This is a genomic window from Winogradskyella litoriviva (assembly GCF_013249065.1).
In the GTDB taxonomy this organism is placed as follows: domain Bacteria; phylum Bacteroidota; class Bacteroidia; order Flavobacteriales; family Flavobacteriaceae; genus Winogradskyella; species Winogradskyella litoriviva.
Map to the genome: position 1 here is coordinate 230686 of NZ_JABRWQ010000001.1, position 57671 is coordinate 288356.

At 32.3% G+C, this 57671-nt stretch carries 38 protein-coding genes (2 of these 38 only partly in view); 26 read left to right on the plus strand and 12 right to left on the minus strand.

What is annotated here, in order from left to right:
* The 11 genes from HNV10_RS00950 to HNV10_RS01000 all read right to left on the minus strand — a co-directional run.
* Window positions 1-1203: the 5' portion of a GAF domain-containing protein gene (locus HNV10_RS00950; protein WP_173299460.1), read on the minus strand. Its footprint begins 1170 nt before the window's first position; the window shows 1203 of its 2373 coding nt (coding positions 1-1203); it begins with the start codon at window positions 1201-1203; the stop codon falls past the left edge of the window.
* Between the two features lie 98 nt (window positions 1204-1301).
* Window positions 1302-3422, minus strand: coding sequence for a glycoside hydrolase family 97 protein (locus tag HNV10_RS00955; RefSeq protein ID WP_173299461.1), 2121 nt, complete (start codon window positions 3420-3422; stop codon window positions 1302-1304).
* Between the two features lie 302 nt (window positions 3423-3724).
* Window positions 3725-5401, minus strand: coding sequence for an alpha-amylase family glycosyl hydrolase (locus HNV10_RS00960; RefSeq protein WP_173299462.1), 1677 nt, complete (start codon window positions 5399-5401; stop codon window positions 3725-3727).
* 89 nt (window positions 5402-5490) lie between these two features.
* The gene (locus HNV10_RS00965) at window positions 5491-7371 is read right to left on the minus strand and encodes an alpha-amylase family glycosyl hydrolase (protein ID WP_173299463.1); all 1881 of its coding nucleotides are present in this window, start codon (window positions 7369-7371) and stop codon (window positions 5491-5493) included.
* Between the two features lie 5 nt (window positions 7372-7376).
* Window positions 7377-9764, minus strand: a complete 2388-nt coding sequence (locus HNV10_RS00970) for a TIM-barrel domain-containing protein (protein ID WP_173299464.1) — start codon at window positions 9762-9764, stop codon at window positions 7377-7379.
* Between the two features lie 28 nt (window positions 9765-9792).
* Window positions 9793-10806, minus strand: coding sequence for an alpha/beta hydrolase (locus HNV10_RS00975; RefSeq protein WP_173299465.1), 1014 nt, complete (start codon window positions 10804-10806; stop codon window positions 9793-9795).
* Window position 10807: 1 nt separating this feature from the next.
* A complete protein-coding gene (locus HNV10_RS00980; RefSeq protein WP_173299466.1) occupies window positions 10808-12751 on the minus strand; it encodes a glycoside hydrolase family 13 protein in 1944 nt (647 codons plus the stop codon).
* Window positions 12752-12884: 133 nt separating this feature from the next.
* Window positions 12885-15191, minus strand: a complete 2307-nt coding sequence (locus HNV10_RS00985) for a glycoside hydrolase family 65 protein (protein WP_173299467.1) — start codon at window positions 15189-15191, stop codon at window positions 12885-12887.
* 45 nt (window positions 15192-15236) lie between these two features.
* Window positions 15237-15893 carry a beta-phosphoglucomutase gene (pgmB, locus tag HNV10_RS00990; protein WP_173299468.1) on the minus strand — a complete coding sequence of 219 codons (657 nt, stop codon included), beginning with the start codon at window positions 15891-15893 and terminating at the stop codon, window positions 15237-15239.
* A gap of 5 nt (window positions 15894-15898) precedes the next feature.
* A complete protein-coding gene (locus HNV10_RS00995; RefSeq protein ID WP_173299469.1) occupies window positions 15899-17257 on the minus strand; it encodes an MFS transporter in 1359 nt (452 codons plus the stop codon).
* A 129-nt stretch (window positions 17258-17386) separates the two neighbouring features.
* Complete coding sequence (locus tag HNV10_RS01000; protein WP_173299470.1) at window positions 17387-18433, minus strand: LacI family DNA-binding transcriptional regulator; 1047 nt, start codon at window positions 18431-18433, stop codon at window positions 17387-17389.
* A 270-nt stretch (window positions 18434-18703) separates the two neighbouring features.
* On the opposite strand from HNV10_RS01000, the gene HNV10_RS01005 reads away from it, so the two are divergent.
* From HNV10_RS01005 to HNV10_RS01065, 13 genes are all read left to right on the plus strand, one after another.
* The gene (locus HNV10_RS01005) at window positions 18704-21784 is read left to right on the plus strand and encodes a SusC/RagA family TonB-linked outer membrane protein (protein ID WP_173299471.1); all 3081 of its coding nucleotides are present in this window, start codon (window positions 18704-18706) and stop codon (window positions 21782-21784) included.
* A gap of 10 nt (window positions 21785-21794) precedes the next feature.
* Window positions 21795-23351 carry a RagB/SusD family nutrient uptake outer membrane protein gene (locus HNV10_RS01010; protein ID WP_173299472.1) on the plus strand — a complete coding sequence of 519 codons (1557 nt, stop codon included), beginning with the start codon at window positions 21795-21797 and terminating at the stop codon, window positions 23349-23351.
* A gap of 19 nt (window positions 23352-23370) precedes the next feature.
* On the plus strand, window positions 23371-24726 hold the full coding sequence (locus HNV10_RS01015; RefSeq protein WP_173299473.1) for a SusE domain-containing protein: 1356 nt from the start codon (window positions 23371-23373) through the stop codon (window positions 24724-24726).
* A 66-nt stretch (window positions 24727-24792) separates the two neighbouring features.
* Window positions 24793-27672, plus strand: a complete 2880-nt coding sequence (locus HNV10_RS01020; RefSeq protein ID WP_173299474.1) for an alpha-amylase family glycosyl hydrolase — start codon at window positions 24793-24795, stop codon at window positions 27670-27672.
* A 228-nt stretch (window positions 27673-27900) separates the two neighbouring features.
* The gene (locus tag HNV10_RS01025) at window positions 27901-28872 is read left to right on the plus strand and encodes a Gfo/Idh/MocA family protein (protein ID WP_173299475.1); all 972 of its coding nucleotides are present in this window, start codon (window positions 27901-27903) and stop codon (window positions 28870-28872) included.
* Window positions 28873-28906: 34 nt separating this feature from the next.
* The gene (locus tag HNV10_RS01030; RefSeq protein WP_206675987.1) at window positions 28907-29965 is read left to right on the plus strand and encodes an aldose epimerase family protein; all 1059 of its coding nucleotides are present in this window, start codon (window positions 28907-28909) and stop codon (window positions 29963-29965) included.
* A 216-nt stretch (window positions 29966-30181) separates the two neighbouring features.
* The gene (locus HNV10_RS01035) at window positions 30182-30820 is read left to right on the plus strand and encodes a Gfo/Idh/MocA family protein (protein ID WP_206675988.1); all 639 of its coding nucleotides are present in this window, start codon (window positions 30182-30184) and stop codon (window positions 30818-30820) included.
* A gap of 415 nt (window positions 30821-31235) precedes the next feature.
* Window positions 31236-32075 carry a 5-dehydro-4-deoxy-D-glucuronate isomerase gene (gene kduI / locus HNV10_RS01040; RefSeq protein WP_173299476.1) on the plus strand — a complete coding sequence of 280 codons (840 nt, stop codon included), beginning with the start codon at window positions 31236-31238 and terminating at the stop codon, window positions 32073-32075.
* 3 nt (window positions 32076-32078) lie between these two features.
* On the plus strand, window positions 32079-32870 hold the full coding sequence (locus HNV10_RS01045) for a gluconate 5-dehydrogenase (RefSeq protein ID WP_173299477.1): 792 nt from the start codon (window positions 32079-32081) through the stop codon (window positions 32868-32870).
* 18 nt (window positions 32871-32888) lie between these two features.
* Entirely contained in the window at window positions 32889-34289 is a 1401-nt protein-coding gene (uxaC, locus tag HNV10_RS01050) for a glucuronate isomerase (RefSeq protein WP_173299478.1), read from the plus strand.
* A 23-nt stretch (window positions 34290-34312) separates the two neighbouring features.
* A complete protein-coding gene (locus HNV10_RS01055; RefSeq protein ID WP_173299479.1) occupies window positions 34313-35623 on the plus strand; it encodes an MFS transporter in 1311 nt (436 codons plus the stop codon).
* Between the two features lie 15 nt (window positions 35624-35638).
* On the plus strand, window positions 35639-37084 hold the full coding sequence (locus tag HNV10_RS01060; RefSeq protein ID WP_173299480.1) for a tagaturonate reductase: 1446 nt from the start codon (window positions 35639-35641) through the stop codon (window positions 37082-37084).
* Window positions 37085-37103: 19 nt separating this feature from the next.
* Window positions 37104-38711, plus strand: a complete 1608-nt coding sequence (locus tag HNV10_RS01065) for a UxaA family hydrolase (protein WP_173299481.1) — start codon at window positions 37104-37106, stop codon at window positions 38709-38711.
* 75 nt (window positions 38712-38786) lie between these two features.
* Here the strand turns inward: HNV10_RS01065 and HNV10_RS01070 are convergent, their stop codons facing one another.
* Window positions 38787-39821, minus strand: coding sequence for a LacI family DNA-binding transcriptional regulator (locus HNV10_RS01070; RefSeq protein WP_173299482.1), 1035 nt, complete (start codon window positions 39819-39821; stop codon window positions 38787-38789).
* 284 nt (window positions 39822-40105) lie between these two features.
* Here HNV10_RS01070 and HNV10_RS01075 point away from each other — a divergent pair, with 284 nt between their 5' ends.
* The 13 genes from HNV10_RS01075 to HNV10_RS01135 form a co-directional block, all read left to right on the plus strand.
* Complete coding sequence (locus HNV10_RS01075) at window positions 40106-41584, plus strand: glycoside hydrolase family 28 protein (RefSeq protein WP_241695437.1); 1479 nt, start codon at window positions 40106-40108, stop codon at window positions 41582-41584.
* A 43-nt stretch (window positions 41585-41627) separates the two neighbouring features.
* On the plus strand, window positions 41628-44753 hold the full coding sequence (locus HNV10_RS01080) for a SusC/RagA family TonB-linked outer membrane protein (RefSeq protein ID WP_173299483.1): 3126 nt from the start codon (window positions 41628-41630) through the stop codon (window positions 44751-44753).
* A gap of 10 nt (window positions 44754-44763) precedes the next feature.
* Window positions 44764-46374, plus strand: a complete 1611-nt coding sequence (locus tag HNV10_RS01085; RefSeq protein ID WP_173299484.1) for a RagB/SusD family nutrient uptake outer membrane protein — start codon at window positions 44764-44766, stop codon at window positions 46372-46374.
* A gap of 374 nt (window positions 46375-46748) precedes the next feature.
* Window positions 46749-47756, plus strand: a complete 1008-nt coding sequence (locus tag HNV10_RS01090; protein ID WP_173299485.1) for a DUF4861 family protein — start codon at window positions 46749-46751, stop codon at window positions 47754-47756.
* A 4-nt stretch (window positions 47757-47760) separates the two neighbouring features.
* Window positions 47761-48195 carry a cupin domain-containing protein gene (locus HNV10_RS01095; RefSeq protein WP_173299486.1) on the plus strand — a complete coding sequence of 145 codons (435 nt, stop codon included), beginning with the start codon at window positions 47761-47763 and terminating at the stop codon, window positions 48193-48195.
* A gap of 8 nt (window positions 48196-48203) precedes the next feature.
* Complete coding sequence (locus HNV10_RS01100; protein WP_173299487.1) at window positions 48204-49418, plus strand: glycoside hydrolase family 88/105 protein; 1215 nt, start codon at window positions 48204-48206, stop codon at window positions 49416-49418.
* A gap of 10 nt (window positions 49419-49428) precedes the next feature.
* Window positions 49429-50472 (plus strand): Gfo/Idh/MocA family oxidoreductase, encoded by a 1044-nt coding sequence (locus HNV10_RS01105; RefSeq protein ID WP_173299488.1) that lies wholly within the window; start codon window positions 49429-49431, stop codon window positions 50470-50472.
* Window positions 50469-52073, plus strand: coding sequence for a DUF5060 domain-containing protein (locus tag HNV10_RS01110; protein ID WP_173299489.1), 1605 nt, complete (start codon window positions 50469-50471; stop codon window positions 52071-52073). Before HNV10_RS01105 ends, HNV10_RS01110 begins: the two co-directional genes overlap by 4 nt.
* Before the next feature lie 2 nt (window positions 52074-52075).
* Entirely contained in the window at window positions 52076-53770 is a 1695-nt protein-coding gene (locus HNV10_RS01115; RefSeq protein WP_173299490.1) for a glycoside hydrolase family 28 protein, read from the plus strand.
* Window positions 53771-53772: 2 nt separating this feature from the next.
* Window positions 53773-54453 carry a LamG domain-containing protein gene (locus tag HNV10_RS01120; RefSeq protein WP_173299491.1) on the plus strand — a complete coding sequence of 227 codons (681 nt, stop codon included), beginning with the start codon at window positions 53773-53775 and terminating at the stop codon, window positions 54451-54453.
* 10 nt (window positions 54454-54463) lie between these two features.
* Window positions 54464-56473, plus strand: a complete 2010-nt coding sequence (pelA, locus tag HNV10_RS01125) for a pectate lyase (protein WP_173299492.1) — start codon at window positions 54464-54466, stop codon at window positions 56471-56473.
* The gene (locus HNV10_RS01130) at window positions 56460-57245 is read left to right on the plus strand and encodes a rhamnogalacturonan acetylesterase (RefSeq protein ID WP_173299493.1); all 786 of its coding nucleotides are present in this window, start codon (window positions 56460-56462) and stop codon (window positions 57243-57245) included. Before pelA ends, HNV10_RS01130 begins: the two co-directional genes overlap by 14 nt.
* A gap of 1 nt (window position 57246) precedes the next feature.
* On the plus strand, window positions 57247-57671 hold the 5' portion of the coding sequence (locus tag HNV10_RS01135; RefSeq protein ID WP_173299494.1) for an alpha/beta hydrolase. The gene runs 490 nt beyond the window's last position; only the first 425 of its 915 coding nucleotides appear in the window; it begins with the start codon at window positions 57247-57249; the stop codon falls past the right edge of the window.

The following is a 57671-nucleotide window of genomic DNA, read 5'->3' on the forward strand; positions in this document are numbered from 1 at the left end:
AGATTCATCATTTTTAGAGCGTTCTACTGCCGTTACTATAAATGGCATTACATCTACCAATTTATTAGCATTAATACTATTTAAAATTTTAGGTTCTTTTGATACAATTTCTAAAATACCCATTAAACCATCATCATTAGCTATTGGTGCAAATATGGCGCTTTTAAAACCTTGATCGCGCAATACTAAGATATGAGGAGCTTTACCTTTAGAACGTTTAAACGATTTATCAACGTCTGAGACCGAAAAGTATTCGTTCTCAAGTAGTAATTTATTATAAGACCATTTACAGAGCGCATCAGAACAATTTTTACTTTCTAAATCATTAAGCAAAAAGCTATTCATACCTACTCCATAGACCCTTTCAAAAACGTCCTCTTCGGCATTATATATAGAAAAACCTACTCTAATATTCTTTAAACCAAATAAGGATTGAAAAATTTCTTGAAAACCGTCCATAAAGCTTTCGTCTTTTCTCTTTTTTTCTCCTATAAGACTCGATTTTATGTTAGAAATAGACTGATCATCGGTTACATCAAAAATATTTGAAATTACAAATCCTTTAAACATATAACTTTGAGGTGGAAATTTTTCTTTCCACAACTCTATGTTTTCAAAATTATCTAATAACTCATTATAATCTTCTTGAGTAATTTTAGGTGCATTTTCTTTAGGAGATATTTCTGTAAAATCTGCGTTATATAAAATCTTGTAATAACGCATTATACCATTAGCGTCTGGAATTTCGTAATAAAATGGACGTTTAAAATTTATATTATAGCCATAACAAACGTTAAGAATAATAGCACATGTAATAATATACCTTTGGTCATCAGGCATATTTTTCATTTCTAATTCAAAATCATCACCAGCTGTTTTTAATATATTTTTAAAACGTTCTGATGAATTAAAAGTATAATGATGATAAGGAATTGAGGCCGTTTTAATCTCATTTTTAGTAAGAATAGGACTAAACGTATCTTGTAGAATACCGTTTATCTCTTTCTCATGAGTTTTAAAAGTCTTAAAATCACTAAACCCATCTCTTAGAATCGGATTTTTTTTTGCGATTTTTAACACACGACGAGCATTGGCAACAATGTAATCATTGTCGTCTTCTATTAAATTCTCGTATTTATTTAATAGTTTATTAAAGCTAATTTTAACTTCAATTGGAGATTCTATGTTATCGTTAATATCCAAAAAAGAGAAATTTTTATATAAGCAAAGTTACAAATATTAAACATAGTCGGTATAAAAAAGAATTACTTACGTTCTTATTTTTATTAAATAGTTAACCACTACCTCTTTAATAAACTTATAGCAAATCCACCACCTTCGGCAAGTTTTATAGTTAATTTTGAATCCTTTTTTAATTCTATTTTCTCTATTTCAATATCTAATGGATTGTCATCCCAATGTGCATTTTCACCATCTTTATAAATTATGGCTTCATAAGTTTCATTATCATCTAAAAAACTAAAATCTAGCTGCAGAGTTCTAGAATTTTCATCTGTAATTCCTCCAACAAACCAATGACCTGTTTCTCTTTCTTTTCTCGCAATAGTCACATAATCACCTACTACTCCATTTAAAACTTTGGTTTCTTGCCAATCTACTCCAACATCTTTAATAAATTGTAATGGCTCAGGGTTAGCTTCATAATGCTCTACTAAATCTGCTGCCATTTGTACAGGACTATAAATCACCACATACAAGGCTAATTGTTGTGCAATGGTTGTATTTACTTGGTTATCCTTTTTATATTCATCGAATTTTATATTGAAAATACCTGGTGTAAAATCTATTGGTCCAGATAACATTCTGGTAAAAGCAACGATTGGCAAATGCTCTGGCGGATTACCTCCATCACTTGCCCAAGCATTAAATTCTTGTCCTCGTAAACCTTCTCTCGATATAATATTAGGATACGTTCTACGTAATCCTGTTGCTTTTATTGGCTCATGCGCATTAACCGCAACCTCATATTTTGCCGCTTTAATGGCAGCATTATTATAATGATTCACCATATATTGTCCATGATGATATTCACCTTTTGGTAAAATTTTACCCACATAGCCAGATTTTACGGCATGCATCCCATATTTCTGCATTAATGCATAAGCCGTATCCTGTTGTTTAGTATAAGTTTCTGTTGCTGCAGAAGTTTCATGATGCATTATAATCTGAACCCCTTTCTCTTTTCCGTAACGCACAACTTCATCTATATCGTAATCTGGATAAGGTGTTACAAAATCGAAAACGCCTTCTCTATCCTCAAAACCAATCCAATGTTCCCAACCTGTATTCCAGCCTTCAACTAAAACACCTCCAATATTATTCTTTGCTGAAAAATCAATAAAATTCTTTACGTTTTCTGTTGTTGCACCATGATGTCCATGGGATTTCCCTCCATCTGTCCATGTACTCATATCTTGCGTCATTCCATAGTCCCAAGAGGATTTACCTAAATGCATTTCCCACCAAACACCTGTATATTTCATTGGCTTAAACCAAGATACATCACCAAGTTTATTTGGTTCATTTAGATTAACAATAAGCTTAGACTCAATTAAATCTGGTGCGTTATCTGTAATTTGAATGGTTCTCCAAGGTGTATTAAACGGCATGGTTTTCTTCACCTTATAATCGGTGTTTTCCGAACCTACTAAATTGCTTTTTAAATTGAGATTTTTAGTGTCAACTTTTAACGTCATACCTGAATAATCTACTAAAGCAGCTTCATGAAAACTAAGATGTATTCCATCTTCTCCAACCATAGTTACAGGTGTATTAACCGCATTTTCTGGTATATAAGTTTGTGCTAAATTTTTATGATTTGCATACTGCAAAGCATCAACTTCAGAAAGGTTTGTTGTGTTATATAAATGTTCGTAAATATCCCAATCTCCAGGAATCCAAAAGGTTTTATAATCTTCTGTTAGGTTGAATTCAGTATGCTCTTCTGTGATAAAAACCTCACCTCTTAATCTTGCTTGTTCTGGGAATTCGTATCTAAATCCAATACCATCATCGTAGACTTTAAAAATGATATTTAAAAAGCGTTCTGGCGAAGTTTTTTCTTGAAGTTCAACTTTTAATTCTTTATAATTGTTGACTACATCTAACTGTTCTCCCCAAGGCATTTGCCATGTTTCATTGAAATCTGCAGTGCTTGTGTTTTTAATAATGAAATTCTTATTAAAAGCTGGTGCATCCTTAAATTCGAATCCTAAATAAGACGTATCTACAACTTTTTTATTGTTGAAGCTTAGGACGTAAAACGGACGACCTTCATTATTAACATTAAAATTAACGACCACTTTTTCATTAGGTGATTTAATTTCTGTGATTCGTTTTTCTTCAGAATTGCATGAGAATAATGCTAATGCAATTGCTAATATTGAAATGTAGGTTTTCATGTTGTATATATTTTAAACCTATTAAATTTTACGAGAGACTGATTGCAGTCGAAGTCAAAATCTAATAGGCTAATTTTAGTTTATTATTAAGCTTTTTTTTAGAGACCTGCTAGGTTTGAAAAAACTGCTAGATCTTGATTTCTTCACTTTATGTTTAGTTTACACCCCTAAAGTCCCCTCAAGGAGACAATGCACTCAGATGAATAGGACAATTGTCCCCTTGAAGGGACTTTAGGGGTGTTTCTTCTATATTTTTTAAATAATCCTACAAGGTTTTTGTAACCTAATAGGATATTAGTTGATTATTTTCTTTCTAACAGCACAATTTCAAATTCTGACGTAATAGTTAAGGTTCCATTTTCAACTGTTGCAGTTTCTCCTGAATAAGCATCATGCAAAACATCACCATCTTCAAAAATTTTAGAAACATCAATCACCTTTTTCCCTTTTTCAAGTTCTAAACCAATAACCACTAAATCTTTAAAATTGCCTTTTTGATAGCTTCTATAAAAATAATAAGGTGCTTCAGTTATCATTTGATGCACACCTGCTCCAATCGCAGGATGCTTAGCTCTAAATTTGCCTAATTTTTGCCAGTGTGTTAAAATGGTTTTTGTTCTAGCATCATTTTTAATAGCATCCCAATTCATAAAAGAACGTAATGTGGCATCACCTTCTGTACCTTCAATAATTAATGGTCTTGCCGACTCACCTCCATAATATACTTGCGAAGTTCCTGGAGACAACAATAACTTATTGGCTGTTACATATGGCTTTTTTCTTTCTGCATCAAACGGACTGCTATCATCATGAGAGCTTAAATAATTTAGTGTTCCAAAATCCTTTAAGTCTCCATTTAAAATATCAGAATATCTTTTAAATAAGGGTTCATAATCCATCTCTTTTGAGTTCCATTTAAACTCAAAATTGATTAAACTATGAAAACTTGGTGGATTGAAATAATTTACTTTTTTATCTCCAAAATCAAAGAATTGACCTCCACTTATACCGTAATTATAAACTTCTCCAACTAAATAGAAATTATTGTTATCTAATACTTTTTTGGGATTATTCTTTTTGTATTCTGCAAAAGCATAATCACACTCCTTTCTAAATTCGGTCCACACATATTCTTCGGTATGCTTTACAGTATCGGCTCTGTAACCGTCAATTCCAAATTCTATAATATAATCAGTAAGCCATTTCATAATATAAAATCGTGGTGCTCTTGGGTAACCAGTACGCTCAAAAAACGCATCTAGTTCTTTTACCTCTTGCTCATAACGACCTTCGGCTTTCCATTTTTCTACCATTTGTGGAGGTAATTCAACATCGTCGTTACTTTCTGTTCTAATATCTGGTAGATTAGCTACCAACGTACAGCTTATGGTATTGGCATAACTATCATAACTACATTGCTGGTCTGTACGCACCCATTCCTCTGGCCAAACTGGATCTTTGTCGGTAACTGGACCTGTGTGATTTATAACGGCATCTAAAACAATACGTATGCCTTTAGCATGAGCTTCTTTTACCAGCTCGTGTAGGTCTTCTTTGGTACCGAAGTTTGGGTCAATTTTAGTCCAATCTTTAGTCCAATAGCCATGAAAACCATAGCTTAAACCCGTACCTTCATTAGTTGCACCATGGATTTGCTCAACAATTGGTGTCATCCAAATGGCATTAATACCCAAATCTGAAAAATAGCCTTCCTTTACTTTTTGCGTTATACCTTTAATATCACCACCTTGAAAACCTCTCAATTTCCCTGGTTTCTTTGTCCTGTTAAAATTGGTATCATTTTCAGACTTTCCGCTGTTAAATCTGTCTGTTAGTAAGAAGTAGAGGTTTGCACCTTCCCAAACAAAAGGTGGTTCTATAGTTTGTTCTGTTTCTACAGCAGCAATCTTGTTTTCCGCGTCCTTGTTTTTGCAGCTCAAAGTAATTAGGATTAGGGTTAATAAAATTAGTTTTTTCATAAGTATTGTTCAAGTAAGTGGCTGTCTTTTTGGTTAAATAAACTTTTAATACCTACAAGGTTTTTGAAACCTTGCAGGACAGCGTAGTGCTAATTAATTTTTAAAATAAATGACTCTAATGGTTTGATATCTATTCTGACCTCAGCTTTACCATTTTCAACTTTTAAAGTTGAAGTATAAGTTTTATACAATTGGTCTTTTACTTGGTATTCACCATCTTTAAGTTCTAATTTCTGAACTAAATCTTCTGGTAACTGCAACTCAAAACCATAAGTATTATCTGCATTAAAGTTTGAAATAATGATTAATTTTTCATCGTCACTCCAACGTACAAAAGACAACACTTTATCATTATACCATTCTGTGTTTTGGTGATTGTAATGCTGAATATCTTGATAGTCTCCCATTAAAGCCGAACTATTGATTGTGAAGTTCAGTAAGCGTTTATAGAAATCACGAAGTGCTTTTTCATCCGCTGTGGACTGACCACCATCAAACTTTTTATTGTTTACCCAACGCACCATACTTGGCACTGAACCATAATCGAAAATAGAGGTTCGGCTTGGGTCTCCAAAACCTAAATCTTCTGCTCCTGGCTCACCAAATTCTTGACCAAAATAAATCATGGTTGGTGCTGTAGAAGATGTTGCAGAAACTACCATTGCTGGTTTTCCTTTTATTGCACTACCAGCAAATTCTGGACTCGCAATACGTTGCTCATCATGGTTTTCTAAAAAGTGAAGCATATGATGCTCAATATCGCCTAAATCACTTAAAATTGGTGGAATATTATCTGTGCTTCCGTGACCTTGCATGACGTGTTTAAGTGTATCATAAAGTTGAACTTTATCATATAAATAATCCATTTTTCCTCGTTTAATATAATCTCTATATAAACTTGGGTTATAAACCTCAGCTAATAAAAAAGCCTCTGGATTTTTCATTTTAATATGCGAATTCATATAACTCCAGAACTCAACAGGTACCATTTCTGCCATATCGTAACGGAAACCATCAACGCCTTTTGCTGTCCAATATAAAGCGATATCCTTAAATTTTATCCAAGAACTTGGCACGGTTTTATCTTTCCAAAACTCAAAGTGTTTTTTATAATCTTCATTATCAAATCCATCTGGCAATTCATCAAAATCTTTTCTACCGTCTGGACTGATTCCGTAGTTAACTTTTACAGTTTCATACCAATCATTCATATCTGGTTGCGATGCTCTAGAACCGTTTCCTGTCCATTTTGCAGGAATTTCTTCAAACTTACTATCTGCTAAATCTGTTTTTTCTCCTCCTAGAGGTTGGTAGCCATTTTTCCATTCTGGCACTTTAAACGCTTCACCTGGATTGTAATAAAAGTTATTGTTAACGTCGTAGGTTTTTATTTTATCATCTTCTGCTCCAAAATCTGAAGCACCTTTTGGATTTGACAAACTTTGGTAATTACGTGCGACGTGATTTGGCACAATATCAATAATCACTTTTAAGCCTGCTTTATGAGAACGCTCAATTAACGCTTCAAATTCTTCTAACCTGTTGTCTACATTAACGGCTAAATCTGGATTAACATTATAATAATCCTTAACAGCATATGGTGAACCAGCTCTTCCTTTTACAATATCTGGATCGTCATTAGAAATACCATATTTAGTATAATCCGTAATCACATCGTGATGTGGAACTCCTGTATACCAAATATGCGTTACGCCTAAATCTTTAATTTCATTTAAAGCTAAATCCGTGAAATCATTAAATTTTCCGACACCATTTTCTTCAAGTGTTCCCCAAGGTTTATTGGTAGTATTTGTATTTCCGAAGAGTCTTGTAAAGACTTGATATACGACTTCTTTTTTCTTCATTTGGGTTTTAATTTCTTGTTTTTGTATAGGCTCTTTGGTCTCGTTTTTACATCCAAAATAACTTAAGACAACCAATAGTATTGTAATGCTTTTAATCTTTTTCATTTGGATTAATTTTTAATTTTTATCGTAATTACTGAAGTTTCACCTGTATTTCTTTCAATAGGAATTCGAGCTGTTTTTGAAGTTTCAGACCAATCAAAAGCGTCATGTCTCCCAACAGTAATTCGTTTTGGTTTATGTTTTAATCCATGAATTGTTAAATAAAAAACACGTGATTTAGGACTAAAATTCGTTCCTATTTTATCTGTGATTTTAAATTCTAATTTAGAACCTCTAGTGGTCATTTCAAAATTTAAAACCTCAAAATCTTTATTTTTTATTGCTTTCGCAGAGTTACCGTCATCACTATAAATTTGTCTCTTGGATGTTAACACAGAAGAGTCGTGATAGTAATCAATTTTATAGTGTGTATCTTCAAACTCTTCTGTTGTTTGAACCACATTTGTATTTGGAATAAATGCACCAGCTCTTACATAAGTAGGAATTGAACTTTCATTCAATTTTACCGTTTTTGTTTGTCCTCCTTTTATCTTTTCATCGGTGTAGTAATCGAACCAAACATTATCATCTGGAAAATAAACGTCTTGTTCTGTAATTTCTGCTTCTAAAACTGGTGATACCAAAATGTCATTTCCCCATAAATAAGTTTTTGAGTAATTGAACAAATCTGCATTATCCGATTCTTCAAAAAACAATGGTCGCATTAACGGCTTTCCAAATTGGTTGTTTTCATAAACCAAATTGTAATTATATGGTAATAATTTATAACGTAATTCAATAGCTTGTTTAGCTAATGCTTTCGCTTTTTCGCTTCTAAAAATGGGTTCACTTGGCACGTCTTCTTGTGCATGAGGTCTATAAATTGGATTAAAAACGCCATATTGCAACCATCGCACATATAATTCATCATCTAAATTTGCACCTGCAAAACCACCTAAATCACTATGCATGTATGCTAATCCTTGAATTCCCATTTGTAATGCAATCTCTGGTTGACTTTGTAATCCTCCCCAAGTTCTGTTAACATCTCCAGACCATGGAATCATACCATAACGTTGCGAGCCAGAGTAACCAGCACGCATTAAAATAAAGGGTCTTGTATCTGGGAAATCGCGCTTGTAGCCTTCAAAAATCAATCGTGCCCAATCATGTCCATATATATTATGAACTTCATTTGCGCTACCTGTTTTATGCTGTACCCAATCTGGATGTACTTCTGGTTCTCCTAAATCTCCCCAAATACCTGCAACACCTTTATTCGCTAAATCTTTATAGATGTTCCAAAACCATTTTTCGCCATCAGGATTGTATATATCTATGAGTCCTGTGTTGCCAAAATAGAAGTCGTATTTCGCCGGATTCCCAACAGAGTCTTTTGCCAGAATCTTTTTCTCAACCGCTTCATCCCATTTCTTAGATGTCGTTAAGATAAAAGGCTCTGTAATGGTAATCGTTTTTACTCCTTTATCATTGAGACGTTTTACCATGCCTTCAAAATCTGGAAAAGAATCTCTAAAGACTTCTAAATTTCCCATGGTTCCTTTTAGTTCTTTTCCGAACCAATATAAATCTAGAATTATAGCATCAACCGGAATTTTTTCATCATTAAATTTAGCTATGGTTTCTTCAACTTCTTGCTGAGAATGATACCCAAAACGGCTAGAAAAGTTACCCAAAGCCCAACGTGGCAGCATTGGTTGCTTTCCGGTTAAATCGGTATAAACATCCATCATATCTAACCAAGAATCACCAACAATGACTTGGTAGGTTTTTCGGCCTGAGATGGTTTCATATTTTAATGAATTATCGCCTTTACTGTCTAAATCTAAAAAACCAATTGGCGCATTATCAAAATGCAACATGTACTGTTTGGAAGACACTACAATTGGCATGGTGAAATTCATCAGTTCGCTATGTGTTTCGTAACCATAATGTGCTCTGTTGTATAATTGTAGTCGATTGCCACGACGATTCATTCCTAATGCTCTTGCGCCTCCACCATATAAAACTTCATCTTTTGTAAGATTGAAATCTATAGTTTCTAAACTGTCAGTTTTTACATAACCTTCCTTTTCTGAAACAATAAATTTGTCTTTATAATAATATGAAATTTGAAAAGGGCTTTTAGTAATACTTACATAAAGCCCTTTTGTTTTTAATAGAATATCATTTCCTCTATCTGTCATTTCAAAATAAGAATTGTATGGTTTAGCCACTACAGCATGTGATTCTACTTTAAAATATTCGCCTGTTGGTACAAAGGTAGTTTCAATAATATTTGATGAATATGGTTTTATTAAATAATAGCCATCGTTAACTTCAATCTTTAAATCTAAACCTTGTTTTACTGCACTTTTAAAAACACGGTTAGAGTTTTGGGCAGATAAAAACGCAAATGAAAAGAGGGCTGCTATAAATAAATTAATGTTTTTCATTTTTAAATTTTAGAAGTCTAAATGGTTATTAAAATCCTACATTAGGCTTGTTGTTTCGATGCTTACTATTTTGTAATAAAAATACTAATGGCTGGTCTAATCTTTTATTCCAAGAGTTTTCTGAATGGTCAGTCCCTTCAAAAAATAAGTTTTTAGAATCAGAACTTGTATAACCTTTAGCTTTTAAAATCTCATCTACTCTTGGTGCATATTGCGGATAATATTGATCTAAGGTTTCATTACCATAATCAAAATACAATTTATGCTCACCAGCTTTTGGTAAATTAGCGTCCATGTATTTAAAAATTCCTATTGGATACGGATTATTTTCCGTTGGCATTGCTCCTGGCCAATGTGTTGATAAACAAGCTGCACCTCCAAAGACGTCTGGATACTCAGAAATGGCATACATAGACATTAAGCCTCCCATACTTGAGCCCATGACAAACGTATTTTCCTTGTCTGTATAAACGGAATACTTTTTATCTATTTCTGGCTTTAATTCCTCGATGATAAACTTTAAATAATTATCACCGTTGAGTTTAAAATCCTTTGAACCTGAAAGGTCTTTTAAGCTATCTTTAGTAGCTTCGTTTATATAATTAAATGCTTTTTGAGGAAATAAATCTTGCCAACGAAGTTCTGCTATATTATGAACTGCAACAACTATAAAGTCTTCAGTTTTTTCTTCTTCCATTAATTGGCTTGCCCATTCATCTACTTTCCATTCTTGTTTGTTCCAAGTAGTTAATGAATCGAATAACATTTGGCCATCATGCATATATAATACATTGTATTTTTTGCTTTCTATATAGCTTTCTGGTAACCAAACATCGACTGGTCTTGGAACAATATAGTTGGATGGAAAACTATCAATTCTATGAACTTCGCCTTTGAAGAGTGTTGCACTTTTTAAATGTTGAAAGTTTAATGGCGCAACATTTGTTTCTGTTTCATCTGTATTTGGTTCTTCTGTTTTTGATTCATTTTTACATGAAAACATAAATAAACTAACACATAATACCAGTAAAATAGTTCTCATATTATTGCGTTTTTGTAGTTAAAATTGTACTGCCTTTTTCATTTAAAGTCATACTAGTATTCCAAATTAGCGTTTCCTTTGAAATAATATTAGTCAGTGTTTTACCACTTAAACCTAACTCTTCAAATCTTGATAATTCTAATTCTTGAGCTTCTTTATTTTTATTAATAATATGCACAACTGTTTCATTATCAACAATTCTTGCTAAGATATAAATTCCATCTTTAGGTGCAAAATGAAGTGTTTTACCGTTATGTAAAGCTTCGCTGGTTTTTCTATAATTCAATATTTTAGTTAAAAACAACTGCATGTCTTTTTGAGTGTCAGAAAGGCCTTCTCCTGTAAATGCATTAACACTATCACCTTGCCAACCTCCAGGGAAATCTGTTCTTATTAATCCATGGTCTCCAGGCTTTTCAAAATCGTCCATTAGAATTTCTGTACCGTAATAAATTTGCGGTATTCTTGGCATCATTAAAAGGTAACTTAAAGCCATTTTAGTATTTACAACATCGCCTTTTAGTTGTGTAAAAACACGACTCATATCATGGTTATCTGTAAACGCCATAATATCTTTTGGTGATGTATACGCAAAGTCGTTAGCTAAACCTTCGTACATTTTAACCAAACCTTTATCCCAAGATTCCTCTTCATTTAAAGCATCACTAATGTTTTTTTGCATGGCAAAATCCATACTCGATTTTAAATTAGAATCGTATTTATCATTGTTTTCATGGCCTTCTTGCCAATACCCAATTAACAACGGATTGTAACTCCACTCTTCTCCAACAATTGAAAAGTTTGGATACTCGCTCATAATGGCTCCTGCCCAATTACTCATAAAAGCCTTGTCTGGATATGGATATGTATCTTGTCTAATACCACCTAATCCTAAAGTTTCAATCCACCAAATACTATTCTGCGTAATATAATTTGCCATAAAAGGATTACGCTGATTTAAATCTGGCATACTAGAAACAAACCAACCATCTGCCATTTCTAAGTAATCGTTTTTAGAAGCGTAAGGGTCTTGGTTTGTCGTTCTTCTATGGTTAGACGTTTTTGTTGTTTTCCAATCCCAATTGTCTTTATTTTCTTCATAAAGTTCTTGGTAGTTTACCCAATCTTTAAACGGTAAATCTTTCATCCACCAATGTTCTAAACCACAATGATTAGCAACTTGGTCCATAATCAATTTCATGTCTCTAGTTCTTAGATTATTGGCTAATTCTTTATAATCTTTTAAGGTACCAAAACGAGGGTCTACTTTGTAGAAATCTGTCATGGCATAACCATGATACGAGCCACTTGGCATGTCATTTATTAAAACAGGGCATGGCCAAACAGCCGTAAACCCAAGATTTTCAATATAATCTAAATGGTTAGTTATGCCTTCTAAATCTCCGCCATGTCTGGCATAACCATCAGTTCTATCTATGCCTTGTTGAAGTAATCCTTCTACTACATCATTTTTTGGATTCGCATTTGCAAAACGGTCTGGTGTAATAAGATAAATAGCATCAGAGCTATCAAAACCAATGTAATCTTCAGCTGGTTTTTCTCGTGATTTTAACTCGTAAGTTTGAATTAATTCTGAAGCATCTTCAAGCTGAAATCTAATATTGAATTGTCCTGCTTTTGCCGTTTCGGAAATCTCTAAATCTAAGAACAGATAATTTGGGCTATCTGCCTTATGAACTTCCGCTATTCTAACTCCTGAATAATTAATTTTTGGTATTGCACTGCCAATATTTGGATGCTTTACCAGTAATTGTAATTTTTGATTTTTAAAACCTGTCCACCAATGAGGTGGCTCAACTTTTTCAATATCGTTTTGGATTTCAGCTACAGGTTCTGAAACTACGCTTTCCTTAGATGTGGTTTCCTGGCATGAAAACACAGTTACAACTAGAAGCGTTATTAGAATTAGTTTTAGTGTTTTCATTGTAATTTATTTTAAAAATGAAACAAGTCGGTAGTAATCTTAAACAAATACCTACAAGGTTTTTGAAACCTTGCAGGATATTCAATTCATATTTTAGACCTGCTAGGTTTTAAAACCTGCTAGGTCTTCTAAATTATACAGTAACCCTATTATTAGGACTAATTGAAACTTCTTTTCCATCTACATAAATGGTTAAGTCTTTATCACCTTCTAATATAAATTGTGTTTCGTTTTGACTAACACTTACAGTGATAATTTGATGTCTAAAGTTCACTTTAAACGAATAGCCTTCCCATTGATTAGGTATTTTAGGCTCAAAAGATAAGGTGTCATTTTTAACACGCATACCACCAAAACCTTCAACAATACTCATCCAAGTACCAGCCATTGAGGTAATGTGTAAACCTTCGTGAACCTCGTGATTATAATCATCTAAATCTAAACGCGATGTTCTTAAATAAAACGTATACGCTTGGTCCATTCTGTCTAATTTTGCAGCTTGAATACTGTGTACACATGGCGACAATGAACTTTCATGAACCGTGAATGGTTCGTAAAAATCGAAATGACGTTCTAATTCTTCAGTCGTAAATTTATCTTCAAAGAAATACATCCCTTGTAATAAATCTGCTTGCTTAATATATGGTGAACGTAAAATTCTATCCCAAGACCATTTTTGATTAATTGGTCGTTGTGATTGGTCTAAGTCTGCAACTGTAATTAATTCTTTATCTAAAAAACCATCTTGTTGAAGATATACATTTTCTTCTTCAGAATATGGAAAATACATATTGTCTGCCACTTTTTTCCAAAGTGCTAACTCTTCATGTGAAATCTTTGTTTTACCAGAGATTCTTTCAAAATCGTTACTATGACCTTCTTTTACTTTTTCAATTGTTTCCAATGTATAATCGATACACCATTTAGCAATGTAGTTAGTGTACCAATTGTTATTTACATTGTTTTCGTACTCATTAGGACCAGTTACACCAAGAATAACATATTTGTTTTTATTGGTAGAGAAGTTAGCTCTTTGATGCCAAAAACGTGCAATACCGATTAAAACTTCGAGTCCCATTTCTGGTATATAACTAAAATCGCCAGTATATCTGTAATAGTTAAAAATGGCAAACGCAATGGCGCCATTTCTATGAATTTCTTCAAAAGTAATTTCCCATTCGTTATGGCATTCTTCACCATTCATAGTAACCATAGGATACAATGCAGCTCCGTTTTTAAATCCTAATTTCTCAGCATTTTCAATGGCTTTTTCTAAATGTTTATACCTGTAAGTCAAAAGGTTTCTGGCCACTTCTTGGTCTTTAGTTGCCATATAAAAAGGAATACAATACGCTTCAGTATCCCAATAGGTACTTCCTCCATATTTCTCTCCTGTAAATCCTTTTGGTCCTATATTTAAAGTTGCATCTGTACCTGAATACGTTTGGTTAAGATGAAAAATATTAAAACGTATACCTTGTTGTGCTTTTACATCGCCTTCTATGGTAATGTCTGCCATATCCCAAATTTTAGCCCAAGCCTGCTTTTGGTTTTCTAATAATTGTGCAAAACCTGCAGTTGTTGCTTTACTTAAAGTGGACTTAGCAGCCTCAACTAATTCATTTTTATTATGATCTCTATCTACCGTATAACCACCAAATTTATGAATGGTAAACGTTTCATTTTGATTGATTGAAGTTTTATAAATAAAACTGATTTTGTTATCCGTTTTTTCAACTTGAGGTTGTAAACCAATATTTTGATTATTAATAAAACACTCGGATTGCATGAAGGTACACGTATGAAAATTTGTTTTCATAGTTTGCGCTTCTATAAAAGCCTGATTATTTTCAACTGTTAAATTTGAAATATTCCAAAAAGCGTCATCCCAATTGGAATCCTCATTAGTTATACCTGCATCTATATATGGTGTAATAACTAAATCTACATTAGAATTTAACGGTGTTACAGCATATTCAATGGCACCAACTTCATCCAAGCCTAAGCTTAAAAAACGTTTGGTTTCAATTTGTAATTCTAAATTATTTTTAAGTGTTACTTTAAACCTTCTAGACAGCCAACCTTCTTTCATATTCAATTCCCTACCGAAATTTTCTACTTTTTTACAAGTAAATAAATCGAGTTGTTCATTGTTGACATTGATATCTATACCTATCCAGCTAGGTGCATTTAAAACTTTGGCAAAGTATTCTGGGTAACCATTTTTCCACCAACCTACTCGGGTTTTGTCTGGATAGTAAACTCCGGCAATATAACTACCCTGAAAAGTGGGGCCTGAGTAGTGTTCTTCAAAATTAGCACGTTGTCCCATGGCACCATTTCCGATGCTAAATAAACTTTCTGATGCTTTAACCTGATCTGGGTCGAATCCTTCTTCTAAGATAGACCAATTATTTGGGATGATATAATCTAGGTTCATTATAATATTATTTAAAAGTCTCTAATTGAGACGTCTTACTTCTTTTTAATTTTCTATTAAAGATTTTATAAAATCATCTGAGATTTCAGTAAAATCATTGAATACATATTTTGCGTGCCCTAGAACCTCTTTACTACCAATACCAATAGATATCATATTAGCTGTATTAGCCGCTTCAACACCTGCAACTGAATCTTCAAAAACAATACAGTCCTCTGGTTTTATATTAATTTGTTTTGCAGCAATTAAAAATACTTCTGGGTCTGGTTTGGCTTTTGTAACGTCATTACCATCTACTATAGCATTAAAATCTGACATTATATTAACACGCTCTAAAATTGTTCTGGCATTTTTACTTGCAGAACCTAATGAAATAGGCTGTTTTTGTTCTTTTAAAAAATTTAAAACTCGTGGCACATCTGGTAAAATTTCACTCTTATCCATTTCAGCTATATAGCCCAAATATTCTTCGTTCTTTTTACCCATAAGTTCATTAAACAATTCTTGCGATATGGTTTTATTACCCCAAGCCAATATTTTTTCTAGAGAACGAACACGGCTAACACCTTTTAATTGTTCGTTTTCTTCTTCTGTGAAGTTAATATCTAAACCTTGAGCTAATTTTTGCCAAGCTTTAAAGTGATATTTTGCAGTATCTACAATGACACCATCTAAATCGAATATAAATCCTTTTTTGTTCATTTTTACTAATTTTGAACAACGTCATCGACGTCTTTTACTTTTGATACTAATGCTGCTGCAATTAAAAAACTTATGCCGCTCATAACCAAGGCGAATATGGCATGATTGTTATAAGCGTATTTTACAAGTGGTCCGCCTATTAAGGCATTAATAATTTGAGGAATTACAATGAAAAAATTAAATATTCCCATATAAACACCCATTTTTTTTGGTGAAATTGAACCAGCCAAAATTGCATAAGGCATAGCTAAAATACTAGCCCAAGCAATACCAACACCTACCATAGAGACTATTAACCAATTTTTATCTGGCATAATGTAGATAGAAAGTAAACCTAATCCACCAATTATTAGAGATATAGCATGTGTGCGTTTTCTTCCAATTTTCTTTGCTATATATGGCAACGCAAATGCATAAAATGCGGATATAAGATTGTAAACTCCAAAAAGAATTCCAATCCAATCACCTGCATCTTGATATGTTGAACTGCTGCTATCCGTATACGGCAAACCATAGATATGTTGCGCAATAGCCGGAGTTGCAAAAACCCACATACCAAAAAGTCCAAACCAAGAAAAGAATTGTACCCAACTTAATTGACGCATTGTTGTTGGCATTTTTCTGAAGTCTTCAAAAATATCGAGTAAACTAGATTCCTGCTCAGATTCATCTTTTGATAATTCTGACCCCAAATGTTCGTCTTCAAAACTATTAAGTTCTTCAGGTGAATATTCTTTTGTGGTAATTACTGTAACTAAAATTGAAATAATTAAAACAACAGCTCCAATGATAAAAGATAAAATTAAATTTTCTGGTACAATCCCAGCGTCAGTTTCATTTGAAACACCAAACCAGTTGGTTAAGGCATATGGCAACCATGAACCGATAACAGCACCAAAACCGATGAGAGCTGTTTGAATACTAAATCCTGCAGTACGTTGGTCTGTTCTTAAATTATCTCCAACTAAAGCTCTAAAAGGCTCCATGGCAATATTAAAAGAAGCATCCATAATCATTAACATTCCTGCTCCAACCCATAGTGCTGGCAAAAATGCAATAAACATATCAGCTTGAGGCATAAGCACCAAACCAATAGATGCTAAAATAGCACCAACCAAAAAATAAGGCTTTCTTCTTCCTAATTTACTCCATGTTTTATCGCTATAATGTCCAACAATTGGCTGAACAATGAGTCCCATGAGAGGTGCGATGACCCAAAACCAAGATAGTTCATGAACATCAGCTCCAAAAATTTGAAGAATTCTACTTGCGTTAGCATTTTGAAGGGCAAAACCCATCTGAATTCCGAGAAATCCAAAACTCATGTTCCAGATTTGCCAGAAACTTAATCTACGCTTTTCCATTAATAGTATATTATCGTTAATACTATTCTGACAAGCTTAGCTTATCAAAACTTATTGTGAGAAGTGAAAATATAAGTTTTGAATATGCGGCAAAGATATAAAAGTTTTTAATACAACAAGGATAAATTTCTATTTGGTAGATTCTCGCTCCACTAATTCTGTATTTATTACAACCGTTTGAAATTGTTCTTCCTCTATACTAAACTCTGATTCTATTTTATCTATTAACAAATCTGCAGCACGCTCTCCCATTAGCTGCGCATGCTGACTAACAGTGGTTAATGTCGGTGTTGAATGCTTAGATAGCACACCATCTGTAAAGCCAATAACCTGTATATCATTTGGTACATTTAAGCCCATTCTTCTTGCGACTTTCATAGCAGATAAGGCATACAATTCATTTACAGCGAATACTCCATCTATATATTTATGAGCTTTAAAAAGATGTTCAATCTCTGTTTCTAACTTTTCTAAATGTACTTCATAATCTAACGTATCATCCATTTTAAGAATGAGTTCCGCTTGTGGTGTTATTTTATTTTCTTCTAAAGCCTGCAAATAACCCTGAGTTCTTAACCTTCCGACACTTACATAATCTTTTGTTGTTATTAAGGCAATATGTTTACAATTGTTTGAGATCAATTTTTGTACAGCATTTTTAGCGCCATTAAAATCATCCACTATAACTTTATCGCATTTTATATCAGAAACTACTCTATCAAACATTACAATTGGCATACCTTGGCTCATCGTTTCATTATAGTGATGATAGTCTTGCTGAAGCAATGTTTCCTTAGACATTGATAAAATAAATCCATCTATACTACCATTAGCAAGCATTTCCATATTTATTACCTCCTTTGAAAAAGACTCATTAGATAAACCTATAATTACATTATACCCTCTTTTATTGGCCACTAATTCTACACCTCTAATGACCTTAGAAAAAAAGTGGTGCACAATTTCTGGAATAATAATCCCTATCGTATTTGTTTTCCTGTTTTTTAGACTAAGTGCAATATTGTTTGGTCTATAATTGTAAAGCTTTGCAAATGCTTGAACTTTCTGAATAGTATCTGCACTAATTTCCTTACTATTTTTTAATGCCTTTGAGACAGTAGAAATAGAAACATCTAACTCTCTAGCAATTTGTTTTAAGGTAATTTTTCTTTTCATTTTTTAGCTGTAAATATGGAACGAAGATAATTGAAAAAACAAGATGATTATTATTGATTTCCCAATTTTAATACTAAAAAGTAGAAATCCTTTATTTTTTTTATTATTTTGATAATAATTCCATTTTTATTTAAAAGTTTTTAACACGCAAACGTTTTCGTGACTTTCGTCATATTATTTAACACTCCAAACACATTAAATTTACCTAGATTTAACCCGAGAAGTGAAAATATAAATCAATTAACTAAGTAATTAACTTAAAAATAGTGTATGAAAACATTTTTAAATGCTTTACTATTCTGTCTCATTTTGCTTCCAGCAACTTTGATGGCGCAATCTACTGCGACAGGTACAGTTACAGATAAAGCAAATGCCATGCCTTTACCAGGCGTTAATGTCATTATAAAAGGTACTACCAGAGGAACTGTAACAGATTTTGATGGTAAATATTCGTTAGAAGTAAGCCAAGGTGAAGTCCTTGTTTTTTCTTATGTTGGTTACACCACTCAAGAAATTGTTTTTAATGGTCAATCTCCAATAGATGTTACCATTGTAGAAGATGCTTCACAATTAGATGAAGTAGTATTAATTGGTTATGGATCTGTAAAGAAAGAAGACGCAACAGGTTCTGTGGATGTCGTTTCATCAAAAGACTTTAATCAAGGATCAATTGTCTCTACCGATCAATTATTAAGTGGTAAAGCCGCAGGTGTAAGAATTACTACATCTGGAGGATCACCAGATGCTGCTCCAAATATTAGAATTAGAGGTGGATCATCATTAAATGCGCAGAATAGCCCATTAATTGTTATTGATGGTGTTGCCATTGGCAATGATAATCCGGCTGGTGTTTCTAACCCATTAACACTTGTTAACCCAAATGATATAGAAAGTTTTTCTATATTAAAAGATGCCTCTGCTACTGCTATTTATGGTTCTAGAGCATCAAATGGTGTAATTATTATAACTACAAAAAAGGGAACCTCAGGTGGACCTCAATATAACTTTTCTACGGATTATTCAATAAGTTCTATTGGCGACGGTTTAGATATGATGAACGGAGCCGAGTTTACACGTTTTATTCAAGAATACCATCCTAGCGAAGTTGGTAATTTAGGTGTTGCAGCAGGTTCAGTAAGCACAAGTGAAACTGTTACAAATACTTTAAACGGAAGACAAATATACAATACAAACTGGAGAGATGCTATAATAAGAACAGCAACAACATCTAACACAAACTTTAGCGCTAGAGCTAATCTTTTTGACAAAGTTCCTTTCCGTGGATCAGTAGGTTATACATATGCTGAAGGTGTTGTTAAAAATGATGATTACGAACGATTAACAATGTCTGTTAAATTAACTCCAAAATTGTTAAATGACAATTTAAAAATTGATGTAAATGCGAAAAGTATTTTTGCATTTAAAAATGCCATTGATTCAGATGGAGCTATAGGTGAAGCGTTATCTTTTGACCCTACAAAACCAGTTTATGATAATTCTGAAAGTAATAGATTTGGAGGTTATTATCTAACTTTAGATAATGATGGTGATGCCTTTAGCAGAATCACACAGTCAAACCCGTTAGCAAGATTAGAACAACGTGAAAGACCAGAAAATGTTTATCGTTTTTTAGGGAATGTTGAATTTGATTATACCATGCCTTTTTTACCAGAACTAAAAGCTGTAGTTAATTTTGGTTTAGATGCTTCTGGATCTAAAATTGAAGAACGTTTTAGTGATAATGCTTTTGAAACCTATCAATTTGAAGGTGATAATACTGATATTAACACTAATTACGTATTCAATCCAGGTCTTAATTATCTAGAAAATCAAAGAATCACTAACACTACTTTAGATGGGTATTTGCAATACACTAAATTATTAAACAATAAATTTATTGATAAATACGACTTACAAGCTGGTTATTCTTATCAGAATTTCAAAAATGATGGAAATCAAAAACGTTATCAATATAATCTAGTTTCCGGACAAAGAGAAATTGCTTTTAATGAAGCTAATCCTAATAATAGATATTACAATGTATTAAATCTTCAATCATTTTTTGCAAGAGGTAACATTAGTATTTTAGAACGCTATTTATTTACTGCTTCAATTAGAGCTGATGGTTCTTCTTTATTTACAGAAGATAATCGTTGGGGTTATTTCCCAGCTGCCGCATTAGCATGGCAAATAAATGAAGAATCGTTCTTAGCAGATTCTAAAGTAATTAACAATATGAAACTTCGATTAGGTTGGGGTGAAACTGGACAACAAGACATTACAGGTACTGTAGGTGGTTACTACCCATCAATACCATTGTTTTCTATTGGAGATTCAAATAGCCAATACTTCCCTAATTCATCTTTATATTCAGCAGAACCATTTAACCCAAATTTAACTTGGGAAAAAACAACTACTTATAACATTGGTTTAGATTTCGATTTATTTAATAATGGATTATTGTCTGGATCTTTTGACGTCTATAAAAGATACACTAGAGATTTATTGGCTGATGCTCCTGTTCCTCCTGGACAAGCATTGACTAATTCTTTTGTGGATAACATTGGAAAAACTGAAAGTGAAGGGTTTGAATTAAACCTTAATTTAACACCTATCAATAATGATAACTTAACCGTTAGTCTTGGTGGTAATTTATCTTACAACCAAACAGAAGTTACAGATTTAAATGGACTTACTGTTATTAATGCAGGCGGAACATTAAGAGGCACAGGTGCTGAGTTATTCCGTCATGCCGTTGGGGAGCCAGCTACGAGTGCTTATATCTACAAACAAGTTTATGACTCGCAAGGAAACCCAATTCCTAATGCCTTTGTAGATTTAAATGGTGATAACGAAATTAACGATAATGACAAGTATTATGCTCAAACAGCACCTAATTGGACATATGGTTTCAACCTAAATGTAAACTACAAAAATTGGGACTTAAGCTCTAGTTTTAGAGGGCAAGTTGGTGGAAACGTCTATAATTTTGCACAATTAAATTATGGATTTACTGATAGTGCAGCATTCTCTAGCCAAAATAATTTAACTAACGTACTTAACTTTTATGATGGCGCTGCTAATCCAGTAATAGAAAATGTTAATGGAAACATGCAGTTCTCAGATTATTATTTAGAAGACGCTACATTTTTAAGATGTGATAATATAGCATTAGGTTACCGTTTCAATGAATTAATAAAAGATGGTTCTTTTAGATTATATGCTGCCGTTACAAACCCATTCTTAATCACGGATTATAGTGGAGAAGATCCTGAAAACTTTGGAGGTATTGATAGAAACTTTTATCCAAGACCTACTGTTTATACTTTAGGTGTTAATATAGATTTTTAAAAAAAGAATTATGAAAAAAATATTTTTAATTTTATTGAGTATTGCCACATTTGGTATGTACACATCTTGTGTAGATGATTTAGATACCAAACCAATAACTGAACTTTCTTTAGAAGAGTTATTAGCTTCAGACCCAAATGCAGTTGAAGGCTTAGTATCAAGACTTTACTCAACTTTCGCATTAACAGGACCTAGTGGACCTGGAAGCTCAGATATTGATAGTCCTGATCCAGGTGAGAGTGCATTTTTAAGAGCAATCATCAACTTACAAGACTTTACTGCTGATGCAATGAAGAATAGATGGGGAGATGATGGTTTAGATCAATTAACTACAACCTCTGATTGGGATCGTAATAACAAGTTCTTTAAATTATTTTATGATAGAGCTTATTATACAATACCACAATGTAATAACTTCTTACAGGCACTAGATGTCGCAGATTTCCCAGATGAAGAAAATATTATTGCCGAAACTCGTTTTTTAAGAGCGTTAGCTTATTACAATATTATTGATGTATTTGGTAAGGGTGTATTAGCTACTGAAGTAAACTTTGGACAAACTCAACCTTTACCAGAAGCTTCTAGAATAGAGCTGTTTAACTACGTAGAATCAGAACTTTTAGCTATTGAACCTGTAATTAGAACAACATCTAGTTATGGTAGAGCTAATACATATGTTGTAGATATGCTTTTAGCTAAATTATATATCAACGCAGAAGTTTATACAGGTACTCCAAGATGGGACGATGCCGCAACATACGTGAAGAAAGTAATCAATGAAGGTGGTTATTCATTAGACTCTAATTTTGTTAGAATCTTCTCTTCAGATAATAACAGTTCACCTGAAATAATATTTCCGTTGTTAGCAGAATCTTTAACAAGTCAGAGTTATGGTAACACCACTTATATAGTTAACGGAAGCTTAAGTTCTGACACTATGCCGTTAGCGCAATTTGGTGCAACAGATGGATGGACAGGTCACAGAGCTTCTAAAGGATGGTACGGTTTGTTTGGCAATAGTGCTGAAGACCTAAGCGCGTCAAGTGATGTAAGAGCAAGTTTATTTTGGACTACAGGTCACAACTTTGAAATGAGTGATTATAGAGAATGGACTGATGGTTTCCCATCTATTAAATTTAGAAATACAGCTTCTGACGGAAGTGGTAGTCCTGTAGCTTTTTCAGCAACAGATTTTCCATTCTATCGTTTATCTGATGCTTATTTAATGTATGCCGAGCTTGCTATTAGAGGAGCGGCTGGCACATCTATGAGTGATGCATTAACTTATGTTAATGATGTCCGTACAAGATCCAATGCCGATGCAATTGGGACGTCTGATTTAACTTTAGATTTCATCTTAGATGAACGTGCTAGAGAACTAAATTTAGAAGGAATGAGACGAAGTGATTTAATTCGTTTTAACAAATTTACAGGAGGAAGCTATATCTGGCCTTGGAAAGGCGGAACTGCAAGTGGATCATCAATATCTAATGACTACAAATTGTTCCCTATTCCAGCGACGGCTCTACAAGCTAATCCAAACTTAACACAAAATCCAGGATACTAATACACTAAAATAAACGATGATGAAAAAATTAAAATTTATACTACTAACATTTATCACAGTTGTAAGTTTTTCAGCTTGTGAAACTGATGATGATTTAGAATTTGTGGCTAATGAGGCTGAGGGCATTGCTTTTAATACCTCTTTTTTAGAAAACTACGTTTTAAACTCATCTGTACAAAGTAATCTTGCTGAGCGTTTTACTTGGGACGATGCAGATTTTGGAGTTCCAACAAACATCACATATTACCTTCAAGGTGCAACTACATCAGATTTTTCTGATTACATGGCAGGTGATTTGAACGATTTAGGTTCTAATATTACAAACCCTGAAGCCAATGAAATACCAGTAACTGTTGGGCAAATGATTGCATTAGCAGAGGCGGCAGGCTTAACAAATGAACCTGGGACTAATACAGGTATGCTTTATTTTAGACTAATGGCTGTAATTGGTGATGATGGTTTACCATCTTATTCTGCAATTCAAGGACTTAATGTTGAGTTACAAGAAGAAACTACAGGTGGTGGTTCTGGTATAGAACCAGCAACTTGGGGTGTAGTAGGTTCTGGTTACAATGATTGGGGAGGAGCTGGACCAGATGGTCAGTTCTACACAACAAATGAAGCTGACGTTTTTGTTGCGTACGTAACTCTTATTGATGGTGAAATTAAATTTAGAGAGAATAACGCATGGGACAGTGACCTTGGTGACAATGATGCAGATGGCACAGTAGAAGCAGGTGGTGCTAATATTGCAGTTACTGCTGGTACCTATAAAATCACCTTAAATACCGCAGCTGCTACATACACTATGGAAGAGTTTTCTTGGGGAGTTGTAGGTTCTGGTTATAATGATTGGGGAGCTTCTCCAGATGCAAAATTCTATTACGACTACACTACTGATACCTTTAAAGTAGGTGTTCAGTTAGTTGATGGAGAAATAAAATTTAGACAAAACAATGAATGGACAACTGATTTTGGTGATACTGGAGCCGACGGAACTTTAGATGGTGGTGGTGATAATATTGCCGTATCTGCTGGTCATTATAATATTACATTAAATTTTAATGATAATACTTACACTATCGAAGCAGGTGATGTTTGGGGTATTGTTGGTTCTGGTTACAATGATTGGGGAGCTTCTCCTGATTTCGCCTTAACTCAAGTGCAACCTGACATTTACGTTGGTGAAATAGCAACTCTTTTAGATGGTGAAATTAAATTTAGAGCTAATAATGATTGGGCTTCAGACTTTGGTGATACAGGAGCAGATGGAACTTTAGATGCAGGTGGAGATAATATTGCAGTTACTGCTGGTTTATACCGTGTACAAATGGATACTGCCAATGGAACTTATATGTTAAATAAAATTCAATAATTAGCATTATTCCCTTATAACCTAAAAGGGCTGATATTAATCAGCCCTTTTTTTTAAAAAAAATTTATGAAAAAAATTTACTTAACACTTTTATATATTAGTGTATCGTTTTTTGCTTTCACTCAAGTCACCATTACACCTAACCCATTTGAGGTAGACGAAAGCATTACCATAACTGTAAATATTAATAGTTCTGCTACAGATTGTAATGGCCTAAGCAACCCAAATAAAGTATATATGCACTCTGGTGTAGGCGATGATACAAATGCTTTTGGAATTAGTGTTGTTGGTAATTGGGGACAGGATGACGGTGTTGGAGAAATGACAAATCAAGGTGGTGGCATTTACAGTATTACAATTACACCAACAACTTATTATAGTTTAACAGAAGCTCAAGCTGCTAATGTTATTCAAATGGGAATGGTTTTTAGAAATGCCAACGGTACACAAGAACTAAAAGGAAATGGTTGCAGCGATTTTATTTACGAAGTGGGAACATTTCAGGTAAATTTAACTGCACCAAGTAGTGAAACAACTATAATAAATTCTGGTGATGACTTAAGCATTGCTGCTTCAAACATTGGAGGTAATGCTAGTTATACCCTTAAGGCTAACGGAACTGTAATTGATTTCAATAACGCAACAAGTAACTACAGTTTTATTGATACCAATATAACAACAAATAAGAATTATGAATTAACGGCAGTGCTATCTGGTACAACAATTACTAAAACATTCAATGTCTTAGTTGATCCAGGTTCTAATATAGGTATAATGCCAACAACGTATCAAGACGGTATCACTTATATTGATGACAATACAGCTGTTTTAGTACTATATGCTACCGGAAAAGATTTTGTATACGTAGCTGGTAGTTTTAATAATTGGCAACCAGACAATACTTTTGCCATGAAAAAAGACCCAACAAGAAATAATAAATTCTGGATAGAATTAACAGGTTTAACTCCAGGACAAATTGAAACATACCAGTATTGGGTTGTAGATAAAACACCTCTAGCAAACTCACCTTCGTTGGTTAAAACGGCAGATCCATATTCTACATTAGTTTTATCTCCTTACGATGACCCATATATTTCACTAACAACCTATCCAAACTTACCAACATATCCAGCAGGTCAAGAGCGCGAGGTAACGGTTTTAGAAACAGGACAAGCAGCATATAATTGGCAGGTTACTAATTTCAGTAAACCTAAAAAAGAAGATTTAGTTATCTATGAAGTTTTAGTTAGAGATTTTGATGTTAATCGCAACTATCAAGATATTATTAATAGAATTAGCTATTTTAAAAATCTTAATGTCAATGCCATTCAATTAATGCCTGTTATGGAATTTGAAGGTAATGAAAGTTGGGGATATAATACTTCTTTTCATATGGCATTAGATAAATTCTATGGGACAGAAGATAAATTAAAAGAACTCGTTGATGTTTGTCACCAAAACGGAATTGCAGTTATATTAGATATTGCCTTTAACCATGCCTTTGGAAGAAACCCAATGGTACGCATGTGGATGAATGATCCTGATGGTGATGGTTGGGGATCTCCAAGTTCAGAAAACCCATATTTTAATGAAGTTGCAATGCATAGCTACAGTGTTGGAGAAGATTTTGATCATTCTAATCCAAGAACTCAAGATTTCGTAGAACGCACGGTAGAATATTGGATTAACGAATTTAATATCGACGGATTTCGTTGGGATTTAACAAAAGGATTTACTCAAAACTGTTCTTCTGGAAATGATGGTTGTACAAACAGCTACCAGCAAGATCGTGTAGATATCTTAAAAGCTTATGCTGACTATTCTTGGTCTTTAGATGCTAATCACTATGTTATTTTTGAACATTTAGGCTCAGATACAGAAGAGAAAGAATGGGCTAATTATCGTTTAGATGAAGGTAAAGGAGTTATGATGTGGGGAAAAATGACAGATCCTTACAATGAATTAACCATGGGACAAAATGGCGATAAAAATATTGATAGAATAGGCCACAACGCTCATACTGGTTTTAATGGCCCAAGAGTTGTTGGCTATCCAGAAAGCCATGATGAAGAACGCTTAATGTATAAAAACATCTTGTATGGCAATACAAGTAATGCTTCACATAATGTTCAAGATTTAAATACTGCACTATCTAGAATGTCTGCTTTAGCTGCGGTATCAGCAATGGTTCCTGGACCAAAAATGATTTGGCACTTTGGAGAACTTGGTATGGATAATTCTATTTTTACTTGTAACAATGGAACCGTTAATTCTCAAGACGATGCAATTGCTGGAGATTGTAAGTTAGACACAAAACCACAACCTCAATGGACTGAAAATTGGTTAACTGAAGCCCTTAGATTACAAATTTATAATGATTGGTCTAAGCTTCATAAATTAAAAATTGAAGAACCTGTTTTTGAAGGTGATTATACTATAACCTCTGGCGATTACACACCAAGGTTAGAAATATATGACAATTCAATTTCTAATACCGAATTAAATTATGTGATAATTCTTGCCAATTTTGACGTTACAACACAAACCATAAACACCAATTTTCCGACAGGAATTACATCGACTTGGTATGATTTAATGGATGAAACAGGAAATACAACCGTAGCAAATTCTACGACTACAATTTCAATTCCTCCTGGTCAATTTAGAATTTTAGGCAATCAGTCTTCGGATGTTTTGGATGTGCAAGATGATACACTTATCGGGTTTAGTTTATATCCTAATCCTACTATATCAACTTTCAATATTAATATGAATGTTTCAAATGTTGAAATTTATGACTTAACCGGAAAGTTAGTTAAAGCTTTTAATGGTGCATTCACCAATACGGATAGTTTTAATATTTCTACATTAAATTCAGGATTGTATATGGTGAGAATTCAAAATGAAAATAATCAAATATTAACTACTAAATTAATAAAACAATAATTATTAAGTGTTTGTTATATTTTAAAAAGGAGTTTCTTTAATTAGAAATTCCTTTTTGTTTTAAAACAATCTTAAAGAAATTACATATTCTTATTAAGTATAATCTATGAAATACTAAAGTTAATATATTTGTAATTAGCGTTCTTATATTTTATCCGTTCTCACCAACTTAAAACTTATAGGACGATTGTAAAATATAAAGACAACAATATCAGATATTTTATAACTATGAAAACATATAATTGGGGAATTATAGGCTGTGGAAATGTCACAGAATTAAAAAGTGGACCTGCATACCAAAAAACAAAAGGCTTTAACTTAAGTGCAGTAATGCGAAGAAATATAGATAAAGCTGAAGATTATGCAAATAGACATCAAATATCAAAATTCTATGGAGATGCAGATGAGCTAATTAATGATTCTGAAATTGATGCAATTTATATAGCAACACCTCCAGATACTCATGAATATTACGCTCTAAAAGTAGCTGAAGCAGGAAAAATTTGTTGTATTGAAAAACCTATGGCTCCTTCTTATGATGCTTGTTTAAATATTAATGCTGCCTTTACTTCAAAAAATCTACCGCTCTTTGTTGCGTATTATAGACGATCTTTACCTAGGTTTACCCAAGTAAAATATTGGATTGACAATAACAAAATAGGAAGCATAAGACACATCAATTGGCACCTTAGTAAACCCGCTAGTGCTATTGATTTATCTAAAACTTATAATTGGCGTACTGATGCAAACATTGCACCTGCTGGTTATTTTGATGATTTAGCTTCTCATGGTTTAGATTTATTCGCTTATTTATTAGGCGATATATCTCAAGCAAATGGCATTGCTATAAATCAACAAGGTTTATATACAGCCATGGATGCCGTAACGGCAAATTGGCTACACGGCTCTAATATAACAGGCACCGGAAGTTGGAATTTTGGCACAGAAAAAAGAGAAGATAATGTTGAAATATATGGAAGTGAAGGCAAAATAAAATTTTCGGTATTTAGCGAGCAGCCCATAATACTTGAGAGCCAAGGAAAAACAGAAAGTTTCATTATTGAGCATCCCGAAAATATACAATTATTTCATGTAGAAAATATAAAAAAGCATTTAGAGGGAGGCTACATTCATCCATCAACTGGAGCTACTGCTGCACACGTTGCTTGGGTAATGGATCAAATTTTACAAACAAATTAAATTCCAGGCTAATTGATTATATTTAACAGAACTTATGAAGGAATCTATGGACTTAAAAAAATTTGATTTAGAATATTATAGTAAACGAATACAATTATTTACTCTAAACAATAGTGAAGGCTTAGAAATTCAAATCACAAACTTTGGAGGAAGAATCGTAAGTTTATTTACACCTGATAAAAATGGAATATTAGAAGATATCGTTTTAGGCTACGACAATATCGACGATTATTTAAATAAAGAAGAAGTATTTTTTGGAGCTATAATAGGAAGATACGGAAATAGAATAGCACATGGAAAATTTAATATCGATAATTTAGAATATACTTTAGAAACCAATAGTGAAAATTCAAAAAATCATTTGCATGGTGGCACTAATGGATTTCATAATGTAGTCTGGGATGCAAAACAAGTTTCTAAAACTCAACTAGAATTATCCCATCTTTCAAAAGAAAATGAAGCAGGTTATCCAGGGAATTTAGAAGTTACTGTTTTATACGAATTAACAGATTTAAATGAATTAAAAATTACGTATTCGGCAACTACAGATAAAAAAACAATTTTAAATTTAACACATCATTCGTATTTTAACCTAACAGGAAAACAAAATTCTAATATATTAAAGCACCATATTAAAATCTATGCTTCAAATTTTACACCTATTAATAACTTAATGATTCCTACAGGTAAAATTGAAAGTGTAACAAATTCGCCATTAGAATTTAAAACATTTCAAACTATTGGATCTAGAATCAATGCAGACGATGACCAAATAGAAAAAGCACATGGTTACGACCATAATTATGTTATAGATGGCTCCGGATTGAAAAAAGCAGCTGATGTATATGATCCTATTTCAAAAAGAACTTTAGAAGTATTTACAACAGAGCCTGGTGTTCAATTTTACACAGGAAATCACCTAAATAACATTAAAGGTAAATACAATGATACTTACCATGCTAATGCTGCATTTTGTTTAGAGCCACAACACTTTCCAGATAGTCCAAATCAACCTCATTTTCCTTCTACAATTATTAAACCAGAAGAAACTTATAACTCAACGACTATTTATAAATTTGGCGTAAAAATTTAATTTCATTTTTCCATATAGACCACTAAAGGCGTTTTAATAAAAGTCAATGCAACAATTGTTGTATTTAAAGCCTTATTTGTTTTACAGCGCTAATACTACTTAAACTAAATTTACTACCAAGAAGGTAAATTTCATTTAGTTTAAAAAATCTACCTATTCTTAAAAAAAAGGGGTGAAACTCTATTACTCTCTTTAAAATTTATATGCTTTAAATAATTGAATAGAAGACCATTTATTAAAAAACTATTAGCCACTTCTGGAGCAACATTGTTAGCTGCACAAGCGCCTATGTTATATAATTGTTTAGGTATAGAAAACAACGATAAACTAGGGATTGCTTTAGTTGGCTTAGGTTATTATTGTAAAAATCAGTTAGCACCTTCGTTACTAGAGACAAAACATTGTTACTTGTCAGCTATAGTTACCGGAACAAAAGAAAAGAAGGCCATTTGGTCTAATAAATACAACATCAAAAAAGAAAACATTTATAACTACCAAAATTTTGATGACATAATAAATAATGATGATGTAGATATCGTCTATATCGTTCTTCCAAATAGTATGCATGCTGAATATACTATACGAGCTGCAAAAGCTGGTAAGCATGTTATCTGTGAAAAACCTATGGCGACTTCTGCTGCAGATTGCAGAAAAATGATTGCAGCTTGCAACAAAGCAAATGTTATGTTATCAATCGGATATAGACTGCATTTCGATCCACTAAACGGGTATATGATGGAGCTAGGGCAAAATAAAATATTTGGAGATATAAATGTTGAGTCTGGATTTGGATTTACCTTAAAAGACCCTTCAAAATGGCGCTTACAAAAATCATTATCTGGTGGTGGACAATAAGCCTAACCAATTTTCATAAAAGAAAATATCGAAATGTTGAACCTAACTTTTTTTGTAAAAGATTTAAACCAATTATTGTATCTGATTAAACTATCTGACTTTAACAGCTATTTTGTAAAAAATCTTATATTATTTTAGAGAGGTTAAATAACATATTCTCTCACGAATTTTCAATAATAACTAAGCTTTGGTGATATTATTGAAAATTAAATTCCTGTTTTAAGGTTAAAAAAACTTTATCGACATAGTGAAAATAAAACAACATATACTATAAGGCAAATTTCACAATTTATAATACAAACATTCTTATTATCCTTATTAACATCAACTTTAGACATTAATTTAAACTAATCATTATTAGGTTTTAAAATAATTTATTTTATATTTGTGTAATCGATTACAATACTATTTTTTTATGAAGAAACACAATACAAGATATGCTTCTAACCCATCATCAGTTAAAGCATTAAATACGCAAGAATTACGTGATGAGTTTTTAATTCAAAACGTAATAAAAAAAGATAAATTAAATTGGACGTATTCTCATTATGATAGATTTATGGTAGCGGGTGTAAAACCTGTTGAAAAAGCTGTTAAACTAGAATCAATAGACCAATTAAAATCTAGCTTTTTTCTAGAAAGAAGAGAATTAGGCATCATTAATATAGGTGATTCGGGAATTGTGATAGTAGATGGTAAAACATATAATTTAGAACACAAAGAAGCACTGTACATTGGCCAAGGTAACAAAGATGTGACGTTTTCTAGTAAATTATCAGATAAGCCTGCACAGTTTTACTTAAATTCAACTCCAGCACACAAAAAATTTCCAAATAAAAAAATTGCAATTGATGATGTAGAGGTGATTGAATTAGGTTCTCCTCAAACTGCAAATGCAAGAACACTAAGAAAATACATAGTTAACAGTGTAGTTGATGTTTGTCAGTTACAAATGGGAATGACCACTATTAAACCCGGAAGTAGCTGGAATACAATGCCTGCTCATGTACATGACAGACGCATGGAAGTTTATTTCTATTTTGAGATAAAGGAAAATCAAGCGGTTTGTCATTTTATGGGAGAACCCCAAGAAACACGTCATATTTGGATGGCAAATGGTGAAGCAGTAATATCACCACCATGGTCAATTCACTCAGGTTCAGGAACATCTAGTTACTCTTTTATTTGGGGAATGGCTGGAGAGAATTTGGATTATGGTGATATGGATGTTTGTAAAATAGCTGATTTAAAATAAATTATGTCGCAATTATTATTTGATTTAACCGGAAAAAGAGCATTAGTTACTGGTGCAACACATGGATTAGGAATGGCAATGGCAAAGGGATTGGGACATGCAGGTGCAGAACTAATTATTAACAATTACTCCAAAGATACGCTTGAAGAGGCGAAACTAGAGTATGAAAAAGAAGGCCTAAAAGTGCACACATATGTATTTGATGTTACTGATGATAAAGCTGTAGAAAAACACATCGATATTATAGAAAATGAGGTTGGGCCTATAGATATATTAATAAATAACGCTGGCATTATTAAAAGAATTCCAATGGAAGATATGGAATCAGATGATTTTAGAGCGGTTATTGATGTTAATTTAGTTGGTCCATACATTGTTTCAAAATATGTAGGAAGAAAAATGATTCCTCGAAAAGCTGGAAAAATTATTAACATAAATTCTATGATGAGTGAATTAGGTAGAAATACAGTTTCTGCTTATGCTGCGTCAAAAGGAGGATTAAAGATGTTAACTAAAAACATGGCTACAGAATGGGCTAAATATAATATCCAAACTAATGGAATTGGACCAGGATATTTTGCAACATCGCAAACAGCTCCAATTAGAGTAAATGGCCATCCATTTAATGAGTTTATTATAAGTCGCACACCTGCTGCTCGCTGGGGAAATCCAGATGATTTGGCTGGTGCAGCCGTTTTTTTAGCCTCTAAAGCAAGTGATTTTGTAAATGGACAAATACTATATGTTGATGGCGGAATTCTAGCCACAATTGGTAAACCTTCAAATGAAGAATAATTCATAAAAAAAGTAAAGATGAGTACGACATTTATTCATGATAATTTTTTACTAGAAAACAAATACGCTGAAGAATTATATCATAATTACGCAAAAAATCAGCCTATAATAGACTATCACAACCATTTACCTCCACAAGAAATTGCTGAAGATAAAATTTTCAATAACATTACAAATGTTTGGATAAATGGTGACCATTATAAATGGCGCGCAATGAGGACTTTGGGTGTTAATGAAAAGTTTATTACTGGAGATGCTACAGATAAAGACAAGTTCACTAATTGGGCTAAAACTGTACCATATACAATGCGTAATCCATTGTATCATTGGACACATTTAGAGTTGTCTCGATATTTTGGTATTAATGATTTATTAAACGAAAATTCTGCAGATAAAATCTATCAAGAAACTTTAGAGAAACTAAATTCCCCTGACTATTCATGCCAGAATTTATTAAAAAAAGTAAATGCTGAAGTTGTATGTACTACTGAAGACCCTACAGATACTTTAGAGCACCATCAAAAACTTGCAAAAAGTGGTTTTAGTGTAAAGGTTAATACTGCGTTTAGACCAGATAAAGCTATTTTAATTTCTAATGACGGTTACAATGAATATATAGATTTATTAGGTGAGGTTGCAGGAGTTAACATCAATTCCTTTGATGATTTATGTACAGGGCTAAAAAATAGAATTGACTATTTTAACAAAAATGGTTGTAAGCTTTGCGACCATGGTTTAGACCAAATATATTTCGAGAAATTTACTGAAAGCGAAGTAAATTCAATATTTAAAAAGAAACGAGAGAATAAAGAAATAAGTAATATTGAAGCGCTAAAATTTCAAAGTGCAATTTTACTGTTTTTATCAGAAACGTATCATCAATATGGTTGGGTTCAACAATTTCATCTAGGAGCTTTAAGAAATAATAATGCACGTATGCATAGAATTTTAGGTCCAGATACAGGATGGGATTCTATAGGTGATTTTCCACAAGCTCAAAAACTATCAGCATTTTTAAATGCATTAGATAGTAAAGATAAATTAACAAAAACCATTATTTACAACTTAAATCCAGCCGATAACGAAGTAATGGCAACCATGATAGGTAACTTTAATGATGGAAGCATAAAAGGAAAAGTTCAATTAGGATCTGGGTGGTGGTTTTTAGATCAAAAAGACGGAATGACTAAACAGTTAAATGCCTTATCAAATATGGGACTAATTAGTTGTTTTATTGGCATGCTAACGGACTCTAGAAGCTTTTTGTCTTTTCCAAGACACGAATATTTTAGACGTGTCCTTTGCAATCTTTTGGGAGATGAAATAAAAAGAGGAGAATTGCCTAATGATATAGAATGGATAGGTAAAATGGTCTCAGATATTAGCTATCATAACGCAAAAGAATATTTTAATTTTTAATAAACAAATCTAAATAACTAACAATGGATTCTACTAACCAAAAAATAGGAACATATCGCTATAGAATTTTAGCGCTTTTAATGTTTGCCACTACAATAAACTATTTTGATAGAAGTATTATAGGCGTAATGGCTCCAACATTAGAAAAAATGTTTGGTTGGACAAACAGTGATTATGCCAACATCATGATTGCATTTAAAATTGCTTATGCCATTGGTATGCTTTCAATGGGTGGTTTAATAGATCGTCTAGGTACAAAAAAAGGATATACCTTGTCAATTGCCATCTGGAGTGTTTTCGGAATGTTACATGCATTGGTTAGACCTGGATTTAGTGTAATTGGGTTTGCAGCTGCACGATTTGGTTTAGGATTTGGTGAAGCTGGTAACTTTCCAGCAGCCATAAAAACTACAGCCGAATGGTTTCCAAAAAAAGACAGAGCTTTTGCAACAGGTTTATTTAATGCAGCCACAAGTATTGGAGCCATTGCTGCTCCTTTTGTTGTTGGGTGGATTGTACACGAAAACGGAAAAAACTGGCAAATTCCATTTTTAATCACAGGTGCATTAAGTGCTTTATGGGTGGTATTATGGTTTAGAATGTATAAAAAACCAGAAGTGCATCCTAAAGTAACCAAAGAGGAGTTAGCATATATTCAAAGCGATTCAGAGAATGAAAATGAAGAAAAGTTACCATGGAAGAGTGTGCTTAACAAACGTCAAACATGGGCTTTTGGATTAGCAAAAATAACAGATGCTGTTTGGTGGTTTTACCTTTTCTGGGGAGCAAAATTTTTAGCAGCGACTTTCGATGTAAATATTAAAAACATAGCATTACCATTCTTTGTTATTTATATTTTAGCTGATTTTGGAAGTATTTTCGGAGGATATCTTTCAGGTGCTTTAATGAGAAAAGGGTGGAGCATTAATAAGGCTAGAAAAATAACTCTTTTAATATGTGCTTTAGTTATTCTTCCTGTAAGCTTTGTAGCAATTACAGATAGCAAATGGTTAGCAATTGCACTTATTGGTTTTGGCGCAGCTGGACATCAAGCTTGGTCTGCAAATATTTTCACATTGGTTTCAGATGTATTCCCAAGAAAGGCAACAGCTTCAGTTGTTGGTATTGGAGGTATGATTGGTGCTGTCGCAGGAATAATAGCAGATAAAGCTTTAGGTTCTGTGCTTGATACAGCAGGAAATAGCGGTTATTTCTGGGCGTTCTTAATTGCAGGTTCTTGCTATCTAATTATTTTAGGTTTGGTACATATATTAATGCCTAAAATGACACCGTTAGATGAGAATCTAAAGCCAATTGAAGGTGGGAATTTATAGTCTTAAATGTAAGAAATGAAAAATTTAAATAGAAAAAATACAGGTTTAGAAGATAAACTTCCAATCAAAATTGTTCAGTTTGGAGAAGGTAACTTCTTAAGAGCTTTTATAGATTATGCATTTCACGAATTGAACAAATCAATCAATTATAATGCTGGAATAGCAGTTGTACAACCAATAGAAAAAGGATTGGTAGAAGTCTTAAATGCTCAAGATGGATTGTACACTCTATTTATGAAAGGTGTAAAAAAAGGTAAAGAAATTCAAGATATTGAATTAATCTCTAACATAGTAAAAGCAGTAAACCCTTATTCTAATTTTAGCGACTATTTAAGTTTAGCTAAAGAAGAATCATTAGAGTTTATAATATCTAACACAACAGAAGCTGGTATAGCTTATGTAGCATCAGATACACCTTCAATGCAACCACCAAGTTCATTTCCAGCAAAATTAACTGTGCTTTTATACGAAAGGTTTAAGCACTTTAATGGAGATGCAAGTAAAGGATTAACCATCATACCGTGTGAACTGATTAACCATAATTCAGAAACATTAAAAGAAATTTTAGTAAAGTATATTAACTATTGGAATTTAGGCAATGACTTTAAAACTTGGCTTTTAGAAAACAATTCTTTTCATAGTACATTAGTAGATAGAATAGTACCTGGTTATCCAAAAGATGAAATAGAGAGTTATAATAATCAGTTAGACTATCAAGATAAATTAATAGTAGCAGCAGAAGCATTTTTATTATGGGTTATTGAAGGAGGAGACGAATTAAAAACGAAACTACCATTTGATAAAACAAATTTAGATGTAAAAATTGTTGACGATATGCAACCTTATAGAACTAGAAAAGTTCGCATATTAAATGGTGCGCACACAGCAATGGTACCTTTCTCTTTACTTTACGGAAATAAAACAGTAAAACAATCTGTAGATAATGCATTTACTGGAACGTTTATTAATGAAGCCATTTTTAGTGAAATTATTGATACTTTAAATATGGATAAAGCAGAACTAAATAGTTTTGCTGATGAAGTTTTAGACCGTTTTAGAAACCCATTCATCAAGCATCAACTTGCTGATATTGCCTTAAATTCAATTTCAAAATTTAAGGTTCGCGTTTTACCTAGTTTGTTAGAATATGAAAACACGCATAGCAAATTACCAACAAATCTAACATTTGCTTTAGCGTGCTTAATTCGTTTTTATAAAGGTACTTGGAAAGGCGAAAATTTACCAATAAATGATAGTGAAGATATTGTTTCTCATTTTTCAGAAATTTGGAAATCTAATGATTTTAATGAGGTAGCCAAAACTAGTTTAAGCCAAGAAAAATATTGGGGAGAAGATTTAACTAAAGTCAAAAATTTAACCAATTCAGTAACTTTGGCCTTAAAAGAAATAGAAGAGAATGGTATAGAAAAAGGTTTTGAAAATTACAGTAAAACCAGTTAAAAGATAACCTATTATTAGGATGCAAAACAAAATAATAAAAGTAAATTCATCAGATAATGTTGCTGTGGCTTTAATAAATTTAAAGGCAGGAGAGGTTATTGCTTTTGAAGAAGAACAAATAAACATATTATCAGACACAAAATCAAAACACAAAATTGCTTTAAATAGATTTGAGCCTGGAGATAGAATTATCATGTATGGTGTTCTTGTGGGAACAGCTAATAGCACTATAGAAAAAGGAGATGTTTTAACTATAAAGAATGTTAAGCATCAAAGTGAAAAAGTATTTGGTAAAACAGAAACTTTTAACTGGACAGCTCCTAACGTAGATAAGTGGAAAGATAGAACTTTTTTAGGCTATCATAGAGAAGATGGACAGGTAGGAACAGAAAATGTATGGTTGTTTTTTCCTTTAGTATTTTGTGAAAACAGAAATGTTGAAATTTTAAAAGACGTTTTTGAAAAAGAGTTATTAAAACAAAAAGTTAATCCACATCAAATGCTCTTGCGCTCATTGGTTAGTGGTAATGAAGAAACCGAAGTTGCATCAACTTCATCAGATGTTTTTAATAATATTGATGTAAAATTTATTACGCATCCAGGTGGTTGTGGTGGTATTAGACAAGATTCAGAAAGTTTAGCTAAATTACTAGCAGGCTATGTAAACAACCCTAATGTAGCAGGAGCAACTGTACTTAGTTTGGGTTGTCAAAACCTTCAAATTAATATTTTTCAGGAAGCGCTAAATAGCATTAATAAGAACTTAAGCAAACCCGTTCTAATTTATGAGCAACAACAAATGGGAACAGTTGATCAAATGCTCTCTACGATTATTAAAGATTCTTTTGAAGCAATAAAAAAGGCGAATCAAATAGAACGTAAACCAGCACCTTTATCTAAATTAAAAATTGGATTAGAATGTGGTGGATCAGATGGTTTTTCAGGAATATCTGCCAACCCTACTTTGGGAGCTGTTTCAGACATGTTAACTGCTTTAAACGGAACAGCCATTTTAGCAGAATTCCCTGAGTTATGCGGAGTTGAACAAGAGTTAGTAAATCGTTGTGTTGATGATGAAAAAGGGGCAAAGTTTTTAAAATTAATGAAGGCCTATGAAAAATCTGTAGTAGACGCTGGATCAGGATTTGATATGAATCCTTCACCAGGAAATATTAAAGATGGACTTATTACAGATGCTATGAAATCTGCTGGTGCAGCCAAAAAAGGTGGCACATCACCAATTCAAGATGTTTTAGATTATGGCGAGTATATTACCAAGCCAGGTCTCAACCTGTTATGTACACCAGGAAATGATGTAGAAAGTACTACTGCTATTGTAGGTTCTGGAGCTAATATGGTTTTGTTTACTACTGGTTTAGGAACACCAACAGGAAACCCTATTGCACCAATAATTAAAGTGTCTTCGAATACTGAACTTGCAGAAAAGATGCCTGATATTATAGATATTGAAACTGGAGCTGTGATTCGTGGTGAAAAAACCATTGAAGAAATGGCTGATGAAATGTTAGAATTCATTATAAAAGTAGCCAGTGGAATAATTACCACAAAAGCTAAACTTTTAAATCAGAATGATTTTATCCCTTGGCGAAGAGGTGTTTCTCTTTAAAGTTAATTTATGTTATATAAAACGCCAAGATTTAATCTTGGCGTTTTTATTTTATAAGTATAAGTGAGCTTAATGTTATTTGGTAATGTCCTTCTTTAAAGAAGATTTCCTAATTAATAATTCAGGTGTGAGTACAACTTTTTTTTCAATTTTAGATTTATCGGTATTATTAACCTGTTCTAAAAATACGTTTGCAGCAATTTTTCCCATTTCAACAGGAGATTGATCAACGGTAGAAATTGATAGCTCCATAAATTTTGTGAAAGGCTCATTTGCAAATCCTACAATACTAATATCGTCTGGAATTTTAATGTTATTAGCCTTTAGTTCTTGTATAGCTCCTAAAGCAGCATAATCACTAGAAGAGAAAATACCATCGGGTGGATTTTTTAAACTTAATAATTTCTTAACAGCATTTCTACCATCTTCAACTGTACTGTTAATTCTAATAACATAATCTTCATTAAACTCAATGCCTTCATCTTCTATAGCTTGTTTGTACCCAAGAAAACGATTATTAAATATTTCTAAAAGAATATTACCAGATAAATGAGCTATTTTTTTACAACCTTGCTCAATTAAATGTTTAGTAACTTTATAACCCGCTTCAAAATCATTAATTGTTACAGAGCTAACACCTTCAATATTTGCCTTTCTATCAAAAAATATCAGCGGAACTTGCTTTTTAAAAATTCTATTAAAGCTTTTATTTTTATAGACATCAACATTCGAAATAGACATTAAAACACCATCTACTTGAGCATTTAAAAGCGTGTTAATGTTTTCAATTTCAATGTTTTCATCATTATGAGTTTGACAAATAATCACATGGTATCCATTAGCGAATAATTCTTCTTCAATACCTCTAATTACAGATGCAAAAAAATTGCTATCTATACGAGGTACAATAACGCCTACATTATTACTCTTACCACTTTTAAGCGCTAAAGCAAGTTTGTTTTGCTCGTAATTCATTTCTTTCGCCGTTTCTAAAACAAGCTCTCTTGTTTTTTTGCTAATTTTAGGACTATTATTTAAAGCTCTAGAAACAGTAGCAGCAGTTATTTCTAACTTTTTGGCTATATCGTAAATAGTAGTTTTCTTACCCATCAATTGTGTGATATTGTTTAAAGTTGTATTGTAAAAATAAGACTTTAATAACAAAAATCTAAGTGTTATCGATTACAATATTAAAAAATAATCAAGGACATAAACACCATTACATAGATTCAGCATTAATAATATGTGATTTATTAACATAAAATTAAGGAAAACAATGAAAACACTTGTTTGTTCAAAGATAATTTATTATTTTCGTGCAATCGATTACATTTTACAGAATACATGTTTATCCGGAGATTTTTATTAAATGTGCTTTTATTAAATAAATTTTTATGAAAAACATAAAAAAAGCAGTTAGAGTTTTTAATAAACAAATTGGTCTTAAAAGGTTGGTTTATCTTATGGCCTTACCTGTTGTTTTTATTGCATGTAAAATAGAGGTTAGCGAAGAAGTTGCAAATGTAACCGACAAAAATTCTCCTTGGCAATTAATGCGTCAAATAGTTGATAATTTAAAAGAGCCAACCTTTCAAGATATATCTTATAACATAGTTGACTTCGGAGCAATCGCAGATGGTGTTACAAATAATTCTGATGCGTTTAGTAAAGCAATAGAGAAGTGTTATGAAATGGGAGGAGGAAAAGTTATTGTACCTTCTGGTAAATTCTATACAGGACCAATTCATTTAAAAAGCAACATTAATCTTTTCCTAGAAAAAGGATCAGTAATAGTATTTAGTACTAACCCTTCAGATTATTATCCATTGGTGCATACTTCATACGAAGGAATGGAATTAATGAATTATTCACCTTTAATTTATGCTTATCAAGCAAATAATATTGCTGTAACAGGAGACGGTGTGTTAAATGGTCAAGCTAGTAATGAGAATTGGTGGCCTTGGAGCATGGGAAATAAATATGGTTGGAAAGAAGGAATGCCATCACAAAGAGATAGTTTAAACCTTCCTAGATTAATGAAATTTGGAGAAAACGGAAGTCCTCTAAACAAAAGGGTTTTTGGAGATAATCATTATTTAAGACCAACATTTATTGAGCCTTTTAATTGTTCAAATGTATTAATTAAAGGCGTAAAAATTATTAACGCTCCTTTTTGGGTTATACATCCTATAAAATCTAAAAATGTTATTGTAGATGGCGTTACGATAGATTCTCATGGTCCAAATAATGACGGTTGCAATCCAGAGTATTCTAAAAACATATTAATTAAGAATTGCACTTTTAATACAGGTGATGATTGCATAGCTATAAAAGCAGGTAGAGATGGAGAAGGCAGAAGAGTAGCTATAAAAAGTGAGAATATAGTAGTGCAAAACTGTAAAATGATTGATGGTCATGGAGGTGTTGTAATAGGCAGTGAAATGTCCGCTGGTGTATCTAATGTTTTTGTAGATAATTGTACGATGGATAGTCCAAATTTAGACAGAGCAATCAGAATTAAAACAAATTCTAGAAGAGGAGGTACTGTAGATGGCGTTTATGTAAGAAATATAGAAGTAGGTCAGGTTAAAGAAGCGGTTTTAAAAATTAACATGTTTTATGGGATTTATAGTAACCAAACAGGAACCTTTATTCCTGAAGTTAGAAATATACTGTTAGAAAATATTAACGTTAAAAATGGAGGTGAATTTGGAATTTTAGCAAGAGGTTATGTGGAGTCTCCAATACAAAATGTAACACTAAAAAATGTGGTAATAGCAAAAGCTAAAAAAGAAATCTCTATAGAAAATGTTGCAAACATTAAATTAGTAAATACAAAAATTAATGGATTGCCTGTTGAAGAAATAAAATGAATAATAAATAAACAATAACTAATCTGAATTAAACAATTAAATTATGAACATCAAACTTTTATTTAGAAAATCACTAAAATTGTGTTGCACAATTTTCCTTTTTCTGAGCGTGCTCATGGGTAATGAAATGTATGCTCAAGAAAGAAGTACTCCTGTAAGCGGTACTATTATTGATGAAACTGGATTGCCAATTCCTGGTGTAAACATTTTAGAAAAAGGCACTAGTAATGGAACAACCACAGATTTTGACGGTAAGTTCTCTTTTATGGTTACTAATTCAGATGCTGTATTAGTTATTAGTTATGTAGGCTTCGCAAGTCAGGAAATTAATGTAGGAGAAAGTAATGTCATTAATATTACACTTAAAGAAAGTTCAGAATCATTAGACGAAGTAGTAGTGGTTGGTTACGGAACTGTTAAAAAATCAGATCTTACAGGATCTGTTAGCTCTATTAGTGCATCTGATGTAACAGAAAAAAATGTTACTAGCCCGTTAGAGGCCATTCAAGGTAATATACCTGGTGTGCAAATTTCTTCATCTTCTGGTCGTATAGGAGATGGTTTTGATATTACAATTAGAGGTAATAACTCATTATTGAGTGAAACAAAACCATTATTTGTAGTAGATGGTGTGCCAACAGATGATATTTCTTTTTTGAATCCTCAAGATATAGATAGAATAGATGTTTTAAAAGATGCATCATCTGCTGCAATTTATGGTTCAAGAGGTGCAAGTGGTGTAATAATTGTTTCAACTAAAAGTGGTAAATCTGCTAAATCTGGTTTAAATATTTCTTATGAAACTTCTTTTGGTACAAAAGAAGTAGCAAGATTACCAGAAATGATGGATGGATCAAAATGGTGGTACTATCACCAATCTGCTTATTTCGCAACAACTAATGGAGGAGATGCATCAACAACAACTGCAGATATGTTAGCAGCTTCTGTTGTAGGTACTGCCAACACTGTGCTTTTAGAAAGAGCTACAAATAATGATACGTTTGATTGGTATGACGCTGTGCTTCAAAGTGGAACACAACAAAATAACTATTTAAGTATTAACGGAAGGGCAGATAATGGATTATCATATAATTTAGGTTTAGGGTTGCAAAGCGAAACAGGTAATGTACCAAATGAATCCATTGATAAATACACATTTAAAGTAGGTGTAAACCATAAAATAAATAAGAAATTTTCAACAGGAGCTAATATTACAGTTGCTCGCACTGATGAACAATTAGGTAGTGATGTTGCAATGCGAGAAGCCTTTAGATTAAACCCTTTCCTAACGCCTTGGAAAATAGATGAAAATGGCAACGAACTTGTTGGTGAATACCAAGATCAACCTGGTAAATTAAGATATCCTGATGGGTCTTATGCAATCAATAAAACAAGTACATTTAATCCATTATTAGAAATTGCCAATTCATCAAATGAAATTAAAAGATGGAGAACTTTTGGAAACTTGTATTTAGAATATAAACCTTTAGAATGGTTAACACTAAAGACTACTTATTCAGGAAATTATAATAATACTAGACAAGGCAAATTTTCAGGAGCTTTAACAAATGCAGGTATAAGTAATGAAAATCTTCCTTTGTCATCACTTACTAAAAGTGAGAATTATAACTATACTTGGGATAACCAATTTAATATAAATTACACTTTAAATGAAGATCACATTTTTAACTTTTTAGGATTACAAAGTCTGTACTCTAATGTTACAGAAAGCTCTTTTTTAAGTTCAAGACAGCAACCTTTTGAAACAGGATTCTATAACATTGGATCTGGTGAATCTGGAACATTTAATTTAGGTTCTAACTATATTAAAAAGACTTTAAACTCTTATGCAGTTCGTTTAAATTACGCATATAAAGATAAATACTTGGTTACTGCATCTAACAGATGGGATGGGTCATCTGTGTTATCAGCAGGTAATAAATGGGAATCTTTTCCATCGGTTGCATTAGCATGGAAAGCTAGTGAAGAATCTTTTTTAGCAGATAATGAAACTATTTCTAATTTAAAAGCACGAGTAAGTGTTGGGTATACAGGTAACGATAATGTAGATGCGTATTCAACTCTTAATGCTCTAAATCAACAATTATATTACGATTTTGATGGTACTTCTGCCAATGGATGGTTAGCAGAAACTTTAGCAAATAGTGAATTAACTTGGGAAAAAACTAGAGAATTTAATGTTGGTATAGACTTTGGGTTATTTAAAAATAGAATCACTGGTAGTTTAGATGTTTATGATAGATTGTCTGAAGATCTTATTTATGCACAAGCTCTACCTTTAGAGTCAGGATGGAAATCAACTTTTGCAAACGTTGGTTCTGTTAGTAATAAAGGGGTTGAACTACTTTTAACTACAAGAAATATTCAAACTGATAATTTAACTTGGAGTACTACATTTACTTTTACAAAAAACACTAATAAATTAGAATCTATTTATGGGCAAAGTGAAGTTTCAGATATAGGTAATAATCTTCATTTAGGAGAATCGTTAAATTCTTATTATAATTACGTGTTTGACGGTATTTGGCAAGCTGATGAAGCAGATGAAGCTGCCTCTTATGGGCAATCTGAGGGCCAAGCAAAAGTAAAAGATTTAAATGGCGATGGCGTAATTGACGCTAATAATGATAGAACTATATTAGGTAATTCTGATCCAGATTGGTCTGGAAGTTTCAATTCTAATTTAAAATACAAAAATTTTGACCTTACTATTTCTGCATTCACTAATCAAGGTGTGTTTGCTTATAGTGAATTCCACCAAAATTTCACTGATGTAAGAGATAGAGGTCGTCAAAAATTAGATATTGCAGATTGGTATATTCCAGCAAATGCTGCAGGTATTCCTGCTCAAGCATCAAACTCTTATCCTCAACCGCGTAATGCAGGAACTTACTGGAGAAATGACAGAGTTGGTTATTATAGAGATGCATCATTTATTAAAGTAAAAAATATAGCTTTAGGTTATACTTTAAGTGATGATGTTGTAGATAAACTAAAAATTAAGAGTTGTAGAATCTACGTTAACGTATTAAATCCATTTGTAATTACTGATTATGAAGGTTATGACCCAGAATGGGCTGTAGCAGGATATAATATTGCACGTGTAAGTTCTGTAACATATCAATTAGGTTTAAGTTTAAAATTTTAAAAAAAGAATTATGAAAAAAATATTAATATTAGGAATCTTAGCATTTGTTGTTAGCTCTTGCTCAGACTTTATAGAAGAAGATAATCTTGCGAATGCAGACGCAGAGACTTTTTATACAACCTCAGAAGGTTTTAATGCTTTAGTTAACGCCAATTACTCACAATTACGTGAAATATACGGTGGTGATGCTTACGTTTTCTGCGCTGGTACTGATTTATATGCAGTAGGGTCTGGTAGAGGTTCAGAACCAGAAGGACTATCTCAATATTCTCAACTAAATTCATCTTCTGTTGGTGTAGATCAACTTTACGAATCATGTTATGCGGCAATTCAAAAGGCAAATATAGCTTTGCATTATTCTGCGATCACTGCTCAAACCGATGAATTAAGTACATTAATTGGTGAGGTTAAATATATGAGAGCAAATGCATACTTTTTGTTAGTACAAACATATGGTGGAGTAGGAATTGTAACAGATTATATTGACTCTCCTACCCTATATTTTGATAGAAATTCTGCAGAAGAAGTATATGCCTTAATCTTAACAGATTTAGGAGAAGCTTTATCCATGGTAAATGATCAACCATTCTCTGGAAGAGTAACAAAAAGAGCTGTTCAACATTTATTAGCTAAAGTACACTTAACAAGAGCATATGAGACTTTTGCAGATGCAAATGACTTTGCTAACGCAGCAAGCTATGCTGAAGATGCAATTGCAGGTCAATCTTTATCCATTCCATTTGCCGATTTGTGGTTTCCAGGTAATGAGATGAATGCAGAGACCATTTTTTCTGTTCAATATGATGAAAGTTCTATTAGTGTAGATCCAACAGAATTAGGAAACAAGCAAGCAAATTATTTTGGACCTTATTTAGGAGGTTCTGAATTTGCAGGAGATGCAGGATGGAAAAGTTACACATTATTAGCTACAGATTTTGCTTTAGAATTATTTACTCAAGAAGATGAAAGATACGAAGCAACGTTTATGACAGAAGCTTATATGCGATATTTTGATGCTTTTGAAGTAGATGACACTAGTGGTTTAGAAGTTAGACATTATTACGCGCCTCAATGGGCTACTCAAGCAGATATAGATGCATATGCTGTATCACATCCAGAAGCACAAATTCGCTTATGGGGAACTTATGCAGCAGGTGTTGTTAGTGGTGACTACGAAACAATTCCGACTAAAAAGTTTGATGACCCAACCGTTCAATTTGTTGATGATGCTAGAGTAAGTTCTCGTGATATAGTTTTATCTAGACTTGCAGACACCTATCTTATAGCTGCTGAAGCTTATTTACAAACAAACCCAGCATTAGGCTTACAAAAACTAAATGCTGTAAGAGAAAGAGCAGGTTTAACAACTCCCTTAGCAGCATACGATATAGATGTACTATTAGATGAAAGAGCTAGAGAATTATTTGGTGAATATCACAGATGGTTCGATTTAAAACGTACAGGAAAATTAGTAGAACGTGCATCGTTGCATAATTATTTAATTGATGCTGCTAATTTTAATGGAGCTAATGGTGAACTTAAAATATTAAGACCGATACCACAAGCGGCTTTAGATTTAAATCAAAATAAAGATTTTCCTCAAAACCCTGCTTATAATTAAGAAGGTAGAAGATTTTTAATAATATAATTTTAGTAATTATTTTGTTTGAATTAGTTTTAATAAGCCTGATCCTTAAAATCAGGCTTATTTTTTATAAACTTTAGCGGTTTTTATGTTAGCTAAAAAATAGATATACGTTTTATATTTTGTTTTCAACCTAACTTCAAATTTTGCATTACAAAAACTGGAGGTTGATACTAGCTATACTATACAAAGCACTTTTAAAAAAGAAATAAAAACATTTTCAAACATTTCAATTGCTCTTTCTAATTCCATTGATAATATTTCTAAAACCGAAGATTTAATCCTTATTTTAAGGAAACAACAAAACATATTGTAACGTTTCTTGATAATCAATTTAAACCTAATTAATTATGAAAACCGTCAAATACATAATAATAGTATTCATGTTTATAAGCATTTTGGCTTGTAAAAATGAAGAAACGAAAGCAGTTTCAGAACAAGTTGCAAAAAAAGAGGTTAAGTCACCTGTAAAAACATATGCCGAAATCTCTATTGCAGAAGGCGGAAAATGGATTGATGGAGAAAGAGGTCATAAAGAATACAATGGTGGTACATCTTTTAAAAACGTAAACCAGTTACAAGTACCAGATAATCATACAGACCATACTTGGTATTTACGCTACGAAGGTCCAGGTTGGGAAAATAATAAAATTGGTTACAGATTGTATTTAGACTGGAGAAATGCTATTGATATCTTCGGGAAAACTACCGATAATATGGTGCTATCACAAGTTGGTCAAGATGGATTCGATTCTTATCATGAGACTCAATCTTGGGGACAAGACATTTTAAAAGTTGGTAAAGGTCTTGGTATTGGATCTATTGGAAGATTGGTTGACAATAATGTGCTTCATTTTAAAGAAGTAGATAATACGCATGCTACTATTAAGAATACCGAAAGTAATTCTACAGTCACCATTCAATACAAAGGTTGGAAAACTGGCAAAGATAAAATCGATTTAAAATCAACATTAAGTATTGCTCCAGACCAACGCTATACTAAACATACCATACAACCTTCAAAAGCTATAAATGGTATTGTTACAGGCATTGTAAATCATGGTGTTAATTTCATTCAAAAGGAAAATAAAAAATGGGCATACATAGCAACGTATGGAAAACAAACTTTAGTACCAGATAATTTAGGAATGGCAATTTTTTACAAATTAGAAACCACAACAGAAGTAAAAAAAGGCGCATACGATTATTTAATAGAATTTAAACCTACCACAAAACCAATTGTATTTTATTTTTTAGGTGCTTGGGAACAAGAAGTGGATGGCATTAAAACCGAAAAAGCATTCATTACTTATTTAAATGAAAAATTAGCCGAATTAAATAATAACGATAAACTATAAAGTCATGAAAAACCTTCTCCAAATAAAAACATCTATAGTGTTATTATTATGTTTTTCCTTTTTATTAAGTAATAATTTAAGTGCTCAAGAAAAAGAATATACAATTGATGATTGTGTAAATACCTTCAATAAAGAAGAGGCAATCCCAACAAATGTTGGGTATCAATATTGGTTTGCAGATAAAGATTTTTTAGATGGACGAACCATTAAAATGAGTGTTGTTTCTCCAGGAAAAGCAACACATGCACCACACAAACATCCAGAAGATGAGTTTTTCTATGTTCTAGAAGGTAAAGCCAAGTTTTATTTAGACGGAAAAGAAGTTATTGTTCAAGCTAATACAAGTTTATATTGTCCTTCAAATATTATGCATGGCATAAGTAATGCAGGAGAGACAGAATTAAAATACCTAGTTATTAAAAAATACGAAAAGAAATAAATATACCTATGAAAAACATAACACTAATTGCAATAATAGTATTAAGCTTTTTTACAAGTTGCAAAGAAGAAAAAAAGGAAGTTGTAACTGAAGAAACGCAACAAGAAGTAAAAATTTCTAGTTCCTTAAAATGGTCAGAACGTATGGCATTATCTATAATGAAACGTTTTCCAAAAGCGAGAGATGTCGATAATCACAAAACTATAAACTGGAATTACAAGCATGGTTTATTGGCTTTGTCGTTTGAAAAATTATACCAAGAAACAGGTAACGAAAAATATTTTGAATACGAAAAAGGTTATGCAGACGATTTAATTGATAGTACAGGAACAATTTTAAACTATGATATCGAGAAATATAACATCGATAATATCAATGCTGGAAAAATTCTTTTCTTCTTGTATGAAAAAACCAAAGATGAAAAATACTTAACTGCTATAAAGACTTTAAGAAAACAATTAGAGAACCATCCAAGAACCAATTCTGGTGGTCTTTGGCATAAAAAAATATATCCATACCAAATGTGGCTCGATGGTTTATATATGGGACAACCTTTTTATGCAAGATACATAGCAGAATACGAAGATGGTAAAAACTTTGACGATGTCGCACACCAATTCGAGGTATGTTACAAGCAAACCTATGATGAAAAAACAGGCTTGTTATTACACGCTTGGGACGAAAGCAAACAAATGGGTTGGGCAGATAAAACAACGGGGAAATCTCCAAATTTCTGGTCGCGTTCACTAGGCTGGTACGTTATGGCTTTAGTAGATGTGCTTGATTATTTTCCAGAAGACCATCCAAAAAGACAAATGCTAATACAACAACTAAACGACCTTTCTACGGCTTTAGTTAAAGTGCAAGATAAATCTGGAATTTGGTATCAGGTTCCTAATTTTCCTGATAGAGAAGGCAATTATTTAGAATCTTCTGGAACAGCAATGTTTGCATATGCATTTGCTAAAGGTGTTAGAAAAGGCTATTTGCCTTCAGAATTTAAAGACGTAGCAAACAAAGCGTTTGATGGACTTGTTAAAGAGTTGGTTAAAGTAGACGACAATGGAGAAGTACATTTAACGCAAACTTGTAAAGGTGCTGGTTTAGGAGGAAATCCTTATAGAGATGCTTCTTTTGAATATTATATAGGTGAAGCAAAACGAGTAAATAATCTTCATGGTACAGGACCTTTTATTTTGGCTGCATTAGAATTGAACAGATAAAATATCAAATATGAAATCAATAAACACAGCTTTATGTTCTTTCGGAATGAGTGGACATCTTTTTCATGGACCTTTTATTGATGTACACCCAAACTTTAATTTATATGGTGTTCTAGAACGTACTAAAAATTTAGCACAAGAAAAGTATCCAAATATTAAAACATTTAGGTCTTTAGAAAACTTGTTGCAAGACAATGCAATAGATTTAGTAGTGGTTAATACACCAAATATTACACATTACAACTACACTAAAAAAATAATAGAAGCTGGTAAACATGTTGTTGTAGAAAAACCTTTTACAGTTACAACTGCCGAAGCTCAAGAGTTAATTGATTTAGCAAAAAAACATAATGTTAAACTTTCTGTGTATCATAATAGAAGATGGGATAGTGATTTTAAAACAGTAAAAAAAATAATTGATGAAGGTGTTTTAGGAGATATTGTTGAAGCCGAATTTCATTACGATAGATTTGACCCAGAATTAAGCTATAAAACACATAAAGAAACACCAACAGAAGGTGTTGGAAGTTTATACGATTTGGGCTCTCATTTAATCGATCAAGCTTTACAGCTTTTTGGAATGCCTAATAGTGTTTTTGCCAGTTTAGATAGTTTTAGAAAAGACTCTAAAGTAGGCGATTATTTCGATGTTAAACTGTATTACACATCGCATTATGTCACATTAAAGTCCAGTTATTTTGTACGCGAACCACTTCCAGCTTATAGTATTCACGGAACAAAAGGCTCCTTTATAAAATCTAAAGCAGATATTCAAGAAACCGAACTTCAAAAAGAAATAAAACCCAATACTAATAATTGGGGAATAGAACCAGAATCCGAAAAAGGAATTCTTCATATTCTAAAAAACGGAGATTTTAATAAAGCATTTGTAAATACAGAACAAGGAGATTATATGGCTTATTACAATGGTATTTATAATGCTATCGCAAATAATAAACCATTACCTGTAACTGCACAACAAGCAACAGATGTTATAAAAATTATTGAAGTCGCAATACAAAGTAATCAAGAAAAAAGAATTATTGAATTATGAGAGTTTGTTTAGTATTACTGTTTTTATTTAGTTCTTTCAATGCATTTACACAAGAACAAATAGAGCAATGGAACCGTTTTGAAATTAGTTTAAAACACAAAACAAAAGGGAATCCGTTTCAAGATGTAAAACTTTCTGCTAAATTTTTTAATGCTGATACTACTTTCGTGGTTAATGGATTTTACGATGGTAAAAACGTTTTTAAAATTCGTTTTATGCCACAGCAAATAGGAAAATGGAATTATATAATATCGAGTTCTGTAGAAGAATTTAATTCAAAAACAGGAAGTTTTCAATGTGTTAAAGCATCAGCTGATAATCATGGAATGGTAAAAGTTAGTGAAACCTATCATTTTAAATATGCAGATGGTAACAATTACTATCCTTTTGGTACAACTGCTTATGCATGGACACATATGAAAGAGGAGCTTCAAGAGGAAACTTTAAAAACATTAGAAAAAGCAGACTTTAATAAAGTAAGAATGTGTGTGTTTCCTAAAAACTACGATTTAGTAAAAGAAGAGCCTAAAGTGTATCCTTTTAAAGTAAAAAAATTAGTAACTAATGCTAAAGGAGATAAAATTTTTATTTGGAATTTTGATGAATTTGACCCAGAATTTTTTCAACATTTAGAAAAAAGAATAGACGATTTAAATAAAATTGGTGTTCAAGCAGATTTAATACTCTTTCATCCTTACGATGGAGGTCGTTGGGGATTTGATTCTATGCCTCACAATGTAAATGAAAAATATCTAGAATATATTACAGCTCGATTATCGTCTTTTAAAAATGTGTGGTGGTCTTTAGCAAATGAATGGAATTATGTAGACGCAAAAACCATTGCAGATTGGGACGCCTTAACAGAAACTGTTGTAAATAATGACCCTTACAGACATTTATGTTCTATTCATGGTGCAACATCATCTTACTATAATTATTTAAAACCAGAATACACACACGTAAGTATACAAGATGAAGCACCTGTTTTAAATTCCTATTCTTCAGCTACATTAAGAAACATTTATAAAAAACCTATAGTGTTAGACGAAGTTGGATACGAAGGCAATTTAAAAAGACGATGGGGAAGATTAAGTCCAGAAAAAATGACACATTTAGTTTGGAATGGTGTCATTGCAGGAGCTTATGTAACACATGGTGAAGTTTATAGATTCAATATAGAAACAGATACTTTTTTCTGGGCAGATGGAGGTGTTCTTAAAGGAGAGAGTTGGAAACGAATTAAATTTTTAAAATCTATAATAGAAAATGCTCCAGGACCATTACATATGGCAGATATAAGCAGAGATTTAATAACAGCATCTTCAGGAAAAGGATTTTACTTAATGTATTTTGGTGAAGAAATTATAGAGTCTTGGGCATTTAATTTACCAAAAAAGAATGCAGAATTAGATAAACTTAAAGAAGGTGTAAAATTTAAAGTTGAAATTATTGATACTTGGGACATGACTATAACACCAGTTTCTGGAGTTTTTGAAACTAAAAAAGTAAACGATAATTATCGTCTGTATGATGCAGATTTAAAAGAAGTAAGATTACCACACAAGCCTTATATCGCTTTAAGAATTACTGAAATAAAATAGAAATGAAAACAAAATTTATCATACAATTAGTAATAATTTCCTTGTTTTTTGTTGCAAGTTGCTCCAAATCTAAAGAGAAAAACGAAATTCAAACACCAGATAATTATGAAGGTATTGAGTTTGAAATGAAAACTATTCAAGAACCTCAAATTCCTAATAATACAGTAAATATTAAAGATTTTGGAGCTGTAGATGGAGGACATGTTTTAAATACAAAAGCCTTTGAAAAAGCGATAGAAGCTGTTACAAAAAAAGGAGGAGGAAAAGTTATAATTCCTGCTGGTATTTGGTTAACAGGACCCATTATTTTAAAAAGTAAGTTAGAATTACATGCAGAAGCTGGCGCTTTAATAAAATTTTCTACAAACAAAGACTTATATCCTATAATAGAAACAAATTTCGAAGGCTTAAATACATGGCGTTGTTTGTCTCCAATATATGGCAAAAACCTAGAGGATGTAGCTTTTACAGGTCCAGGTATTTGGGATGGCTCTGGCGATGCATGGCGACCAGTTAAGAAATCTAAAATTACAGATAAACATTGGGGAAAATTAGTGGCTTCAGGTGGTTTTGTAGACAATAATAAAATGGTATGGTATCCATCAGAACAATTTAAAAATGCTTCAAAAAATGCCGAGTTAAATGTTAGAAAAGATTTAAAAACAAAAGAAGAATTTCAGCAAATCAGAGATTTTTTAAGACCAGTAATGGTTAGTATCCAGAACAGTAAAAGAGTTATGTTTAGTGGTTCTGTTTTCCAAAATTCTCCAGCTTGGTGTCTTCATCCTTTAATGGTAGAAGATTTAATTGTTAAAAACATAACAGTACGCAATCCTCATTATTCCCAAAATGGAGATGGTATAGATATAGAATCTTGTAAAAATGTAATTATAGAAAATTCTAGTTTCGATGTTGGTGATGATGCTATATGTATTAAATCTGGAAAAGATAAAGATGGTAGAGACCGTAATTTCCCTTGCGAGAACCTAATTATAAGAAATAATACGGTTTATCATGGACATGGAGGCGTAACTGTTGGAAGCGAAATGTCTAGTGGTGTAAAAAACATGCATGTTTCTAATTGCACATTTATAGGTACAGATGTTGGACTTCGTTTTAAAAGTAAAAGAGGACGTGGTGGTGTTGTAGAAAACATCTTTATTTCAGATATAAGAATGACAGATATTCCAACCAATGCCATTTCATTCAATTTATATTATGGTGGTTTGTCTGTTTCAGAAATGTTAGCAAAAGCAAAAAACAATAAAACAGTTGCTAAAGTTGTTCCTGTTTCAGAAACGACACCACAGTTTAAGAATATTTTTATTCAAGATATTGTTATACAAGGCGCATATCAAGCAGTTTTTTTACAAGGTTTGCCAGAAATGAATCTTGAAAATATAAAAATTAGCAATTTACTTGTTAAAGCAGATAAGGGGTTTTCTATTATTGATGCCAATGGTGTTAATATTAGTAACGTTAATCTTACTGTTAAAGAAGATGTCAAATTTAATATCTATAACACTAAAAATTTAGAATTGAGTGCCATAGAATTTAATTCAAATTCTGAAAATTCAATATTGATTAATGGTAAAGCTTCAGAAAATATTCAGTTAAAATCTTCTAGTAAAACAGATTTTTCAAAAAACACTTTAATAGGAGAAACAGTTGAAGAACATGTAGTAAAATTTGAATAATAATGATGACATTTAAAGCAAATACTATCTTTCTAATTTTTGTTAGTACTATTATAATTGCTTGTAATTCATCAAAAAAAGAACCAATTGATAGTTCTAAAACAGATTGGATAATTGCCAATTTACTTGAAAAAGAACCAGACCAAATATCCATTCAAGGAAACCCTAAATTAGTGAATGCGCCTTTAGGAAAAGCGGTTTGTTTTGATGGAATATATGATGCGTTATTTTTAGACCAAATGCCACTTAAAGATGCCAATTCCTTTACAGTTGAAATGATTTTTAAACCTTCTGAAGTTGAAGCTCCTTTTGAGCAAAGAATTGTTCATATAGGAGAAGTTTCTAAAGATAGAATGCTATTAGAAATTAGAGCAAAAAATGGACAATGGTATTTTGATGGTTTTGTGGCTTCAAATGAAAATAAAAAAGCATTAATTGACGAAAAACTAACACATCCTTTAGGCAAATGGTACCATGTTGCATTAGTTGTTACTCCTAATAGTATAATAACTTTTGTTAATGGTAAAAAGGAAATAGAAGCCCCTTTTTTATTTAAACCTATTAATACAGGAAAAACGTCTTTAGGAGTGCGTTTAAATAAAAAATCTTGGTTTAAAGGAAGTATCTATAGAGTAAAAATTAGTAAAAAAGTGGTGTTACCAAATCACTTTATTCATTTTTAAAAAACTTAAAATGAAAAAAAACAAAACAGTATTAATACTCGTTTTTGTGTTGTTTAGTTTAAACACAATTGCGCAAGTTCATGATAAATCGTGGCGAGATATAGCTAATAAAAAAGAAGATGTTTGGTTTGCATCATTAGAAGCAAAACAAATAGCTAAAAATGTCTTATTATATCAACGAGACATAGGAGGTTGGCCTAAAAATGTGCAAATGCACAAACCACTTTCTGAAGATAGAAAAGCAGAATTAATGGCTTTAAAACCTCAAGGTAAAGGAGCAACCACAGACAATGGAGCAACCATTCAAGAAATGTTTTTTCTATCAAAAATGTATCGTCAAACTCAAGATGAGCAATATAAAAATAGCTTTTTAAAAGGATTAGATTATCTGTTAGAAGCACAATACGATAATGGAGGTTGGCCACAATATTATCCATTACGTAAAGGGTATTACACGCATATTACTTACAATGACGATTCTATGGTTAATATTATGAAGCTGCTTCGTGAACTAAAAAATAACACCAATTATTACTCTATAAAACCATCAAAATCACAATTAAAAAAAGTAACACTAGCTTTTAATAAAGGTATCGATTGTATTTTAAAAACACAGTACAAACAAAATGGCATTTTAACTGCTTGGTGTGCGCAACATGACGAAAACACCTTGCAACCAGCAAAAGCAAGGTCTTACGAATTACCATCGTTAAGTGGTGCAGAATCTGCACAAATTGTATTGTTATTAATGTCTTTAGAAAACCCTTCAGATAAAGTAATAACTTCTATAAATAGCGCAGTAACTTGGTTTGAAAAAGTGAAAATAACAGGAGACGAAAAAGATAAAATATACAACGGAATTGGACAAGTGATGAATAAAAGAATGATTCCTCAAGAAAATGAGACTGCCATTTGGGCTCGTTTTATGAATTTAGAAGATAATAAACCCTTTTTCTGTGATCGAGACGGAATTAAAAAAGCAACTTTAGATGAAATAGGTACAGAACGAAGAGATGGTTATGCTTGGTATAAAAACGATCCTCAGTTGGTGTTAGACGCATATCCTAATTGGAAATTGAGTCTCAAAAAAAAAAGCTATAAAAAACCAAAAGACGAATTAAATATTACGGTCTCTAAAGATGGTTCTGGAGATTATACAAGTATTCAAGATGCTATTAATAACACCAAGTCATTTCCTTATAATAGAGTAACTATATTTATTAAAAATGGTGTGTATAAAGAAAAGGTGAAAGTTCATGAATGGAACCCAAACCTTTCTTTAATTGGAGAAAGTAAAGACAAAACAATTATTACCTACAACGATTATTTTAATAAAGTAGGTTTAGGCAGAAACAGTACGTTTTATACCTACACGCTTTTAATAGAAGCTAATAACGTTTTCCTTAAAAATTTAACCATAGAAAATTCTTCAGGAGAAGTTGGTCAAGCAGTAGCATTGTCGGTGTTTTCAGATGAAGTGGCTGTTGTAAATTGCAAACTTTTAGGTAATCAAGACACATTGTATGCCTCTGGAAAGGGAAAGCAATATTATAAAGATTGTTATATAGAAGGTACTACAGATTTTATTTTTGGAAGCGCAACTGCGTTATTTGAAAATTGTGAAATTTATAGTAAAAAAGACTCCTATATAACTGCAGCTTCAACACCCAAAGACTCATTATTTGGTTACGTATTTAAAAATTGTAGACTTACAGCAAATAAAGGCATTCATAAAGTATATTTAGGAAGACCATGGAGAATTTATGCGCAAACCGTTTTTATTAATTGCGAATTAGGAAAACATATTTTACCAATAGGTTGGCATAATTGGTCAAAACCTGAAGCAGAAAAAACAACATTTTATGCAGAATATAAAAATTCTGGAGAAGGATTTCAACCAGAAAAACGAGCCTATTGGTCGTATCAGTTAAAAAAACGTGAAGCAAAAAAGTATACGCTTCAAAATGTGTTAGGTAAACATAAAAAAACATCAAAAAAGGAATGGTATGAAGCACTATAAATCATTCTTTTTATGCATTATGTTGATCGTTTTTTCTTGTAAGGAAAACACAAAATCATCAAGTGTTGAAAAAGAGCAAACTAAAGTTTCTATTTATACAATAGGCGATTCCACAATGGCAGATAAACCAAACCCTGACGAGAACCCAGAAAGAGGTTGGTGCCAATTATTGCCAAAGTTTTTAAACGAAAATGTAGTTGTAAAAAATCATGCTGTAAATGGCAGAAGCACACGCAGTTTTATTGCAGAAAAACGTTGGGATTCTGTTTATAATCAATTACAAAAAGGCGATTATGTTTTTATTCAATTTGGGCACAATGATCAGAAAATAAAAGACCCAAAGCGTTACACTAATCCGCATACAGCTTACAAAAACAACTTAATAAAGTTTATAAAAAACACTAGAGAAAAAAACGCAATTCCTGTGTTATTTACATCTATTGTTAGACGAAAATTTAACGAAGAAGGTGTATTGGTAGATTCGCATGGTGCATATCCATTAGAAATGCGATTGGTAGCACAAGAGTACAATGTGCCTTTAATAGATTTGCAATATTTAACAGAACAATTAGAGGAAAATTATGGTGTAGAAGGTTCTAAGAAATTACATTTGCATTATCAGCCAAATGAAATCCCATATTATCCAGAAGGTAAAGAAGATAATACACATTTATCGGTTTTAGGTGCTACAGAAGTATCTAAATTAGCTCTAAATGCTTTAAAAGACAATGTAGAAGGTTTTGGTAACTTCAAAATGATAAAAACTAACTAGTATGAAATCTTATAAATACACTCTCTTTTTAAGTTACTTTTTTATACAGAGTTGTTTTGCACAACTAGACCGCGAAGTGATTCAATTATGGAATGACACAATCCCAACTGCAATAGAAAATCCTGAATTTAAAGAAATACTAATAATCACAGATTCTGTGGTTGCGAGTATTGAACGAGTTAGCCAACCAACACTGACAGTGTTTCAACCAGAAAAGCCTAATGGAATAGCTGTGATTATTTTTCCAGGAGGAGGTTATCATCATTTGGCGATTAACAAAGAAGGTTACAAAGTTGCAGAATGGTTAAATACACTTGGTATTACAGTTTTTGTTTTAAAATATAGATTACCAAACGATGCTATTATGAAAGATAAAAGCATTGGGGCACTGCAAGATGCTCAAGAAGCCATGCGTTATGTAAGACT

Bases quoted from the DNA above. Each gene is read 5' to 3' on its own strand.
- HNV10_RS00955 (WP_173299461.1), bottom strand. From the start codon at position 3,422: ATGAAAACCTACATTTCAATATTAGCAATTGCATTAGCATTATTCTCA.
- HNV10_RS00960 (WP_173299462.1), bottom strand. From the start codon at position 5,401: ATGAAAAAACTAATTTTATTAACCCTAATCCTAATTACTTTGAGCTGC.
- HNV10_RS00965 (WP_173299463.1), bottom strand. From the start codon at position 7,371: ATGAAAAAGATTAAAAGCATTACAATACTATTGGTTGTCTTAAGTTAT.
- HNV10_RS00970 (WP_173299464.1), bottom strand. From the start codon at position 9,764: ATGAAAAACATTAATTTATTTATAGCAGCCCTCTTTTCATTTGCGTTT.
- HNV10_RS00975 (WP_173299465.1), bottom strand. From the start codon at position 10,806: ATGAGAACTATTTTACTGGTATTATGTGTTAGTTTATTTATGTTTTCA.
- HNV10_RS00980 (WP_173299466.1), bottom strand. From the start codon at position 12,751: ATGAAAACACTAAAACTAATTCTAATAACGCTTCTAGTTGTAACTGTG.
- HNV10_RS00985 (WP_173299467.1), bottom strand. From the start codon at position 15,191: ATGAACCTAGATTATATCATCCCAAATAATTGGTCTATCTTAGAAGAA.
- pgmB (WP_173299468.1), bottom strand. From the start codon at position 15,893: ATGAACAAAAAAGGATTTATATTCGATTTAGATGGTGTCATTGTAGAT.
- HNV10_RS00995 (WP_173299469.1), bottom strand. From the start codon at position 17,257: ATGGAAAAGCGTAGATTAAGTTTCTGGCAAATCTGGAACATGAGTTTT.
- HNV10_RS01000 (WP_173299470.1), bottom strand. From the start codon at position 18,433: ATGAAAAGAAAAATTACCTTAAAACAAATTGCTAGAGAGTTAGATGTT.
- HNV10_RS01005 (WP_173299471.1), top strand. From the start codon at position 18,704: ATGAAAACATTTTTAAATGCTTTACTATTCTGTCTCATTTTGCTTCCA.
- HNV10_RS01010 (WP_173299472.1), top strand. From the start codon at position 21,795: ATGAAAAAAATATTTTTAATTTTATTGAGTATTGCCACATTTGGTATG.
- HNV10_RS01015 (WP_173299473.1), top strand. From the start codon at position 23,371: ATGAAAAAATTAAAATTTATACTACTAACATTTATCACAGTTGTAAGT.
- HNV10_RS01020 (WP_173299474.1), top strand. From the start codon at position 24,793: ATGAAAAAAATTTACTTAACACTTTTATATATTAGTGTATCGTTTTTT.
- HNV10_RS01025 (WP_173299475.1), top strand. From the start codon at position 27,901: ATGAAAACATATAATTGGGGAATTATAGGCTGTGGAAATGTCACAGAA.
- HNV10_RS01030 (WP_206675987.1), top strand. From the start codon at position 28,907: ATGAAGGAATCTATGGACTTAAAAAAATTTGATTTAGAATATTATAGT.
- kduI (WP_173299476.1), top strand. From the start codon at position 31,236: ATGAAGAAACACAATACAAGATATGCTTCTAACCCATCATCAGTTAAA.
- HNV10_RS01045 (WP_173299477.1), top strand. From the start codon at position 32,079: ATGTCGCAATTATTATTTGATTTAACCGGAAAAAGAGCATTAGTTACT.
- uxaC (WP_173299478.1), top strand. From the start codon at position 32,889: ATGAGTACGACATTTATTCATGATAATTTTTTACTAGAAAACAAATAC.
- HNV10_RS01055 (WP_173299479.1), top strand. From the start codon at position 34,313: ATGGATTCTACTAACCAAAAAATAGGAACATATCGCTATAGAATTTTA.
- HNV10_RS01060 (WP_173299480.1), top strand. From the start codon at position 35,639: ATGAAAAATTTAAATAGAAAAAATACAGGTTTAGAAGATAAACTTCCA.
- HNV10_RS01065 (WP_173299481.1), top strand. From the start codon at position 37,104: ATGCAAAACAAAATAATAAAAGTAAATTCATCAGATAATGTTGCTGTG.
- HNV10_RS01070 (WP_173299482.1), bottom strand. From the start codon at position 39,821: ATGGGTAAGAAAACTACTATTTACGATATAGCCAAAAAGTTAGAAATA.
- HNV10_RS01075 (WP_241695437.1), top strand. From the start codon at position 40,106: ATGAAAAACATAAAAAAAGCAGTTAGAGTTTTTAATAAACAAATTGGT.
- HNV10_RS01080 (WP_173299483.1), top strand. From the start codon at position 41,628: ATGAACATCAAACTTTTATTTAGAAAATCACTAAAATTGTGTTGCACA.
- HNV10_RS01085 (WP_173299484.1), top strand. From the start codon at position 44,764: ATGAAAAAAATATTAATATTAGGAATCTTAGCATTTGTTGTTAGCTCT.
- HNV10_RS01090 (WP_173299485.1), top strand. From the start codon at position 46,749: ATGAAAACCGTCAAATACATAATAATAGTATTCATGTTTATAAGCATT.
- HNV10_RS01095 (WP_173299486.1), top strand. From the start codon at position 47,761: ATGAAAAACCTTCTCCAAATAAAAACATCTATAGTGTTATTATTATGT.
- HNV10_RS01100 (WP_173299487.1), top strand. From the start codon at position 48,204: ATGAAAAACATAACACTAATTGCAATAATAGTATTAAGCTTTTTTACA.
- HNV10_RS01105 (WP_173299488.1), top strand. From the start codon at position 49,429: ATGAAATCAATAAACACAGCTTTATGTTCTTTCGGAATGAGTGGACAT.
- HNV10_RS01110 (WP_173299489.1), top strand. From the start codon at position 50,469: ATGAGAGTTTGTTTAGTATTACTGTTTTTATTTAGTTCTTTCAATGCA.
- HNV10_RS01115 (WP_173299490.1), top strand. From the start codon at position 52,076: ATGAAAACAAAATTTATCATACAATTAGTAATAATTTCCTTGTTTTTT.
- HNV10_RS01120 (WP_173299491.1), top strand. From the start codon at position 53,773: ATGATGACATTTAAAGCAAATACTATCTTTCTAATTTTTGTTAGTACT.
- pelA (WP_173299492.1), top strand. From the start codon at position 54,464: ATGAAAAAAAACAAAACAGTATTAATACTCGTTTTTGTGTTGTTTAGT.
- HNV10_RS01130 (WP_173299493.1), top strand. From the start codon at position 56,460: ATGAAGCACTATAAATCATTCTTTTTATGCATTATGTTGATCGTTTTT.